Origin of the sequence: Paraburkholderia podalyriae, assembly GCF_014397785.1 — a bacterium.
Taxonomy (GTDB): Bacteria; Pseudomonadota; Gammaproteobacteria; order Burkholderiales; family Burkholderiaceae; genus Paraburkholderia; species Paraburkholderia podalyriae.
In genome coordinates, this window is sequence record NZ_VZQQ01000003.1 from 288,357 (window position 1) to 345,759 (window position 57,403).

The window sequence follows — 57,403 nt, forward strand, 5'->3', positions numbered from 1 at the left end:
GCGACACCGGCCGCTTCGCCGCTCGCGCTGGCCGTGCTCGCCGAGGTGACCGACACGCGCGTCTTGCGCACGACTTCGCCCGCGTTCGTGTCGCGTGCGAGTTCCTGCACGTCGTCGGCGAGTTCGGCCGGCAATGCGCCATTGGCCTTCGCACGCGACGCCGTTTTCGCGCGCTTCGCAGCCGGCGGATGCGCGGCTTCAGTGAGTGCGCCGCCCTTGCCATTGAGCGAGCGTTTGGCCGCGCTCTTCTTTGCTGCGGCAGAGCCTGCTTTCGACGACGTTTTGTCTACTGCGCCGCCGCCCGCGCGGGTCGACGCACGCGTCGACTTAGTCGCGCCAGCCGATGCCGCGGCTGCCGCACTGGTTTGAGACGCCGCGCGTTTAGTCGGCGTCTTCGTGGCCGTTGCCATCCTGCCTCCTGCCTGGCGAGTCGTTCAAAGGGAAGTACGAGGTGCGCTCACACGCGCCGCCACTCGGTCAACCCGCCGGGTTTGTCTTCAAGGGCAACGCCGGCATCGAGCAATTCGGCCCGGATCCGGTCTGCTGCCGCATAGTCCTTTGCCTGCTTGGCGGCGATGCGCGCGGCGATCTTCGCTTCGATCGCGGCGGGCTCGAGCGCGCCTTCGGCTGCAGCACCCGCTGCCTGCTGCAGGTATGCACGCGGTTCGCGTCCGAGCAGCCCGAGCACCGCGCCAAGCGCGCGCAATTGACGGGCCAGCGCGGGGTCGCGCGTGCGGTTCACTTCGGTGGCCAGTTCGAATAGCACCGACACGGCCACCGGCGTGTTGAAGTCGTCGTTCATCGCCGCCCGGAAACGCTGCGCGTACGCTTCGTTCCAGTCGAGCGCGGCGCTATCAGGCGTAATGTCTTTCAACGCCGTGTACAAACGCGCGAGTGCATTGCGCGCGTCGTCGATATGCACGTCGCTGTAGTTCAGCGGCGAGCGGTAATGCGCGCGCACGATGAAGAAACGCACCACTTCCGCATCGTACTGCGCGAGCACTTCGCGAATCGTAAAAAAATTGTTCAACGACTTCGACATCTTCTCATTGTCGATCTGTACGTAGCCGTTGTGCATCCAATAATTGACGAATGTTTGTCCGGTCGCGGCCTCGCTTTGCGCGATCTCGTTTTCGTGGTGCGGAAACTGCAGGTCCTGGCCGCCACCATGAATGTCGAACTGTTCACCGAGCAGCGTGCAGCCCATCGCCGAGCACTCGATGTGCCAGCCGGGACGACCGCGGCCGTACTTCGAATCCCAGCCGGTGTCGGCCGGTTCCTCGGGCTTCGCCTGCTTCCACAGCACGAAGTCGAGCGGGTCCTGTTTCGCGTCGTTGGCCGCGACGCGTTCGCCCGCGCGCAGGTCTTCGAGCGACTTGCCCGACAGCTTCCCGTAGCCTTCGAATTTGCGTACCGCGTAGTTGACGTCGCCGTCGCTTGCCTGGTAGGCGTAGCCGTTTTTCTCGAGCGTCTCGATCATGCCGAGCATCTGCGGAATGAAGTCGGTCGCGCGCGGCTCGATGTCCGGACGCTCGATGCCGAGCGCGTCCGCGTCTTCGTGCAGCGCGGCGATGAAGCGATCAGTCAGCGCCTTGATGGTTTCGCCGTTCTCGACCGCGCGCTTGATGATCTTGTCGTCGATATCGGTAATGTTGCGCACGTAGGTCACGTTGTAGCCGAGCGTGCGCAACCAGCGCTGCACGATGTCGAACACGACCATCACCCGCGCGTGACCGACGTGACAATAGTCGTACACGGTCATCCCGCAGACGTACATCCGCACGACACCTTCGCGCAGCGGCACGAAAGTCTGTTTGTCACGCGCGAGCGTGTTGTAGATGCGCAGAGATTCCATAGAGAACGGTGCGTGGGCCGAAAGAAGTCCGCATTGTGCTTCATGCGCGTCGCGACCCGCGAAAAGAACAGAACAACGGGTGCATCGCATGCAGCCGAAACCGGCGCACCTCATGCGGCGATCAGGCTGCAGACGAGGCTGCGAACCGGGCGGAGACGGCCACGAGTGGCGAAAAGACAGTCGGCGGTTCGACGGAACGCGCTGACCTTTTGTTAGAATGGCTCGGAGTATAACATCCAGACCTGAGCCTATGAAACACTCCAGTGGCCGCGCGCGCAGCGCTGCGACCCTCGCCACGACTGCGTTTGGCGACGTTGTCGGTAGCGTTGTTGGCCGCGCTACTTTCGAAGCGGCGCGCGCCCTCGCGTGGCGCGTCACCGTCGTTGCCGCGCTTGCCGCCATGCCGCTCGCGAGCGCGTATGCGCAGAAGGCCGCGGTGATGCCGCAAGGCCCCGCTGTGCGTGACAACACGCCGGAAATCGACGCGTCGATCGCGCAGAAAAACTGGCAAGCCGCACTGACCCAACTCGATTCCCGCGTCGCCGCGAATCCGCGCGACGCGCAGGCGAAGTTCAAACGCGCGAACGTGCTCGTGCATCTGAATCGCGACGACGAAGCGATTGCCGCGTTCACCGAACTCACTCAGCTGTATCCCGAGTTGCCCGAGCCGTACAACAACCTCGCCACGCTTTTCGCCAGACAAGGCCGCCTGACCGAAGCGCGCGCCGCACTCGAGATGGCCACCAAGGTCAATCCGAACTACGCCCTCGCGTTCGAGAACCTGGGCGACCTCTATCTGCGTCTCGCCGATGCCGCATACCGTCGCGCGGAGAGCCTCGGCAAGCCGAGCGCGAGGACCTCGCAGCGTCTCGCGGATATCCAGAAGGTGGTGTCGCCGGCGCCCGCTGCCGCAGCCTCGCAGCCCGCCGCCGCGCCGACGAACGAGCCCGCCGCGCACCCCACGTCGAACGTCACGGACAACCCGAGCTTCCAGTTCGGCGGCCCGAATGGCTCGCTCGCGATGCCGCCGTACATGGCGCCGTCGCGCTGAGCGCCGGGCTCCTTGCCTGCCGCATTTTTTTTCCAATCCCGAGGATTTTCATGAAATGGTTGATGTTGGCGCTCGGCAGCGCCGCCCTGATCGCAAACGCGCCCGCCGTTGCGCAGTCCGGTTCGCAGTCCGGCTCACAGCCCGTTCATCCTTCGGTGCTGCTGAAGACGTCGGAGGGTGACATTCGCGTCGAGTTGTATCCTGAGAAAGCGCCAAAGACGGTCGCCAATTTCCTCGACTACGTGAAGGCCGGCCAATATAGCGGCACGATTTTTCATCGCGTGATTCCGGGCTTCATGATCCAGGGCGGCGGCTATACGCAGAGCTTCGTCGAGAAGCCGACGCGCGCGCCGATTTCGCTCGAGAGCCACAACGGTCTGAAGAACACCGCGGGCACGATCGCGATGGCGCGCACCAGCGACCCGAATTCGGCCACCGCGCAGTTCTTCATCAACACGGTGGACAATGCCAATCTCGACTACCCGAATCCCGACGGCAACGGCTATGCGGTGTTCGGCAAGGTCACGAGCGGCATGGACGTCGTGAAGCGCATCGAAGCCACGCCCACCACCACGCGCGGCCCGATGAGCGATGTGCCGCAGAAACCGATCGTGATCCAGTCGGCGACGGTGGTAAGCAAGTAACAACGAACCAGCGAACCCGCGCGGCCGAAGCCCCGAGCGCAACCCACGCCCCGGCGCGGCCTGTCCTCAGCACATGACGACGCGCCGCGCCTTTTATCCACCTGTTCATCAAAGGATTCCATCATGGTTGAACTGCATACGAACCACGGCGTCATCAAACTCGAACTGAACGCCGACAAGGCGCCGAAGTCGGTCGAGAACTTCCTGAACTACGTGAAGGCCGGCCACTACGACAACACGGTGTTTCACCGCGTGATCGACGGCTTCATGATCCAGGGCGGCGGCTTCGAACCCGGCATGAAGCAGAAGCCGACGGCCGAGCCGATCAACAACGAGGCGAACAACGGTCTGAAGAACGAGAACGGCTCGATCGCCATGGCGCGTACCAACGACCCGCATTCGGCGACCGCGCAATTCTTCATCAACGTGAACGACAACGACTTCCTGAACCACTCGTCGCCGACGCCGCAAGGCTGGGGCTACGCGGTGTTCGGCAAGGTGGTCGAAGGCATGGACGTGGTCGAGAAGATCAAGAAGGTCAAGACCGGCTCGAAGGGCTTCCATCAGGACGTGCCCGTCGATGACGTCGTGATCGAAAAGGCTGTCGTCGTCGGCTAAACCGTGAGTGAGTCGCGCCTCATGCGGGCGCCAACTCGTTCGAACTGAAATCAGGCACCTTCAATGCTGCAAGAGACGCCGCTGCGAAGCATCGCCGCGGGCGTGCCTGGCGAGCGCCAACGCCCGCACGCCGCGCGCCCTTTTTTCTTCATCTCCGATCTGCATCTGAGCGAGGCGATTCCGCGCACGGTCGCCGCGTTCGAGCATTTCATCCGCGTGAACGCGGAAGCGTCCGATTCGGTGTTCATCCTCGGCGACCTGTTCGAGTACTGGGTCGGCGACGACATGCTGAGCGAGCCGTTCGTCGCCCATATTGCGGCGCTGCTGCACACGCTGTCCGAGCGTGGCATCGCGCTCTATATCATGCACGGCAATCGCGACTTTCTGCTGGGCAAGCGCTTCATGAAAGCGGCCGGCGCGATCTGGCTGCCCGATCCGTTCGTGATCACCGCGTTCGGCACCCGCATTGCGCTCGCCCATGGCGATGGTCTGTGCACCGCGGATCGCGGCTATCAGCTCTTCAGGCGTTTCGCGCGCAATCGAGTTGCGCAAACCCTGTTTCTCGCTTGGCCGTTTCGCTGGCGTCGCAAGCTCGCCGAGAACATGCGCTCGAACAGCGAGCATGGTCGCACACGGCCGACGTCAATCAAGTATGACGTGACGCCGAAAGCTGTCGCCGCGCTGTTCAGGAAATCGAAGACGGCGACGCTCATTCACGGGCATACGCATCTGCCCGCGCGGCATCACGAGCCGGGCGGCACACGCTGGGTTCTGCCGGACTGGGATCTCGATCACGGCAAGCACCGTGGCGGATATCTGAAGATCGATGCCGACGGGATTCGAGCGATGCCGCTGGATTGACCAACTGGGTCCAGCGTGCGCTTTGCGCGACCGATGCGCCGATACCGATACCTAGCGCTCCGCCGCAACCCCATCGACCTTTCCCTCGATCGCCGCCGACAGCCGCCGCAAATCGAGCAACGCGGCATCCGCGCCTTGCAGCCCTTCGAGGCTCGTGCCGAGCCGCTCGAGCGCATCGACGATTTCATCGATTCGCCGCGCCTGCGTCGCCGCGTGGTCGATCAGGCCGTGAATCGCGAGCGACACCGGATCGTCCGCATTGGGCGTAATGCCGTATGCGCAGAACGCGCTGATTTCGCTGCCGCGCTTGGCGTCACGCGTGACATGGTTCGCCCCCGCGTTCGCACCGCTCGCGGCCGCGGCGACCGACGCCGCCGGCACGATGATCCGCGCCGGATTGCCGACCGCCGTGCCACGCGCGGGCACCGGCTTGGTCACGACCGCGTTCGATCCGATCTTCGCGTCCGCGCCGACCGTGAAGCCACCGAGCACCTTCGCTCCCGCACCGACGATCACACCACGCTCGAGCGTCGGATGCCGCTTCGCGCCGCGCGTCAGCGACGTGCCACCGAGCGTCACACCCTGATAGATCGTGCAGTCGTCGCCGATCTGCGCGGTCTCGCCGATCACGACGCCCATGCCGTGATCGATGAACACGCGCCGCCCTACCGTCGCGCCCGGATGGATCTCGATGCCGGTCATGAAGCGCGCCATCTGCGACACGAAACGCGCGAGCCAGCGGCGCTTCGCGAGCCAGCACGCGTGCGCGATCCGATGCAGCACGAGCGCGTGCAGCCCCGGATAACACGTGAGCACTTCCCATGCGCTGCGGGCGGCGGGATCGCGCTCGCGGATCGTGGCGATGTCTTCGCGAAGTCTCGTGAACATGGCAGGGACTGTGTTGTTGGGGAAAAAAGCCATCCGCGTGAGCGGGGCCGTGCTCTGCGCTTGCGGGGCCTCCGCATTTCGCGCCAAGCCCGACCGCATCGCTGCCACTTATCATGGCGGCAGCTTTGCTTCTAACGTTTCGTGGATTGTAGGTCGATTGCGCGAAACCTGCCGGAAGCCCCCGACATCTGCAAGGTTGTCGTCGGATGAAGGCGGCGCATCGGGTGCGCCGTGCCCGACTGACGGATGGACCGTCAGCCGCTCCGCTTCGTCTTGAGCAGGATGTGCTTGGCGATGCCGCGCACGATATTGACTTCCTCGCGCTCGAGGCCGGAGCGCGCGAAGAGCCGCCGCAGCCGTGACATCAGCTTCTTCGGATTTGTCGGATCGAGAAACTCGAGCGCGACCAGTGCGCTCTCCAGATGCGCGAACATGCTCTCGATCTCGTCGCTGGCCGCCATCTGCGCGCGCGTACCGGCGGATTCGGCCTGCGCTGCGACGGCTCCCGCGGCGGGCGTGCCGTCGGTCGATCCATCCAAGTCGAGATACGCGGTGCGCAGTTCGTAGGCGAGCACCTGTACCGCCTGCGCGAGATTGAGCGAGCTGTAGGCCGGATTGGCCGGAATATGCGTGATCGCGCTGCATCGCTCGACGTCCTCGTTCGACAAGCCCGTGCGCTCGTTGCCGAACACCAGCGCGATCTCGCCGTGCATCGCCTGTGTGCGGGCGGCGGCGGCCGCCGCACGCGGCGTCCATTGCGGCGGACCGTATTCGCGCAGCCGCGCGGTCAGGGCGATCGACCAGTGCACGCCAGTCATTGCATCGGCGAGCGACGGTACCACGTGCACGGAGGCGAGCACGTCGTCGGCGCCACTCGCCATCGCGATTGCTTCGGGATCGTTCTGCACGTTCTGCACACGCGGCGACACGAGCACGAGCCGCGAAAAGCCCATGGTTTTCAGCGCGCGCGCCGCAGCGCCGACATTGCCGGGATGGCTGGGCTCGACGAGCACGAAACGCGTCGACGTGAAGCCGCCGCGCAAATTGGCCACGGCGGGGTCGGAGGAATGGTGGGTGTGATCCACGATGAAACTCGACTGGCTAGGGACTCAAGACGCGTATGGTAGCGCCAACGGGCGCCTGTGCCGAATCAGGCGTACGCGCGAGCACCTGCGCGAGGGCGCTCGGACTCGGGTAAAATACCGCTTTTCGCGTCCGGCGCCGACGGTTGCTGAAGCTTCCGTCGAACTGGCCGCACCGTTCTTATTCAATTCGTCTCCGTCGGCGGAATGCGCTCCGGTTTGATAGCCGGGCTGGCGTTCCGTGCTGTTTTTGCGTCGTTGCGGCGCCCGTCAGCGCAGGTTTCGCGCTTATTTTCCGGCCGGCAGCCGTGCTGCCCCGGCACAAGGATCAGTTTATGCATCCCATGCTCAATATCGCTGTGAAGGCCGCGCGCCGCGCAGCTCAGATCATCACCCGCGCATCGCTCGATCTCGACCTGCTCCAGGTCAGCAAGAAGCAGCACAACGATTTCGTCACGGAGGTCGACAAAGCGTCCGAAGCGGCGATCATCGAAACGCTGAAGACCGCCTATCCCGATCACGCCATCCTCGCCGAAGAGTCGGGCAAGTCGAACGACAATTCCGAATACCAGTGGATCATCGATCCGCTCGACGGCACCACCAACTTCATCCACGGCTTCCCATACTACTGCGTGTCGATCGCGCTCGCGCATAAGGGCATCGTCACGCAGGCCGTCGTCTACGACCCGAACCGCAACGATCTGTTCACCGCATCGCGGGGCCGTGGCGCGTTCGTCAACGATCGCCGCCTCCGCGTCGCCAAGCGTGACCGCCTCGCCGACTGCCTGATCGGCACCGGCTTCCCGTTCCGCGCGCAGGACAGCCTCGAATCGTACGGCCGTCAGTTCGCCACAATGACCGAAGCCTGCGCGGGCCTGCGCCGTCCGGGCGCCGCCGCGCTCGATCTGGCCAATGTCGCGGCCGGTCGCATGGACGGCTTCTTCGAACAGGGCCTGAGCGCATGGGACGTCGCGGCGGGCAGCCTGCTGATCACCGAAGCCGGCGGTCTGGTCGGCAACTACACCGGTGATTCGGAGTTCCTGCATGTCGGCGAAGTCGTCGCGGGCAATCCGAAGATCTACGCGCAGATGATTCCGATCCTGTCGCGCTACAGCCGCACGCATCAGCAATCAGCGTAAGCCGCGCCGCCGCGCACGGTCCGCGGCAACGTCGACGGTTGGACAGAAAAGCGGCTTCGGCCGCTTTTTTGTTGGCGGCGCTGCAGTGGGTGGGCCTTCGTGCTACAAAGCGGGAGTGATTGGGGCGGACCCGGCCGGGATCGTTCCCTGCTCCATGCCGCTTTGACCCTGCCCGACTTCCGCCCCGGGCGCAGCCTCCCGCCTGCCCCATGAAAAAAGGCTTCCATACGATCATCGCGGCACAGTTCGTTTCGTCGCTGGCCGACAACGCGCTGTTGATCGCAGCCATCGCCCTGCTTTCCGTGATTCGCTCGGCCGCGTGGGTCACGCCGCTGCTGCAGATCTTCTTCACGATCTCGTACGTGCTGCTCGCGCCGTTCGTCGGCGCGTTCGCCGATTCGATGCAGAAGCGCCACGTGATGTTCATCTCCAACGCACTGAAGGCGAGCGGCTGCCTGATGATGATCGTCGGCGTTCATCCGATGATCGCCTACGGCGTGGTCGGTTTCGGCGCGGCCGCGTATTCGCCCGCCAAGTACGGCATTCTCACCGAGTTGCTGCCCGCCGAGAAGCTCGTGAAGGCGAACGCGTGGCTCGAATCGGCAACGGTGCTGTCGACGATCGTCGGCACGATGCTCGGCGGTGCGCTGATCAGCACCGTCGTCGAGCATTTCGTCACGCGCGTGCACGTGCCGCTGATCCGCTCGGCCGCCGATCTCGCGATGGGCGCGGTCATGCTCACCTACGCGATCGCCGCTGCGATCAACATCTTCATTCCGGATACCGGCGCGCGCTATCCGAACCGGCTGACCGAGCCGAATAAGCTGATCGGCGATTTCCATCACTGCTTCCGCGTGCTGTGGGCCGACAAGCTCGCGCAGATCGCGCTGTGGGTGACCACGCTGATGTGGGGCGCCGCGGTGACGATGCAGCTGCTGGTGCTCAAATGGGCGAACGTGAACCTCGGGCTGTCGTTGTCGAAGGCCGCCGTGATGCAAGGCGTGACCGGCTTTGGCATCGCGATCGGCGCGGCGGTCGCTGCCGCGCTGATTCCGCTGCGCAGTTCGCTGAAGGTTTTGCCGGTCGGCGTGCTGACGGGCGCGGTGGCGATCGCGATGGCTTTCTACAACAAGGACCTGTTCCCGCCGGGCGCTGGCCTGCGCTTCGGCACGCACGTCGCGCACTACTACATCCTGCTCGCCTATCCGCTGATGATCGTGCTCGGCGCGTTGTCGGGCTTTTTCATCGTGCCGATGAACGCGATCCTGCAGCATCGCGGCGCGACGCTGCTGTCGGCCGGTCACTCGATCGCCGTGCAGAATTTCAACCAGAATCTCGCGGTGCTGCTGATGCTCGGCATGTACGCGCTGCTGCTCACGGCGAAGATGCCCGCGCAGTGGATCATCGTCGTGTTCGGCAGCTTCGTCACGCTGCTGATGTGGCTCGCGAAGCGCCGCAGCGCCTCGAACGAACGCAGGGTGAACATGCGGGCGATGATCGAGGAATGATGCACCACGGTACTCCAGCCACGACAGTGCGAGGCGCGGCTCGACGGACGGAACGCGCCGCGACGGCGTGAAACGCCCGCTTTGATCGAATCGGTCATGCTGCCATTCGACTCTTGTGTCGGGCATCGTCCGTTCGGCCAGGGTCCGCTCGCCGCGCCGGCGGGTTAAACTCACGCCCTGAGCATCTACCGCAAGAAGACACGAAGGATGGGCATCCAAACCGCAGCGGCCAACGACGTCGCACAACACACGCCGATGATGCAGCAGTACCTGCGCATCAAGGCGGAGCATCCGGGCACGCTGGTGTTCTACCGGATGGGCGACTTCTACGAACTCTTTTTCGACGACGCGGAAAAAGCCGCACGCCTGCTCGACCTGACGCTCACGCAGCGCGGCGCGTCGGCGGGCAATCCGATCAAGATGGCCGGCGTGCCGCATCACGCTGTCGAACAGTATCTGGCCAGGCTCGTGAAGCTCGGCGAATCGGTTGCGATTTGCGAACAGATCGGCGACCCGGCTACGTCGAAAGGCCCGGTCGAGCGCAAGGTCATGCGCGTGGTCACACCTGGCACGCTGACCGATGCGTCGCTACTGTCCGACAAGAGCGACGTCTATTTGCTCGCGCTGTGCGTCGCGCACAATCGCCGCGGCGTCGCGACGAGCGTCGGTCTCGCCTGGCTCAATCTCGCGAGCGGTGCGCTGCGCCTCGCCGAAGTGGCGCCCGATCAGGTCGCCGCCGCCCTGGAGCGCATCCGTCCCGCGGAAATACTGATCGCCGACGCCACCGCCGATTCGGCCAGTTGGACACCACCTGTCAACGCTAGCGCGCTCAAGCGCGTGCCGGCCTGGCACTTCGATATCACGTCGGGCACGAAGCGCCTGTGCGATCAGCTCGACGTCGCGAGCCTCGACGGCTTCGGTGCGCATTCGCTCGGTTGCGCGTGCGGGGCGGCCGGCGCGTTGCTGCTGTATGCGGCGTCCACGCAGGGCCAACAACTGCGTCACGTGCGCAGCCTGAAGGTCGAATACGAATCCGAATACATCGGCCTCGATCCGGCCACGCGCCGCAACCTCGAACTCACGGAGACACTGCGCGGCACCGAATCGCCGACGCTGTGCTCACTGCTCGACACCTGCTGCACGACGATGGGTAGCCGTCTGCTGCGGCACTGGCTGCATCATCCGCCGCGCGATTCGGCGGTGGCTCGGGCGCGTCAGCAGGCGATCGGCGCGTTGCTCGACGCGCCGCCGGGCGCCGATCTCGATACGCTGCGCCAGGCGTTGCGGCAGATCGCGGACATTGAACGGATCACCGGACGTCTCGCGCTGCTGTCGGCGCGGCCGCGCGATCTGTCGAGCCTGCGCGATACCTTCATCGCGCTGCCTGCTGTGCGCGCGCAGCTCGCAGCGGTGGTATCGAACGCGGATTCGCTCGCGCGCATCGACGCGGCGCTCGAACCGCCGCAAGCGTGCGTCGACTTGCTCAAGCTCGCGGTCGCGCAGGAACCGGCCGCGATGGTGCGCGACGGCGGCGTCATCGCGCGTGGATATGACGCGGAGCTCGACGAACTGCGCGATATTTCGGAGAACTGCGGACAGTTCCTGATCGATCTCGAAACACGCGAACGCGCGCGAACCGGCATCAACAATCTGCGTGTCGAGTACAACAAGGTGCATGGCTTCTATATCGAAGTCACGCGCGGCCAGACCGACAAAGTCCCCGACGACTATCGCCGCCGGCAAACGCTGAAGAACGCCGAGCGCTACATCACGCCCGAGTTGAAGACCTTCGAGGACAAAGCGTTGTCCGCTCAGGAACGCGCGCTCGCACGCGAACGCTCACTGTACGACGCGTTGCTGCAATCGTTGCTGCCGTTCATTCCCGACTGTCAGCGCGTCGCCCTCGCGCTCGCCGAACTCGATCTGCTGGCCGCGTTCGGCGAACGCGCTCGCGCGCTCGACTGGGTTGCGCCGACGTTCCCGGCCAACGCGGGCATCGACATCGAGCAGGGTCGTCATCCGGTGGTCGAGGCGCAGGTCGAGCAGTTCATCGCCAACGATTGCTCACTCGCGACCGAGCGCAAGCTGCTGTTGATCACCGGTCCGAACATGGGCGGCAAGTCGACCTTCATGCGCCAGACCGCGCTGATCGCGCTGCTCGCTTACGTGGGCAGTTACGTGCCGGCGCGGCGCGCGGCCTTTGGGCCGATCGACCGCATCTTCACGCGCATCGGCGCGGCCGACGACCTCGCTGGCGGTCGCTCGACCTTCATGGTGGAGATGACCGAAGCCGCCGCGATCCTCAACGACGCGACACCGCAAAGCCTCGTGCTGATGGACGAGATCGGCCGCGGCACGTCGACGTTCGACGGCCTCGCGCTCGCGTGGGCGATCGCGCGCCACCTGCTCGCCCACAACGGCTGCTATACGCTGTTCGCGACGCACTATTTCGAGCTGACGCAGCTACCCGTGGAGTTTCCGCATGCGGCCAACGTGCACCTGTCGGCGGTCGAGCATGGGCACGGCATCGTGTTCCTGCACGCGGTCAACGAAGGGCCGGCCAATCAGAGCTACGGTCTGCAGGTCGCGCAACTCGCCGGCGTGCCGAACGCGGTGATCCGCGCGGCGCGCAAGCATCTCGCGCATCTTGAGCAGCAATCGGCCGCGCAGCCCGCGCCGCAACTCGATCTGTTCGCGACGCAGCCTGCGATGCTCGCCGAAGACGCGGACCACGACAACGAGGCCGCGGGCGACGCGACGCCTGCGTCGCCCGCGATGCAGACGCTCGTCGAGCGTCTGCGCGGCATCGATCCGAACGATCTGCGGCCGCGCGAAGCGCTGGATCTGCTGTACGAACTGCATGAACTGGCCGTCGCGCCGGATGCGGACCACTGACACGCCGAGACACCCGCGGCGCCCGCGCGGGCTTCGCGCGGCGCTGCGCCACGTGCATGCATCGATAGGCGGCATCGTTGTATTCGCGGCGGTGTGCGTAGGGACCGCGCCGGCGCACGCCGAGACCTCGCGCTTCGCGTTCGCGGTGCTCTCCGACACGATGCACAGCGCCGCCGACGAAGCCGCCACGCAACGGCTGCTCGAGGCGATTGCCCGCGAGCGCGACGTGCGCTTCATCGTCTACGACGGCAATCTGAAGGGGCCGAAGGAAGTTTGCCGCGACGCGCTGTTCGAGCGCCGCCACGCGCTGCTCGACAGTTCGCGGACCGCGCTCATCTTTATCCCCGGCCAGCACGACTGGGGCGATTGCGGCACGGCGGAAGCCGGCGGCTTCGATCCGGTCGAGCGGCTCGACCAGTTGCGGCAAACGCTGTTCGCCGATCCGACGTCGATGGGACAGAACCCGATCGCGTTGACGCGCGAGAGCGAGGTGTCGCGCTTTCGCCCGTTTCGCGAAAACGTGCGCTGGGTGGTCAACGACAAAGCGAACAACAAAACCGGCGAGATCGTCTTCATCGGCCTGAACGCGCCCGGTCCGAACAATCACTACCTGAGCGCGGGCGGCCGCAACGGCGAGTTCGAAGATCGCGTGATCGCCAATGCATTCTGGCTCGAGCACGCGGCAGAATACGCGAAGCGCCGCGACGCTCGCGCGATCGTCGTGTTCATTCAGGGCGACTTCGACCCGGAGCGCTACGAGCGACCCGAACGGTTCGCATGGCTGCACTTCGCGCACAGCTCGCGCCGCGACGGCTTTCTCGAATTCAAGCGCAGTCTGGTTAAGCTCGCGCAAATTTTCCCCGGACCTGTGGTCGTCATTCACGCGGACGACGAACGGCCGGCCGGCGGCTTCGTCATCGATCAGCCGCTACGCAACGACAAGGGGATGGTCGTGATGAATCTCACGCGCATTGCGCTCGCGCCGCGTGATCGGCTCAACCAATGGATTCAGATAGAAGCGGATTTCGGCAGGAAGCCGCCGTTCAGGGTCAGCGTGCGCGACGTGCCGAAGCAGATGCCGCTGCCCACCACGCCGCCGGTCTTGCCGCCCGCCACACCGCGCGACGAATCCGGTGCGTCGATGCCAGGTGCACCGGAAATGCCGAATGTGGAAGGGTTCGGGCCGGGGTCGGAATTGCCGCCGGTATTGCAGACGCCCGGAGAATCGCAGGACCAGCAGCCGCGCATCCCGTCCGACCAGGGCGGCGGTGAATACGGGCCAGCGATCTCGATGCCGCCGGGGTCGATACTGCCAGCCTCGCCTGCCTTGCCCGCATCGATGCCGTCTGCCCCCGCGACGACACCGCGCATGCCCGCCAGCTCAGTGCAGGGTCGGTTTTGAGCTGTCTTCTTCGTCCTCGTCTTCATCGTCGTCGAGAACTTCGAGGCCGTCCGCGCCGTGCGCGTGCTCGTGCTGGATTTCGTCTTCTGTCGCCGGACGCACGTCTTTGACGGTCAATGCAAAACGCAGCGCCATGCCGGCGAGCGGATGATTGCCGTCGAGCACGACCTTGTCTTCCGCGACGTCGGTCACCACGTACACCAGCGCGTCGATTTCCTCGTCGCCATCTTCCGGGGTGCCTTCGAACTGCATGCCGACTTCAAGCGGTTCCGGGAAGCGATCGCGCGGCTCGATCTTCACGAGCTCGGGATCGTATTCACCGAACGCGTCTTGCGGCTCAAGCTGGATCTGCGTCTCGAAGCCGGCTTCGTGGCCGTCGAGCTCTTCCTCGATCTTGGGGAACGTGCCATCATAGCCGCCGTGAAGATAGACCATCGGCTCTTCGCTTTCCTCGATCAGATTGCCCTGCGCATCCGACAGCTTGTAGGCGACCGACACGACGGTGTTCTTTGCGATTTTCATTCGACTCTCCAGAATACAACTCACATTATACGATGCCCAGGCGGCCCACTCACCTTCCGGCCGATGCGGGTTTGGCACGCAGTTCGCCGTCTGCTGCAAAGCCGGCCATGCAGCCCATTCTTCCGCCCTCGCCCGACATTCCGACCGCACTGCTCGGCCAACTGAGCCCGTCGCAATTCATGCGCCGCTACTGGCAGAAAAAGCCGCTGCTGATCCGTCAGGCGATTCCCGACATCGAAGCACCGCTGTCGCGGGACGAGCTGTTCGAGCTGGCCGATCAGGACGACGTCGAAGCGCGCCTGATCACCCACTTCCGCAACAAATGGCAGCTGGAGCACGGCCCGTTTGCGCCCGACGAACTGCCATCCGTCAGGCAGCGCGCGTGGACATTGCTCGTGCAGGGCGTCGACCTCTACGATGACCGTGCGCGCGCACTGCTCGACCGTTTCCGTTTCGTGCCTGATGCGCGGCTCGACGACCTGATGATTTCGTATGCGACCGACGGCGGCGGCGTCGGCCCGCATTTCGATTCCTACGATGTGTTTCTCTTGCAAGTAAAAGGCAAGCGCCGCTGGCGCATTAGCGCGCAAAAAGATCTGGCACTGCAGCCCGGCTTGCCTTTGAAAGTTTTACAGCGCTTCGATCACGAACAGGAGTGGGTGCTCGAACCCGGCGACATGCTGTACCTGCCGCCGCACATCGCCCACGACGGCATCGCCGAGGGCGAATGCATGACCTGCTCGATCGGTTTTCGCGCACCGTCCGAGAGCGAGCTGACCGCGCAGTTCCTCTACCATCTGGCCGAGCGAGGCGAGGCCACGGGCAAGGCTGGGGCGCTTTATCGCGATCCGCGGCAGGCCGCCGTCGAGCGGCCAGCCGAACTGCCCGCCGCGCTCGTCGAACGGGTGGGAGCGATGCTTGCTAAGGTGCGATGGAATGAGCGGGACATTGCGTCGTTCCTTGGCACGTACCTCAGCGAACCGAAGCCGAGTGTCGTCTTTGATCCGCCGCAACGGCCGCTCAACGAGGTCCGTTTCATCGGCGCTGCGTCGAAATCCGGTCTGCGGCTCGATCGCAAGACTAGCGTGTTGTATGAACGCCGTTTTTTCTTCGTAAATGGAGAAGAAATAACGTGGGGCGGCGCGAAAAAATGGCTGTTCGATCTCGCAAATCTGCGGTGTATGAGTGCGAAACGCTTTGTAACACTCTCACACGATTCGTCGGTGACAGCACTGCTACACGAGTGGTATTGTGCGGGCTGGATACAGGTGGGCGAGCTTGCGTAACTCTGCCCACGTGCTATACCGTACAGTAAAATTTTGTATGAGAAAGACAACGTATTGACCCCGGATTTATCGACTGTCAGTACGAAAGTGCATATAATTTCCGCCCAAGCCGTAGGGAAGATTCCAGCTCATCAAAAGAGCATTTCCACCAGCGGCCCAGGTCGGTGTTGGAGCACATTACCGGTTTTATTTTGCGCTGTTGCTTACCTTTAAACCATAAAAGGACGTGATCATGAAGAAATCCCTCCTCGTAGCATCCCTGTTGGCAGTTGTGGCACTCGCTGCATGCAACAAGAGCAACGATCAGGCCGCTGCACCGGCTAGCGATGCAGCTGCTGCTTCGGCACCGGCTGCTGCTGCGAGCGAAGTTGCTTCGGCACCGGCTGCTGCTGCTCCGGAAGCTTCGGCACCGGCCGCTGCTGCTCCGGAAGCTTCGGCACCGGAAGCTGCTGCTTCGGCTGCAGCTCCGGCTTCGGGCGCAAGCCAGTAAGCTGTCGCGTAGGGTTCGCCTCTGGGCGAAAACTGCTTCGGGAAATCGTCGCGATTTCCCGGGCAGTCAGGCAAAACGCCACGGGTTCATCTCCGTGGCGTTTTGCTTTTTGGAGCGCAATTAATGAAAATTGCCGGCCCGGTAATTGTCTCGTCACCTGAAAAACAAAACGCCGCTTTTTATTGCGGCGTTTTTTCAGCGAAGAACCGGAGGCTCTATCGGGCCGTTGCCCCGGGCACTACATTTTCTTCGAAGAATTCGCGTACCACGTCGATCTCACGGGTGCGCTTGAACGGCGGCAGACTCTGCCAGATGCGGCGGCCATAAGGTTTATCGACGAGACGGGTATCGCAGATCATCAGCACGCCCCGATCGGTCTCCGCGCGAATCAGCCGCCCTGCGCCTTGCTTCAGCGTGATCACGGCCTGCGGTAGCTGATGCACGGCGAACGGGCTCAAGCCCTTCTTCGTCAGTGCATCGAGCCGCGCGGCCAGCACGGGATCGTCCGGCGGCGCGAACGGCAGCTTGTCGATCACGACCAGCGACAACGCGTCGCCACGCACGTCCACCCCTTCCCAGAAGCTCTGACTGCCGACCAGAATCGCATTGCCGTACGTGCGAAAGCGGTCGAGCAATTCGGTGCGGCTCGCATCACCCTGCACGAGCAGCGGATAACCCCAGCCGCGCGCCTCGATCGCGTCGCGCAGCTTCGCCGAGATACGGTCCACCGCGCGCAGCGTCGTGCACAGCATGAAGACGCCGCCGCCCGATGCTTCGATCGCGGGCAACGCCGCATCGAACACGGCATCGGTGAACGTCGGCGACGATGGTTGCGGCAGATTGCGCGGCACGTACAGAAGGCCTTGTGACGGATAGTCGAACGGGCTCGGCAATGTCATCGAACGCTTCGAGTTCAGGCCCATCTGCGCTGCATAGTGCGTGAAGTCGCCGCGCACCGACAGCGTCGCCGATGTGAAGATCCACGCGCGCGGCACGCCGGCGCGCTGCTTCGCGAAAATCGGCGCGACCGACAACGGCGTTTCATGCAGTTGTACCGTCTGCGAAAACACCTCGATCCAGCGCACCTTTTCGTTCGGATCGGCGCGCTCCGCGTCGGCGCCGCCCTCGCGTGTAGCGACCGCGTTGCGTTCGGCGTTCGTCGGCTGTGTGGTCCAGCCGCTCAGCACGTCCTGCAGTTCGCGCGCGCGACGCAGACACGCGCCCAGCGATTCAGCGCGCTCCGCCTGCCCCGCCAACGCCGAGGCCAGCGCATCGAGCTCGGTTTCGAGCGTCTCGAGCGCGGGGAACAACGGATGGTCGTTGGGCAGCTGGCCGATCGACAGACGCACCGAGTCTTCCTTGAACGCGAGCCGCAGGTCGCGCGCCGCGCGCTCGAGCGTCGCGCCGAGTTGGACCCAGTCAAGCGCATCGCGTGCGTGACCGAGTCCCTCCGCCACCGAATCGCGAGCGAGTTCGAGAAACTGCGCGGTCGATAGCGTCTCGCCGAAAAACAGCGTCGCCGTTTCGGGCAACTGGTGCGCTTCGTCGAAGATGACCGTGTTCGCGGTCGGCAGCAGTTCCGCCATGCCGGTATCACGCAGCATGATGTCGGCGAAAAACAGATGGTGGTTGACCACCACGATATCGGCCTGCTGCGCTTCGCGGCGCGCCTGCATCACGAAGCAGTCCTTGTAGTGCGGACACTCCTGGCCGAGACAGTTGTCGCGCGTCGACGTGACCATCGACCACACCTGCGCCGTTTCCGGCACGCTCGCCAGTTCAGCCTTGTCGCCGGTGCGCGTGATCTTCGCGAAGCGCACGATGTCCTGCAGATACGAGGTTTCCTGGCGCGACGGCAGTCGGCCGTTGTCCGCGGTGCGTTGCAGATAGTAGTGACACACGTAGTTCGCGCGGCCCTTCAGCATCGCAACCGACACCGGCACCGCGAGCGCGTCGCGCACGGTAGGGATGTCGCGCTGGAACAGCTGATCCTGCAGATGCTTGGTGCCGGTCGAGACGATCACCTTGCCGCCCCACAGCATGGCCGGCACGAGATACGCATAGGTCTTGCCGGTGCCGGTACCCGCTTCGACGATCAGCGTGTTTTCACCGCCATCGCCGCCTTCGACATGGTCGGATCGGGCGCTGTTGCCGGTCGACTCAGAGGCGGCATCGGCGCCCGTCTGCTGCAGGGGCCGCGCCGGCCGCTTGGGCGTTTCGAACATCGCGGGCTCGGGCATTGCGCGGCCCGACGCCTCCATCGCCGCCGCGACCGCGCGCGCCATCTCGATCTGCGACGCACGCGGCCGATAGCCGTCGATCTGCCGCGCGAGCAAACCGTTGTCGGCGAAGATCTCGTCGAGTTCGCTCGCGCGGCTCCGGCTCAGCGCCGCGGCGCGGGATGAAGTGTCATGCGGTGAATTCAAGGCAAGCGTTCCTGCTAGGTCCGGCTCGCGCGCGGCGCGCCCGGCGCCTGCCAGGCCGCGAACTCAGGCGCGCGCGTCCGGTTCGAGCTGCAATTGCAGCAAGATGATAGTGTCCTTGACTTTGAGTTTGCGCTTTTTCAGGCGCTGCAACTCGAAGTCGTCGATGTCGGGCTCATCCGACATCCGGTCGATCAACCGGTCGAGTCCACTATGCTCCGATTCCAGTTGCAGAATGCGGTCGCGAAGTGTGTTTGCGTCGATGACGTGATGACGATCGCGCATGCTCGGCTCCTCTGGTCGGCGGCACGAACCGCGTGCTGCGGTCCGAAGCCTGAGGTTGCAGTCCGGCTAAAAACGCATTACGGCGGCCGTGGCCACGACCGCCACGGCTCACTCTACGGCACAGCCCCTACAGCATACTTACTGCTGCTGTTGTTGCTGTTGTTGCTGTTTTTGCTGCTCTTCTAGCTGTTGCTGCTTTAACTCGTCCTGGCGCTTCTGCTCGGCTTTCTCGGCGGCCTGCTTCTGACGCGCGTCGACATCGAGCTTGTGCTGCGCTGCGTTGGCCTGCTTCCGCTCGAAATTCTCCTGCTTCTGCTGGCGCTCCGCCGCCTTTTGCGCGCCCTGCTGACGCGCTTGCTCGAGCTTGCGCTGGTAGTCGCTCTGCTTCTGGTCGTAGGCCTTCTGATTGGCCGCTGCCTGCGCTGGCGTGACTCCACGCTGCGCCTGGTCGAGCGCGTGCTGGCGCTGCTTTTCCTCGTAGGCCTGCGCGTTGGTTTCGCGCTGCGGTGCCTCGGCATTGCGCTGCGCCTGATCGAGCGCGTGCTGACGCTGCCTTTCCTGATACGCCTGCTCGTTGCGCGCGTCTTCGGCGGCACGCTGCGGCGCCTGCGCCTCGTTTTGCGCGCGCCGCAATGCCGTGCGTTCGTCGCGCTCGCGGGCGCGCTGCTCACGCTGCTCGGCGTCGAGCGCGAGCTGTTCCTTGCGGATGTCCGCCTGCACGCCGCGCATCGCGTCGCGCGCGCGGTTCAGACAGTGATTGACGAAGAAACGGCTGTAGCAATTGTGTTGCGCGACCGCGAATTGATAGTTGTTGTCGTCAGTGCGCTGATTGAGCACCTGTTGCCGCTCGTCGAACGACTTGTCCAGCGCCGCTGCGTCGCTCGCGCTTTGGGGGCTGTCGGCGGCTGCGGCGACTTGCGGGCCCGATGCCGCGACCGGCGCCGCACCTTGCCCCGGCGTCGCGCTCTGCGCCACAGCCGACACCGGCACCGCGAGCGCGGCGGTGATCGCGCACGACGCCGCGGCCGTCACAAGCGACGAACGGAACTGGCGCAGCGAAACCAGCGGCAATTGAGACGAACCCCGAGACGAACCCGGCAGCGAACCTGACGCCAGCGACGAGATCAGGCGGTTGAGGGACAAGGAGATTGGCAACGTCGTAGAGGGTCAACGGAAGATGCCCGAAATTCTAACACCGCGCGGTTGAGCCCTTTGGCATTTATGGCAAAATGCCCCGCTCTAGCAACCGGGTCGCGGCGCACGCCCGGCCTGTCCCGATTTGCCGCCCGCGCGCGGCCCATCACTGAGTCCGCAGGAACACCAAGACCTTATGACGGAAACCGTAGCACTCAAGATCGTCCAGCGCATCGCCACCGAACTGTCCGTCCAGCCGCGCCAGGTCGCGGCCGCGGTGGGACTTCTCGACGAAGGCGCGACCGTTCCGTTCATCGCCCGTTACCGCAAGGAAGTGACAGGCAATCTCGACGACACGCAACTGCGCAATCTCGAGGAACGCCTGCTGTATCTGCGCGAGCTGGAAGACCGCCGCGCGGCGATCATCGCGAGCATCGACGAACAGGGCAAGCTCACCGACGAGCTGCGCGGCGCGATCGAAGGCGCCGACAGCAAACAGGTGCTGGAAGACCTCTATCTGCCGTACAAACCGAAGCGCCGCACACGCGCGCAGATCGCGCGCGAAGCAGGTCTGCAGCCGCTCGCCGACGCGCTGCTCGGCAATCCGCTGCTCGATCCGCAAACCGAAGCCGCGACCTATGTCCATGCGGAGAAAGGCATTGCCGATGTGAAAGCCGCGCTCGACGGCGCGCGCGACATCCTCTCCGAACAATTCGGCGAGACCGCCGAACTGCTCGGCAAGCTGCGCGACTATCTGTTCAACCAGGGCGTGGTGTCGTCGAAGGTCGTGGAGGGCAAGGAAACCGCGGAAGAGGAAAAATTCCGCGACTACTACGACTACGCCGAAACGATCCGCACGGTGCCGTCGCATCGCGCGCTCGCCCTCTTCCGCGGCCGCAATGCCGGCGTGCTGATGATCAAGCTGGGCCTCGGCGAAGAGCTCGACGCGCAGGTGCCGCATCCGGGCGAAGCGCTGATCGCGCGGCACTTCGGCATCGCCAATCAGAACCGCCCCGGAGACAAGTGGCTCTCCGACGTATGCCGCTGGTGCTGGCGCGTGAAGGTGCAGCCGCACCTCGAAAACGAGCTGCTGACCAATCTGCGCGACCAAGCCGAGCACGAGGCGATCCGCGTGTTCGCGCGCAATCTGAAGGACCTGCTGCTCGCGGCGCCGGCTGGTCCGAAGGCCGTGATCGGCCTCGATCCGGGTCTGCGCACCGGCGTGAAGGTGGCGGTGGTCGACCGCACCGGCAAGGTGCTCGCGACCGACACGATCTACCCGCACGAGCCGCGCCGCGACTGGGACGGCTCGCTCGCGAAGCTCGCGCGAATCGCCGCGCAAACGCAGGCCGAGCTGATCAGCATCGGCAACGGCACCGCGTCGCGTGAGACGGACAAACTCGCGAGCGAACTGATCGCGCGTCATCCGGAACTGAAGCTGCAGAAGATCGTCGTGTCCGAAGCCGGCGCGTCGGTGTACTCGGCGTCCGAACTCGCCGCGAAGGAATTCCCCGACATGGACGTGTCGCTGCGCGGCGCCGTGTCGATCGCGCGACGTCTGCAGGACCCGCTCGCCGAGCTCGTGAAGATCGAGCCGAAGGCGATCGGCGTCGGCCAGTACCAGCACGACGTGAACCAGCGCGAACTCGCGCGCTCGCTCGACGCCGTCGTCGAAGACTGTGTGAACGCGGTCGGCGTCGATGCGAACACCGCGTCGGTCGCGCTGCTCGCGCGGGTGTCGGGTCTCAATGCCACGCTCGCGCGCAACATCGTCGACTATCGCGATGCGAACGGGCCGTTCCCGTCGCGCGAGCATCTGCGCAAGGTACCGCGTCTCGGCGATAAAACCTTCGAGCAGGCCGCCGGCTTCCTGCGCATCAACAACGGCGAGAATCCGCTCGATCGTTCGTCGGTCCACCCGGAAGCGTATCCGGTCGTCCAGCGCATCCTCGCGAAGATCAGCAAGCAGGCCGGCGAAGTGCTCGGCAATCGCGACGCGTTGCGCGGACTGTCACCCACTGAATTCGTCGACGAACGTTTCGGTCTGCCGACCGTGCGCGACATCCTGGTCGAGCTCGAGAAGCCGGGCCGCGATCCGCGTCCCGAGCTCAAGACGGCGACGTTCCGCGAAGGCGTCGAGAAGGTCAGCGACCTGATCCCGGGCATGGTGCTCGAAGGCGTCGTGACGAACGTCGCGGCGTTCGGCGCGTTCATCGACATCGGCGTGCATCAGGACGGTCTCGTGCACGTGTCGGCGATGTCGACGAAGTTCGTGAAAGACCCGCATGAAGTCGTGAAGGCCGGTCAGATCGTCAAGGTCAAGGTGCTCGAAGTCGACGTGAAACGCCAGCGTATTGCGCTGACGATGCGTCTCGATGACGAGCCCGGCGCGGCGGCCGCTCGCAGCGGCGGCGGTGCGCAGCAGGATCGCGGCGGCTCGGGCGGCAACTTCAATCGCGGCGGAGCGGGACGCGGCGCGCCGCAGCGCTCGCGCGAACCGGAGCCGGGCGGTGCGATGGCGGCCGCGTTTGCCAAGCTCAAGCAGAAGTAAACGTAGCGGACCGATGCACTTGGTCGCATGTGCACCGGTCCGCGCATGACTGCGCTGCGCGGTCGATCGCGCACGCACGCGCATAAACGAAAAGCCCACGCATTGCGTGGGCTTTTCGTTTGCACTCCCGTCGGTCACGCGCGGCCCGTCAAATCTCGATCTTCGTCCCCAGTTCCACGACCCGGTTAGCCGGGATGCTGAAGAAGTCGGTCGGCTTCGCGGCATTCTGATGCATCCACGCGAACACACGCTCACGCCACACCGACATGCCCGGCAATTGCGTCGGCACCACCGTTTCGCGCGCTAGGAAGAACGACGTGTCCATTAATTCGAAGGTCATGTCGTGCGTGCGTCCGACGTCGAGCAGCACCGCCTTTACGTCGGGCGTTTCGTTAAAGCCGTAGACCGCCTTGACCAGGAACAGGCCACCCTCCATGTCCTTCACGGTCACGCGGTCGGCGTCGTTCACGTACGGAATGTCGCGCGTGACGAAGGTCAGGAAGATCGTGCGCTCGTGCAGCACCTTGTTGTGCTTCAGGTTGTGCAGCAGGCTCACCGGCACCAGAGAATCGCTGCCGGTCAGATAGATCGCGGTGCCCGACACGCGATGCGGCGGATGCGCGAGCAGGCCTTGCAGGAACGGCATCAGCGGAATACCGTCGGCGGCCGTGCGTTCCTTCACGATCATCCTGCCCTTGAACCACGTCATCAGCAGGAAGAACAGCAGCCCGCCGATGCACAGCGGCAACCAGCCGCCCTCTTCGACCTTCAGCAGGTTCGCGCCGAAAAAGCCCAGATCGACCACCATGAACACGCCGATGATGAGCCCGACGAGCAGCTTGTTCCAGTTCCACACCTTCACCATCACGACGCAGGCAAGAATCGTCGTGATCACCATCGTTGCCGTCACCGCGATACCGTACGCGGCCGCCAGATTGTCGGAGCTCTTGAACGCGATCACGATGCACAGAATGATGAACAGCAGCATCCAGTTCACGACCGGCACATAGATCTGCCCGATCGCGAGCTCGGACGTGTGCAGGACCTTCATGCGCGGCACGTAGCCGAGCTGGATCGCCTGGCTCGTCAGCGAGTACGCGCCTGAAATCACCGCCTGTGACGCGATCACCGTCGCCACCGTCGACAGCACGACGAGCGGAAACAGCGCCCAATCCGGCGCGAGCAGGAAGAATGGATTTTCGATCGCCTTCGGGTCGCGCATCAGCAGCGCGCCCTGGCCGAAGTAGTTGAGCACCAGCGACGGCATCACGAGCACATACCACGCCATGCGGATCGGCTGCGCGCCGAAGTGGCCCATGTCCGCGTACAGCGCTTCCGCGCCGGTCAGCACCAGCACGACCGAGCCGAGCACCACGTAGGCCTGCAGCACGTGCGCGGCCATGAACGTGTACGCGTAGTACGGATTGAGCGCGCGGATCACGTTCGGTGACTGCATGATGTGCCACAGGCCGAGCACGGCCAGCACGAGGAACCACAGCAGCATGATCGGCCCAAACAGACGGCCGACGGTGGCCGTGCCGTGCCGCTGGATCCAGAACAGCACGATCAGGATCACGACGGTCAGAGGAATCACCAGATGCGACAGATGCGGCGCGGCGATTTCCAGACCTTCGACCGCCGAGATCACCGAGATCGCCGGCGTGATCACCGCGTCGCCGTAAAACATGCAGGCGCCGAAGATGCCGAGCATCATCAGAAGGCCGGCCATTTTCGATTTCTGATCGACCGAGCGCATCGCCAGCGCCATCAGTGCGAGGACGCCGCCCTCGCCGTTGTTGTCGGCGCGCATCACGAACAGCACGTACTTGACGCCGACCACGATCACGATCGCCCAGAACAGCAGCGAAATAACGCCAAGGATCGACTGATCGGTCAACGGGATACCGTGCGCCGGGCTGAAGGCTTCCTTCAGCGCGTACAACGGGCTCGTGCCGATGTCGCCGAACACCACTCCGATTGCGGCAATCGCAAGGGAAGGCAGCGGCTGTTTGTGTACGTGATTGTTATCTGTCATGGACGCGAGGAAATCCGTTCCCGGGCGGAAAAAACGACCGCCATTTTAAACTGCCCATCCGGTACCACCCGGCTTGTTGTGGATACGCCACGTGGATGTCCGCGCAGTGTAGCACTGCGATATGGGCGCGTCTGTGACGGCACAGGCGTCCGGGCGCCGCGCGGCGCGCGCATAAAAAAGGAGCCCGGCCGGGCTCCGTTTTGAGACACCACAATGATGCGCGACGTCCGATGCGGCAAAGCCGATGTGGCAAGGCATCACGCGCGCCTGCGCGTCAATTGCCCGACGACTCGTCGGCCTGGGCGATGCCGCGCTTGATCCACGCGCCGAGGTTATGCGGACGCACCGTGTCCCACTCCTCGAACGGCTGATGAATCCACGGGTTGGTCGGCAGATACTGCACGTGATAATCGGGCTTTACTTTTGAGCAGCCCTTGTACCACAGCACGGCCGAGCGCACCGCGGTGATGGCCGGGTAGCGTTCCTTCAAATGCTGCTGCACACGAGCGAGCGTGACGCCTGAATCGACGAGGTCGTCGACGAGCAGCACGTTGCCGTGCAGTTCGCCGCGCGTCATCGTGATGTATTGCGCGATGTCGAGTTCGCCCTGCTGCGTGCCGGCCGCCTCGCGGTAAGAGCTCGTTGCCAGAATCGCCAGCGGCAGATCGTAGATGCGCGACAGCTGGTCGCCGACGCGTAGACCGCCGCGCGCGAGGCACAGGATCTTGTCGAACTTCCAGCCCGATTCGTGCACGGCAAGTGCGAGCACCTCGATCAGCCTGTGATATTCGTCCCAGCCGACCCACAGGTTCTTGTCGTCGTTACGCGGATCTTTCATCGCGATCATGGGTACACCTTGCATCGCTTAGACCTTGAACGGATGACGCAGCAGAATCGTTTCGTCGCGATCCGGACCGGTGGACACCATGTCGATCGGAATGCCCGAGACTTCCTGCACGCGCGTGAGATACGCACGCGCGTTGGCGGGCAGCTTGTCCCACTCCTTGATGCCGACCGTGCTTTCCTTCCAGCCCGCGAAAGTTTCGTAGACCGGCACACAGCGTGCGACTTCGGTCGCGCCGCGCGGCAGCAGATCGACGTTCTGAGCGTCGACCGTGTAGCCGACGCACAGCTTCACTTCGTCGAGACCGTCGAGCACGTCGAGCTTGGTCATGCACAGACCCGTCACGCCGTTGATCTGGATCGAGCGGCGCAGCGCGGCGACGTCGAGCCAGCCGGTGCGGCGCGGACGACCGGTGACCGAGCCGAATTCCTTGCCGACGGTGGCGAGTTCGAGGCCGATCGGCTCCTGGCGCGACGCGTTGTCCGCATCGTACAGTTCGCTCGGAAATGGGCCCGAACCAACCCGCGTGCAGTACGCCTTCGTGATACCGAGGATGTAGTTGAGCTTCTGCGGACCGACTCCCGCGCCCGCCGTCGCGGCACCCGCGACGCAGTTGCTCGACGTGACGAACGGATAGGTGCCGTGGTCGATGTCGAGCAGCGTGCCCTGCGCGCCTTCGAACAGCAGATTGCCACCGTTTGCGTTGACATCGTACAGACGGCGCGACACGTCGGTGACCATCGGCTTCAGGCGGTCGGCGTAGCTCAGCATCGTGTCGAGCGTTTGCTGGAAGTCGACCGCGGCTGCGCCGAGATACTGCGTGAGCACGAAGTTGTGATAGTCGAGGTTTTCGCGCAGACGCTCGGCGAAGGCCGGTGCGTCGAACAGGTCTTGCACGCGCAGGCCGCGGCGCGCGACCTTGTCTTCATAGGCCGGCCCGATGCCGCGGCCGGTCGTGCCGATCTTGTCCGCGCCGCGGCGCGCTTCGCGGCCCTGGTCGATCGCGATGTGGTACGGCAGGATCAGCGTGGTGGCTTCGGAAATGAACAGGCGCTTCTGGACGTCGATGCCGGCGGCTTCGAGTTCACCGATTTCCTTGAACAGCGCTTCCGGCGACAACACGACGCCATTGCCGATGTAGCACGCGACGCCGGGATGCATGATGCCCGACGGAATCAGACGCAAGATGGTTTTCTTGCCGCCGATGATAAGCGTGTGACCGGCATTGTGACCGCCCTGGAAGCGAACGACGCCTTGAGCGTGGTCCGTCAGCCAGTCGACGATCTTGCCCTTGCCTTCATCACCCCATTGGGTACCCACGACGACGACGTTGCGCCCGGGGTTCACATTCACTGCGCTGGCAGACATGTTGTTTCGTAAGCTGGTTAAAAACGTATTTTACCTAGGTTCGCGGAAGCTTCCGGAATTTTTCCGTTTCCGCTCAACGGTATGCACGTCATGTTGAATATTGCGAGGGATGCGCGGCCGCGCAGAGTCGCTCGACCGCGCCCGATTCGGGCGGTGGTTTCGCCGCCCTGTGGCGAGCGACCGGAGAGGCGTCCCCGGCAGCGTGGATCGGAACGCGCGGCTCAAGCGCGCGGCTCGACCACCCATGCGCCATTGCGCTCGACCAGCACCCGGTCGAACGCGAATTCATCGACGTCGTGCTTATGCCCAGGCAGCGCCTGGATCACCACTTCACCGCTATCGCGCAATGCCGCGACCGCCACGCGCAACGCTTCGTCGTGCCGCCACGGCGCGAGGATCGCACTGCTGCGCGCTTCGACCGGCGAGATCCGCGCGACCTCGCGCAGATCCAGCGAAAAGCCGGTTGCCGCGCGAGCGCGGCCATAGGCCTGGCCGACGTGGTCGTACCGGCCGCCGCGCGCGACCGCGTTCGGCACGCCGTCCACGTACGCGGAGAACATCACGCCGCTGTGGTACGCGTAGCCGCGCAGATCGGCGAGATCGATCATCACTTCGGCGCCGTCGACCTGACTCGCGAGGAACGCGAGGTCGTCGAGTGCGCGGGCGATCGCCGGCGAATTCGGCAGACGCGCGCGGGCCTCTTCGAGCACCGACGCGTCGCCGTACAGCGTCGGCAGCGCGCGCAGCGCATCGCGAATCACCGGCGAGAATTGCGCGGTCATCTCGACGAGACGCGGCACGTCCTTGCCCGCAAGGGCGTCGTAGAGCGCCTGGCCGAGTTCCTCGGCGGCCGGCTCGGCTTCGATCAGCGCCGCCAGCACGCCCGCGTGACACAGGTCCAGACGCACCTTCGCGAGCCCGCCGAGACGCAGCGCGTCGAGCATCAGTTGCTGGATTTCGAGGTCCGCTTCGAGGCCGGCGTGACCGTAGATTTCCGCACCGATCTGGATCTGCTCACGCGTTGCGTGCAGGCCGCGCGGCCTCGTATGGGCGACGTTGCCCGCATAGCAAAGACGCGTGACGCCTTGGCGGTTCAACAGATGCGCGTCGATGCGCGCGACCTGCGGGGTGATGTCGGCGCGCAGACCGAGTGTGCGGCCCGACAGCTGATCGACGAGCTTGAAGGTGCGCAGATTCAGATCGTGCCCGCCGCCCGTCAGCAGCGATTCGAGATATTCGAGCAGCGGCGGCATCACCATCTCGTAGCCGTAAGAACGGAAACGGTCCAGCAAATGACGCCGCAATTCTTCGATCTTGCGGGCCTCCGACGGCAGCACGTCGGCGATATTCTCAGGAAGCAACCAGGTCGACATCGATACAGTCCTACGGCGTTGAACACGGCGTCTTGAAGCGCCGATGAATGAGTGTGAATGGCGTGCGGCGGCTTGATTCTGGCGGCCGACACAGACGCTCGGGCGACGCTTTGCAGCTCACGCGAGACGCGCGGCGGTATATGGCAACTAGCTGCAACAAGCCGCGCTCGCCCCTCAGGCAAGCCCGCTTCAAAGCGCGCCTCAATGCCCGCTTCAAAGCCCGCTTCAGGTCGCGATGAACAGCAGAATCAGCCCGAGCACCATCACGATGAGCCCGCCGACGCGAATCTGATGCGACGGCCGTTCCGCTATTTTACGGAACGTGTCGCGCCAGGCGCTCGGAAAAACGAACGGAAACATCCCCTCGATAATCAGCATCAGCGCGATCGCGAGCAATAACGAACCAGCTATGTCCATGCGAGTGAAGCGGCCGCGATGCGGATGCCGCGGCCTTCGGTAATCAGCGTTTGCGCGCAGCAGGCGCGGAAGCGTCCGGGGCGGCGCCGCCGGTCGGGCTACGCATGAAGCGGAAGAACTCGCTGCTGGAGTCGACCACGATCAGATCGCCCGGCTTGAAGGTCTTCCGGTACGCCTGCATGCTTTGATAAAACTGGTAGAACTGCGGGTCCTTGCCGAACGCTTCGGCGGCGATCTCCGCGGCCTTCGCATCGCCTTCGCCGCGAATGCCCTGCGCCTGCGCGAGGCCGTCGGCGAGCACCGCCTGCTGCTTCGCGAGCGCGTCCGCGCGGATCTGGTTCGCTTCGGCGGCGCCCTTCGCGCGCTCGTCGGTCGCGGCCTGCTCGCGCGCGGCGATCATGCGCTTGAATACCGAGTCGGCCACCGCCGCCGGGAAATCGACGCGCGTGAGCTGCACATCCACGACGGACACGCCGAGCGACGCCGCGCCCTTGTCCATCGCACCGCGCGCCTCTTCGGCGACCGCTTGCTGTTTGGCGAGCGCGTCGGACAGCGTGAACTTGCCGAACGCGTCGCCGAGCGCGCCGCGCGACAGCAGCGCGAGCCGGTCCGGCAGGCTCTGCGGATCACCTTTCGTTTCAGCGACCAACTTCAGCGGATCGGTCACGCGGAACTTGATGACCGGGTTGACCAGCAGATCGGTTTTGTCGGACGTGACGTAATGATCTTCGTCGGGTGCGTCGAGCGACTGGATGCGATTGTCGACGAACGCGACCGTTTGCAGCGGCGGCGGCAGCTTCACGTGCAGCCCCGGGCCGAGCAGCGTGGGCGTCGCGTCGCCGCGCGCGGACAGCACGGCCATATGCCGTTGATCGACGACGAACACCATCGACGATGCGGCGAACAGCGCGATGACTACCGCGACGACGAGCGCAATGATTCGGTTCATATTCTTGTGCGCTCCTTATTGAACGTCGTCTTCGCGCATGCGATTGCGGAACGCGTCGCGCGAACGCAGCGACGCAGCGCCCGGCCGGCTCGCTGGCGCAGGCGCGGAAGCGGCAGGGCCGGACGCGCCATCGGCGGCGGAGCCAGCCGTGGCACCGGTCTCAGCGGCCGACGTGGCCGACGGCGCGGTCGCACTCGCCGCTTGCGGCGCGCCCGCGACAGCAGGCCCCGAAGCCGGGGCACCCGCGGCCTGGCGCTCGCGGTTCTGCTCGACGAGCCTGTCGAGAGGCAGATACAGCACGTTGTTGCCGTTCTTCGCGTCGACGAACACCTTGGTCGCGTTCGCGTAGATCTGCTGCATGGTTTCCATGTATAGCCGGAAGCGCACGGCGGCCGGCGCCTTCGCGTATTGCGCGTAGACCTGCGTGAAGCGCTCGGCCTCGGCCTGCGCCTGCGCGACCGTGGTCTCGCTGTAGGTTTTGGCTTCCTCGACCTGACGCGCGACGTCGGCCTGCGCACGCGGCAGCAGATTGGCCGCATAAGCCTGCGCGTCGCGTTTCGCGCGTTCGTTTTCGTCGTGCACTTTCGCGGCGGCGTCGAATGCGGGCTGCACCCGCTCCGGCACTTGCACGCTCTGGATCGTCACGCCCGTGACCGCCAGACCGGACTGGTACTGATCGAGCGATTGCTGGATCGCCGCGATCAGCTGCTGGCGCAAAGTTTCGTGATCCTGATCGAGAATATCGCTGGTGCTGTGCGCGCCGACGATGCCACGCACCGCCGCCTGCGCCGCATGCATAACGCTCTGGTCGGGATCGACGCTGCGAAACAGAAACTCGTTGGGATTGCGCACCTGGTACTGCACGGCAAAGCGAACGTCGACGATGTCGCCGTCGTGCGTGAGCATCGAGGCATCCTTCACGTTCGCGAGACGCACCACATTGCTACGGCCGATTTCAACCTGACGGATCTGCCCGACGTTGACGAACTCGTGGGATTCGAACGGATACGGCAGACGCCAGTGCACGCCCTGCGCCGCGCTATAGCGATACTTGCCGAACTGCAGCACGACGGCCTCCTGACCGTCCTGCACGACGAACACGCCGCTGCCGAGATAGATCGCGATCAGCACGCCGATCACGATACCGACGCCGATGCGCGCACCGCGGCCGTTGTCCGGACGGCCGCCGCCGACACCGCCGCCCCTGCGTCCGAAAATCCGCGACAGACGGCGATTGAAATCGCGCCACATTTCGTCGAGATCGGGCGGACCTTCACCATCGCGCGCCGGACGCTTCGGATCGTTCGGCCGTTGCCGGTCGCCGTTGCCGTCGCCCCGGCCCCAACGCGGATCGTTCAGTGAAAGCGAGGCGCGCATACGCAGCCAGATACTCCGCTCGTTGTAATCGTTCACCTGTGTTCGTTCACCAGAGTAGACAGCGGGTCAGTGCAATTGGGACGGGTCAGTGCCCGAGTTCTGGAATCTTGTGGTCGTTGCGCATTTGCGCCGCGCGGTCATCTTCCGACGCATCGAGCGGCATATCGGCAAGCGGTTCGGCAGTAGCGATTTCAGCGATGGCAGCGCGCAACGCATCCAGCCCCTGCCCGGTGCGTGCGCTCAAAAAGACGCGCGAAATATTACCATACTCGTCCCGCTCGACCGCGTCGCCGCGCGCCCCCAGCTCCGGCACCGCGTCGATCTTGTTAAACACCAGCACCTGACGGATCGTGTCCGCGCCGATCGCCCGCAACACCTCGTTGACCTGATCGATCTGGTCGAGCCGCACCGCGCTCGATGCATCGACCACATGCAGCAGCAGGTCCGCGTGAATAGTTTCCTCGAGCGTCGCGCGAAACGCGGCGACAAGCTGGTGTGGCAACTCACGGATGAAACCGACGGTGTCGGACACCACCACCTGCCCCGCTTCGTCGCCCAGATACACGCGCCGCGAGGTGGTGTCCAGCGTCGCGAACAGTTGGTCGGCGGCATACGCCTGCGCCTTGGTCAGCGCGTTGAAGAGCGTCGATTTGCCCGCGTTCGTATAGCCGACGAGCGACACCGACATTGTTTGGTTGCGATTACGCGCGCGACGCTGCGTGCCATGCTGGCGGCGCAGCTTGTCGAGGCGAATCTTGAGCGCCTTGATGCGCTCGCCGATCAGCCGGCGGTCGGTTTCGAGCTGCGTTTCGCCTGGACCGCGCAAACCGATACCGCCCTTCTGACGTTCGAGGTGGGTCCACGCGCGAATCAGCCGTGTCGACAAGTATTGCAGCTGCGCGAGCTCGACCTGCAGCTTGCCTTCGTGGCTGCGCGCGCGCTGCGCGAAAATGTCGAGGATGAGACTGGTGCGATCAACCACGCGCCGATTAAGCGCCCGCTCCAGATTGCGCTGCTGGGCAGGCGCGAGAGCATGGTTGAAGATCACGAGTTCGATGTCGTTCGCTTCGCACGCAAGGCGCAGTTCTTCGGCCTTGCCGCTGCCGACGAACATCTTCGCGTCGGGGCTGGAACGGCGTCCGGTGAGGGTGGCTACAGGGTTTGCGCCCGCGCTTTGCGCGAGCAGGCTGAGTTCTTCGAGACTGGCTGCGAAATCGATCTTGCCGAAGTCGATGCCAACGAGCGCTGCATTGATCAAATTGGAGGGTATCAAAATGACGCGGCCGGGAGGGAATCGCCAACGGGCGACGCTGTGCCGGCCGCGGCGAGGGTTTAGGACTGTTCGGAATCCGGGTGGAAATTCACCGGACGGGCGGGCACGACCGTCGAAATGGCGTGCTTGTAGACCATCTGGGTGACCGTATTCCGGAGCAACACGACGTACTGGTCGAACGATTCGATGTTCCCTTGAAGCTTGATGCCGTTGACAAGGTAGATCGACACCGGCACATGCTCTTTACGCAGTGCGTTCAAAAACGGGTCTTGTAACAATTGCCCTTTGTTGCTCATAGCAAACTCCGTATTTTTTTGCAGGTTGACTGAATTGACAGCGAAGAAAAAGAGATCCGCCGCCAACCGCTACACTATAGCTGATTTTCATTTGGACGCGCGGGCCCCGGACCCCCGGCCAAACCTAGCGTACACGCGGGTTTCAGCCCAGGTTTAAGACCAGCTTCAGCCTTTGTCCGCATAAGGGTTCGTCGACGATCTGAACTCTATTCGCAATGGAGTCCCCGTCAGCTTGAAAGTTTCCCGGAAGCGATTTTCGAGGTACCGCTTATACGTGTCGGTGATCGCGTCGAGGGCATTGCCGTGAATCACGATAATCGGCGGATTCTGCCCGCCCTGGTGTGCGTAACGCAGCTTCGGACGCACCGGACCACGGCGCCGCGGCTGCTGGAACTCGACCGCCTCGATCAACGCGCGCGTCAGCTTCGGCGTCGGCAGCTTCGACATCGCGGCCGCGTATGCGTCGTCGACCGAGCGCATCAGCGGCCCGATTCCGGTTTTTTCCGCGGCGGAAATGAAATGGAATTTGGCGAAGTCCAGAAATTTTAGTTTGCGTTCGAGGTCGGCTTTGGTGCGCTCGCGCACATGCGGATCGAGACCGTCCCATTTGTTCACGCCGACCACCAGCGCGCGGCCCTGCTCGACGACGAAGCCGGCGATGTGCGCATCCTGCTCCGAAATGTCCTGGCGCGCGTCGAGCAGCAGGATCACGACATTCGCGTCGGAGATCGACTGCAGCGTCTTCACGACCGAGAACTTTTCGATCGCCTCGAACACCTTGCCGCGGCGGCGCAGGCCGGCCGTGTCGATCAGCGTGTACGGCTTGCCATTGCGCTCGAAATCGACGTAGATCGAGTCGCGCGTGGTGCCCGGCATGTCGAACGCGATCACGCGCTCTTCGCCGACCAGCGCATTGATCAGCGTCGACTTACCAACGTTCGGCCGGCCAACGATGGCGATCTTCACGCCGCGGGCTTCCTTCTCTTGCTCGCTCTCTTCCGGGTGACCGGCATACGCAACTTCGAGCGCCTCGTTGATCATGTCGGTGACGCCGTCGCCGTGCGCGGCCGAAATCGCGCGCGGATCGCCGAGACCGAGCTCGTAGAAGTCGGCCGCGACGTTCGCGTACTTCATGCCCTCGGCCTTGTTCACGACGAGGAAGATCGGCCGGCCGACCTTGCGCAGATAGTCGGCGATCGACTTGTCCTGCGGCGCGAGACCGTTGCGCCCATCGACGATGAACACGACGACGTCCGACTCCTCGACCGCCTGACGGGTCTGGCGCGCCATCTCGTGCAGGATGCCGTCTTTCGCGACCGGCTCGAAGCCGCCGGTATCGACGACCAGATACGGCCGCTCGCCGGCGCGTCCTTCGCCGTAATGGCGATCGCGCGTGAGACCGGGCAGGTCGGCAACCAGCGCGTCACGCGAACGCGTGAGCCGGTTGAACAGCGTGGATTTCCCCACATTGGGGCGCCCAACGAGGGCAATAACGGGTTTCATCTGATGTTGTTCACGGGTGAGACGCGGGATCGCAACCGATCGCGCGCGTAGCGACGCCAGGCGGCCGCCAGGGGGCGGCGTTCTGACGAAATTATCACGAATTCAGCCTGCTCTGGATGCGCGATCGATTTGCGCATCCCGGCGGACGGGAGCGGGCTGTACAGACGCCACCGGGGGCCGCTGCTTCAGACCGGGCTGCCCGACGGCTGGCACGCTCGTGTTCGAGCGCGTCTTTCATTCTCAAAGCGATCGACGAAGCGCACGCGCCGCCTTGCATGGCGGGCGGCACGGGCCTCGATCCGACTCGCCGGACCAGCCCGTCCGGCGATTATTTCTGTTGAGACTGCCCGATCGCGCGACGGGCAACGCAGCAACCCGACACAGCAGCCGCACGCCAGAGCCGACGCAGACCTCAATCAAAAAGCGCGCGGCCGGCAAAGCCGGCCTGCGCGCCTGACACCATGTGTAGCGATCAGCGCGGACGATAGCCGAACAGGCCGCCGTCGCGCGTCTGCACGACCAGCGTGTCGCCCGCAAGCACCGGCGCAGCGGCAATCGCGCTGCCGTCGGTCTTCACCCGTGCGACGAGCGTGCCGTCGACGGTCGACAGGAAATGCACGAAGCCCTTGTAGTCGCCGAACACGGCAGCGCGGCCGAGCAGCGTCGGCACGCTCAGGTCGCGGTTCTTCAGCGTCTCGTTCTTCCACAGCACTGAGCCGTTGTTGACGTCGAACGCGGACACGACCGACCAGTCGTCGGCGGCGACCACGCCGCGGTCATCCTGCGCGAGGCCGCTCGTGCTCGAGAACGCCTTGCCCCACAGCGCGCGGCCCGAGTTCGCGTCGAAACAGCCAATCTGGCCCTGGAACGTTACCGCGCAGGTCTCCGAACCCACCAGCGTGGGCGGACCGGTCACGTCGTTGATACGCTCGACCTCGGTCACGCCCTTCGGATACGACACCGGCGTCTGCCAGTAGGCGTCGCCCGTCTGCAGATTGATCGCGGCGAACGAGCCGCCAGGGAAGCCGGCCAGCACGGCCGCGTCACCCGCGAACGTCATGCCCGACGACACGCGCAGGTTCAGCGGCACCGCGCGGTTGCGAAAGTTCCACTTCTGCTCGCCGGTCTGCGCGTTGAATGCGACGATCTGGCCGTCGATCGTGCGCACGACCACGAGGCCGTTGCCGACGAGCGGCGGCGAAATGATCTCGCCCGGCGCTTTCGCGGTCCACAGCTCCTTGCCGTCCGCGCCGAGCACGTACACGTCGCCCTTCAGGCCACCGACCGCGGTCAGTGTGCCATCGCTCCCGACACCCGCGGACAGATCATCATGCAGCTTGATGCGCCACACGTCCTTGCCGGTTTGCGCGTCGATCTTTGCGACCGTGCCGTTCGTGCCGGCAGCGTATACCGCATTGCCGACCGCAACCGGCGAGAACAGATAGCGACCCGCCTTGCCGACGCTCGCCGACCAGGACTGCTGCACGTCGAGCACGGGTTTGAACTCGGTGAGCGGCGTCGGCACCCGGCGCTCGTCTTTCGAGGATGAGCAAGCCGCCAGCGTAAGAACGGTCATCGCACAGATAACGGGCACGGCGTAACGTTTCAGCAGATTCATCGGTGGACGAAGCATTCAGGAAATGGATTAAAGGAGACCGTCTTGCGGTCGTGGCTTGCGGCGCGCCGCGCGGGACGCTCAGCCGCCAAGCGCGTCCAGCTTGAACTGGATCAGCTGGCGCGCCGAGCTGTCACTCTTCGACAGCGAGTCAAGCGCGAGCTTATAGGCGGCGCGCGCGTCGTCGCGCTTGCCCTGGGCGGCCAGCAGGTCGCCGCGGCGGTCAGCCACGACGCCCTTGAAGGCGTCGGATTGCGGCTCGGCCAGCAGCGCGAGGCCCTGGTCGTAAGCCTTGTCGTCGAGCAGCAGCGACGCCATGCGCAGCTTCGCGATCTGCTTGAACTCGTCGTCCTTCGCGTGATCGATCGCCCATTGCAGCTGCGCTTTCGCGCCGGCTTCGTCGCCAGCGGCGTAGAGTGCCTTGGCGGCACCGAGCGCGGTCATCTGCGCGTAGGCGGTGCGGCCGAACTTGTCTTCCATGTCGGCGGCGACGCGCGCGATCTGCGCCTTATCGCCCGTTGCCGCGGCCTGCTGCACCTGGTCATACAGCACCGCGGCTTCCGCGGCCTGGCGACGCTGCCAGAAATTCCAGCCGTTCCAGCTCGCGCCTGCCAACAACACCGCCAGCACGATCCACGTGGTCGCATTGCCCCACTGCGTCCACCATGCCTTCAGACTTTCAATCGATTCTTGTTCGTCGTGGTAACTCATTGCCCGGCGATATCCTCATTCTTGCTACGTGTGCGTGTCGAGCCAGCCGGCCCAACGACATCGCGATCAGTCGTCGCCGTCTTCGGCGGATGCAACCATCGCATTGATTAGATATTCGGTCAAGTCTTCGGCGGGCACGGTCTGTTGCTCGTTCTTACAACCGTTGGCTCGCGTATCGCGCAGCGGTTTCACGCCGGCTGTACCATTGGCGATCTCGTCTTCGCCGAGCACGACCGCAAACGCGGCGCCGCTCGCGTCGGCGCGCTTCATCTGCGACTTGAAGCTCGCCGACCGACCGTCCGCGCTGCAATGCAGAATCACGTCGAGGCCGGTATCGCGCAGACGTTCGGCGATGATGAACGCCTGCTCGCGCGCGGCGTCGCCCTGATGGACCACGTACACATCGCAGCCTTCGTCTTCAGGCACGAGCTGGTCTTCCTTCAGTAACTCGAGAATCCGCTCGATCCCCATCGCCCAGCCGCATGCAGCCGTCGGCTTGCCGCCGAGTTGCTCGATCAGCGGATCGTAGCGGCCGCCCGCCGCGACCGTGCCTTGCGCCCCGAGCTTGTCGGTCACCCATTCGAACACGGTCAGATTGTAGTAATCGAGACCGCGCACGAGACGCGGATTGATCGAGAACGGAAGATTGTTCGCCTTCAGCAGACGCTGCAGGCCGTCGAAGTGCGCGCGCGATTCTTCGCCGAGAAAATCGATCAGCTTCGGCGCGTTCTGTGCGACTTGCTGCAGCGCCGGATTCTTCGTATCGAGCACGCGCAACGGGTTGGTGTAAAGGCGGCGCTTCGCGTCATCGTCGAGCACGTCCATGTGCTTCTCGAGGTAAGCGATCAGTTCGACGCGATGAGCGGCGCGCTCTTCGGCAAGGCCCAGCGAGTTGATTTCGAGCTTGATGCCGCTCAGGCCGAGATCGTCCCACAGGCGCTGGCACATCATGATGATTTCCGCATCCGCATCCGGACCCGCGAAGCCGAGCGCTTCGACGCCGACCTGATGGAACTGGCGATAACGGCCGCGTTGTGGACGCTCATGACGAAACATCGGACCGATGTACCACAGGCGCTTCGGGCCGTCGTACAGCATGTTGTGCTCGATCGACGCGCGCACCACCGCCGCCGTGTTTTCCGGGCGCATCGTCAGGTTCTCGCCGTTCAATGCGTCGGTGAAGCTGTACATCTCCTTTTCGACGATGTCGGTCACTTCGCCGATACCACGGGTGAATAGCTGCGTATGCTCGACGATCGGCGTGCGGATGTTCTGGTAGCCGTATGAACGCAGCATCGACTTGACGGTGGTTTCGAAAAATTCCCAGAGCCCGGCTTCCTGCGGAAGGATGTCGTTCATGCCCTTCACGCCGGACAGCCTCTCGAGCTTTTTCTTCTGTTCAGTCATCTGTGTTTCGATAGCCGGTATTCAGTTGAGCGCGTCGGCGCGGCCATAGCGGCGCTCGACATAGTCGCTCACGATTTGCTGGAATTCTTGCGCGATGCTCTCGCCGCGCAGCGTCTTCACCTTTTCGCCGTCGATGAACACCGGCGCGGCCGGGTTCTCGCCCGAGCCAGGCAGGCTGATGCCGATATTCGCCTGCTTCGACTCTCCCGGACCGTTGACGATGCAGCCCATCACCGCGACGTGCATCTGCTCGACGCCGGGATACTGGTCGCGCCACACCGGCATCTGCTGACGCAGATAGGTCTGGATCTGCGACGCGAGTTCCTGGAAAAGCGTGCTCGTGGTGCGGCCGCAGCCGGGGCACGCGATGACCATCGGCGTGAATGAGCGCAGGCCCATGGTCTGCAGGATTTCCTGACCGACGATCACTTCGCCGGTGCGCGACGCGCCCGGTTCGGGCGTCAGCGAAATACGGATCGTGTCGCCGATGCCCTGCTGCAGCAGAACCGACAGCGCCGCGGTCGACGCGACGATGCCCTTCGAGCCCATGCCCGCTTCAGTCAGGCCAAGATGCAGCGCGAAATCGCAACGGCGCGCGAGTTCGCGGTACACGGCGATCAGATCCTGCACGCCGCTGACCTTGCACGACAGGATGATCTGGTCGCGCCCGAGGCCGAGTTCGACCGCACGTTCCGCCGAGCCGATCGCCGACTGGATCAGCGCTTCGTACATCACGCTTTGCGCTTCCCACGGCGCGGCGCGAGACCCGTTTTCGTCCATCATCTTCGCGAGCAGGTCCTGGTCGAGGCTGCCCCAGTTCACGCCGATGCGCACCGGCTTGCCGTATTTGACCGCGGCCTCGATCATCTGCGCGAACTGCGTGTCGCGCTTCGCGCCGTGCCCGACGTTGCCCGGGTTGATCCGGTACTTCGACAGCGATTCCGCGCAGCCCGGATAGTCGCGCAGCAGCAGGTGACCGTTGTAGTGGAAGTCGCCGACGAGCGGCACCATCACGCCCATGCGGTCGAGCTGCTCGCGGATCGCCGGCACGGCCGCCGCCGCTTCGGGCGTATTCACGGTGATCCGCACCAGTTCGGAACCGGCTTGCGCCAGTTCCTTGATCTGGATGGCGGTGCCGATCGCGTCTGCGGTGTCGGTGTTGGTCATCGACTGCACGCGTACCGGCGCATCGCCGCCGATGGTCACGAGCTGGCCGCCCCAGCGGACGTTGACCGCCTGCGACTTGCGACGGATCGCGGGGCCGCCGAACACCGGCTCGTCTGAGACGATCCTGCTACAGGATTGGGATTGAGCTTCGGTTTGCATCGAAAAACCCATTTACGCCGCACGCGCTATGCAAAAACGCCGCGCCTGAATTGAAAAAGCGCCGCCGACCGGTTGGCCGCGGCGCGCACCGTATCTGTCAAGGCAGCGCGAAGCGCGCAACGTTGCCCTTGGCTGCCGAATATTTCGACGGGTCGACCGGCTGGCCGTCGAGCGTCACCGACTCGAGACCGGCCTTGTTGCCGACCGTGACCTTGAATGGACCGGCCCCCGTCACTTCCTTCGGATCGCCCGCATGCACGAGGCCGGAGAACAGTTCCTTGCCGCTCTTGTCGCGCACGCTGAACCAGCTGTCCTGCGTCACGCGCAGCGCGACGACCGCCTCGCCGGGCGCTGGCGTGACCGCCCGCTCCGACGCGCTCGCCACGCCCACCGGCGCGCTTGCGGCCGGCATGGCGGCCTGAGCGTGAACCTGCGAGCCGGCCTTCGGTGGCGCTGCCGTTGCTGCCGGCGTTGCCGCGGTATTCGCCGCCGGCGCCGAGCCCGGCGTGGTGCCGGTGGCAAGCGGCGCGGGCATCGGCGTTGCCGACGCAGTCGCCTCATTGTCCGCGTTCGCCGCGTTGTCAGCCGTCGTCGCCCCTGCGTCCGGCGCCGATGCGCTTTCCGCCGCTGACGTCGCCGGACCTTGCGCGACCGCACCCGATGCCGCCGTGTCGCTGCTCGTCGAACTATTCGCGCTCGACCTCAGGCGCGCGAGCCACGCGGACGAGTCGCCGCCGTTGGTGCGCCACATGCCGAGCGCGATGACTGCAACGACGATCGCCGCAATGCCCCACAGCCACGAACGGCTCTTGTGCCCGCTGTCGCCGAGCGATAGCGAAACCTTGCCGCGCGGCAGATCCGTGCCGGATGACGCCGGCATCGACAGATTCGGCGCCGGCACACCCTTCTCGCGACGCAGCGCCGCCGTGAACGGCGACGGATCGGCGCCGAGCATTTTCGCGTAGCTGCGCACGACACCTAGCGCGAACGTGGTGTCCGGCAGATGGCTGATGTCGCCCGCCTCGAGCGCGCTCAGCTTGACGACCGACACCTTCAGCCGCGCCGACACGTCCTCGATGGTCCAGCCTTTCGACTCGCGCAACTGAGTCAAGCGCGCGCCAACCGCCGCCAACGAATCGAGGGCCGGCTGCACGACCGGCTGGGCCACTGCCCGGGCAATGGGTGCCGGATGGCCATCGTTCGTGTCTGTCTCATGCGGCTGCGGGTGCTGCGGCTCACTCATCCCAAATCCTTTCGCGTCGATTCTTTTAATCGTGCGACCGGACGGGCTTGAGCCTCACGTCCAAATCGCAGACCGTTTATAACAAAATGTGCGGCTTTGTGTGCCGCTCCCGATCGATTCTGCAAACTTTCTTTTCAAACGGCGGTGGCATGGGAACATTTTTGTGCTCGCGGTGCTTTCCGCCGAACGCCGATGCCCTGCTGCGTCACGCGATTACACGGCGCGAACCTCGATCACCTTCGCCGCCTTCCCGGTGCGCTCAGCAAGACGCGTGCGGTCTTTCACCGCGCCGGCCAGCTGACCGCAGGCAGCATCGATATCGTCGCCACGGGTCTTGCGCACGGTGGTCACGACGCCCGCGTCCATCAACACCTGCGAAAACCGCTTGATCTGTTCCAACTTCGAGCGGATGAGGCCCGATTCGGGGAACGGATTGAACGGAATCAGATTGAACTTGCACGGCACGTTGTGCGTGACGGCGAGCAGCTCGCGCGCGTGAGCCTCGCTGTCGTTCACGCCATCGAGCATGCAGTATTCGAACGTGATGAAATCGCGCGGCGCGACTTTCAGATAGCGCTCGCACGCCGCCATCAGCTCGCGCAGCGGATACTTTTTGTTGAGCGGCACCAGCATATCGCGCAGCGCGTCGTTCGACGCATGCAGCGATACTGCGAGCGCCACGGGCAAATCCGCGCCGAGTCGGTCCATCATCGGCACGACGCCCGACGTGGACAGCGTGACGCGCCGGCGCGACAGACCGTACGCATTGTCGTCCAGCATCAGGCGCATGGCGGGCACGACCGCGTCGTAGTTGAGCAGCGGCTCGCCCATGCCCATCATCACGACGTTCGTGACGACCCGCTCGCCTTTGCCGTCGCCGCCCATCGCGCGACCGAGCGCATCGCCGCGCGACGCGCGCAGCGCAAACTCGGCCATGCGCAACTGGCCGATGATTTCGCCGGTGGTGAGATTGCGGGAGAACCCCTGCTTGCCGGTCGAGCAGAACCGGCAATTGACCGCGCACCCGGCCTGCGACGACACACACAGCGTGCCGCGCGTTTCTTCGGGGATGTACACGGTTTCAACGGCGTTGCCGTTGCCGACGTCGATCAGCCACTTGCGTGTGCCGTCCGACGAAACATGGTCACTGACGACGCCCGGCATCGTGATCGTGGCACGTCCTTTGAGCTTTTCGCGCAAGGACTTCGCGAGATCGGTCATGCCGTCGAAGTCGGCAGCGTTGTATTGGTGAATCCAGCGCTGCAATTGCCTGGCGCGAAACGGTTTCTCTCCCAGGCTATCGCAATAAGCGACGAGCCCTTGGGCGTCGAGATCGAGAAGGTTGACGGAGGGACTGCTCGTCATATCGAATCCTGCCATTTCAATGCGAGACTACGTTCATGCAACAAGCTGCATGAACGCCATGCCGTTCGCGCCCATTCCTGCTGCTTTTACCTTACTACTTTGCCGTGCCCCGTGCGCGATTCATGCGATAAAACAGGTCGGTCGCATGAAACGCGCCAGGCAGAGACGGCTGGGGATGCACGGCCGAGGTCAATACCTGACCTCAGCGCGAGGCGCTCAACGCGAGTAGACGTTGACTTGGGGGAAGAAGAACGCGATTTCGACCGCGGCCGTTTCCGGTGCATCCGAACCGTGCACCGCGTTGGCGTCGATGCTGTCGGCAAAATCGGCGCGGATCGTGCCCTTCTCCGCCTTCTTCGGGTCCGTCGCACCCATCAGGTCACGGTGCTTCAGGATCGCGTTTTCGCCTTCCAGCGCCTGCACAACAACCGGACCCGAAATCATGAATTCGACGAGGTCGTTGAAGAACGGACGCGCTGCGTGCACAGCGTAGAACTTCTCGGCGTCGGCACGCGACAGATGAACCATACGCGATGCCACGATCTTCAGACCAGCGTTTTCGAAGCGGGTGTAAATCTGGCCGATCACGTTCTTGGCCACTGCGTCCGGCTTGATAATCGACAGGGTGCGCTCGATCGCCATTAAAAACTCCAAAAAATTAAGAGGTTACAGATTCAAATGAATCCGCTATTGTAGCATGTTCTCAGGTATCATTGCGATTGAACCCTTACACCATTGAAAGGATCAAGGCACAAGATCTAAAATACTGGTAGCGTAGGAGGTCATATGGGCGACTGGAGGGTATTGAAACTCCGTGCCGCCACGCTAATCTTACGGATGACCGCTGCGCCCACAGGCGCTTCGCCAATTGCCGTATTACCATCTTGAAACACGCTTCCGAGGTAAGGAGAGACCATGAACGAACATCCGTATATGTTTGGCCGCAACGGCGCGGTCAGCACGGCCGAAACGCGCAACCGCGTGCTACGGAACACCTACTGGCTGCTCGCGCTGTCCATGATTCCGACCGTGCTCGGGGCGTGGGTCGGTCTTGCGACCGGGTTCTCGCTGTTCGCCGCCACCAGCCCCGCCATGAGCATGCTGGCGTTCTTCGCGATCGCCTTCGGCTTCATGTTCGCGATCCAGCGCACCAAGGACAGCGCCGTCGGCGTGTTCGTACTGCTCGGCTTCACGTTCTTCATGGGGCTGATGTTGTCGCGCATTCTCGCGTTCGTGCTCGGCTTCTCCAACGGCCCGTCGCTGATCATGCTCGCGTTTGGTGGCACTGGCGTGATCTTTGCGGCCATGGCGACCATCGCTACCGTCAGCAAGCGCGACTTCTCGGGCCTCGGCAAGTGGCTCTTCATGGGTGTGATCGTGATCCTGCTCGCCTCGGTCGCGAACGTATTCCTGCAACTGCCGGCACTGATGCTGACGGTTTCGGTCATGGCAATCGTGATCTTTTCCGCCTACATCATGTTTGACGTACAGCGCGTCGTGAACGGCGGCGAGACGAACTACATCACCGCAACGCTCGCAATCTACCTCGATCTGTACAACGTGTTCGTCAACCTACTTGCGCTGCTCGGCATTTTCGGCGGCAACCGCAACTAAGTCCGGCCGGTCGCGCGGCGTGCCTTCATGCCGCGCTCGACGCGCAAAGTAAAAGCCCAAAACGATTACTCGTTGTGGGCTTTTACTTTGCGTGACGACCTGAAATGTGCCGCGCGGCCGGAAGTCAATCCCGCGCCAGCGTCAACCACGCGGAACCGTCGCTTTGCGACGCAACCACCACCTCCGTGGGCGTCGCGCCAAGGACGCTCGCCAACGCCGCCTGCGCGAGTTCCGGCAGATTGTTCTGCTGGCTCAGATGCGCGGCGACCAGATGCCGCAAACGCGAGCGGTCGAGCGACGCCAGAATTTCAGCCGCCGCATCATTGTTCAGGTGCCCATGATTACCCCCGATACGCGCCTTCAGCGATGGGGGATAACGACTGCCCGCGAGCATCTGCACGTCGTGATTGCATTCGAGCACGAGCGCGTCGCAGCCGCTCAGCACCGCGCTGATATGCGGCGTGGACGTGCCAACGTCGGTGAGCACGCCGAGCCGGCTCGCGCCGTTCGAGAACACGTATTGCAGCGGTTCGCGAGCGTCGTGCGGAACGGTATAAGGGAGAACGCTGAGTTCGCCGATCGCTACCGTCTCGTCGCCCCACAGCACCCGCAGGTCGACATCGGCTTCGTCGGCGCCCACCGCGCGGGCGGTGCCCCAGCTCATGTACAGCGGAATCGACCACTTGCGCGCGAGCGTCAATGCGCTGCCGATGTGGTCGCTATGTTCATGCGTAATCAGGATCGCATCGAGGTTCTCGGCGCTCGAGCCGAGCCGCATCAGACGCCGCTCCATTTCGCGCGCGGAGAAACCGCAATCGAGCAGCACGCGCGTGGTGATCGCACCGCTGTGCGCTTCCACCAGCAGCGCATTACCTTCACTGCCGCTGCCGAGACTTGCGAAGCGCACGAGCTGCCTAGTTCAGTTGCGCGTGCAGCAGCGACACGATGCGCTGTGCATCCGACGACATGTCGACCTGCCCGTTGGCGTCGACGACCGCGACCTGCGTCACCGCGTCGCCCTTCGCGCGCACGTTCACGCGGAATTCCTGGCCGGGCTTGCGCGTCGAATTGCCGCTGTAGAACAGCTTACCGAACAAGCCTTCCTTCTTCAGCTCCTGCATCGAATCCGCATAGCGCACGTAGTAGATGCCCTTCTCGCGATCGCGGTTGTCGACCGTGAAGTTGGTGCGATCGAGCGCGAGGCCCACACGCAGCCAGGCGCGGTCGAACGACTCCTGCAGATCGAGCGTCGACGCGCCCGCATTCTGCTCGATCGTGGTCGGTGCGGTGGCCGGGTGCGCGTCGGTCAGCAGTTGCTTCGACTGCGCCTCGGTCAGGCCGAATTTCTGCATCAGCTTGGCGAGGAACAGCGCCTCGAGCGCCGGGTCGCGCGGACGCTCTTCCCAGCGCGAGGACGTCTTGTCCTGCCCGGTCATCACTTCTTCCATCGCACTATGCGTGATCGAGATATCGGTCGCGCTGTCCGGACCGCGCGACACCAGCGTGCGGAAACTGTCGCGGGTACCCGACGAATAGGCGAAGTCGATGACCTTGCCGATCGTGCGGCGGAACCAGTCGTCCGGAATGTTCGCGCGGTTTTCCGCCCAGTCGGTCGTCATGATGCCGGTGGCTGGCGCGTCCGTCTTCAGCGCGAAGCCGTTCTCCTGCCAGAATTCTTGCAGCTGCGGCCACAGCTGCTCCGGCGACCGGCCGTCTACCACGAGCCAGCGACGGTCGCCGTCGCGCTCGATGTGCATGCCGAGCGGATCCTGCGCAGTCGGCTGACCTTCGGTCGCGTTGCCGGCCGCCGTGACAGCGCGCGTCGGCGTGCCACCCAGCGCGAGATTGGCGGGCGGCGCCACATAGCGCTGGTCGTTCGGCGACGTGCTCAGATCGCTCGGCACGGCGAGCGGCGGCGCGCTCGAGGTCGCCTTATAGTTGACGCGGTCGGAGGCGAACCAGTCGTTCAGCGTGTCACAGCCGGCGAGCGTCGACAGGGCAAGCGCCAGCGCCGCCATGCGGGTTGCGTGGAGGGAAAGTGCGGAACGTTTCATGAGGTCCTTCGTGATGCTGGAACGCGATGCCTCGTTCGATCTGCCGGGAACGTGGGCTGAAGCGACGTCGGTTAATGAAATGCCGGTGGCGGTCTTGCGCGGGCGGCGGCATGGTCGGCCCGTTCAGCCGAGCAGGCCCGCTTCGCGCAGCGCGCCGCGCACCACTTCGTGGTATTGCGCATCGAGCGGCGTGAGCGGCAGGCGGATGCCGCCCTGCACACGCCCCAGCTGCTGCAGCGCCCATTTCGCCGGAATCGGATTCGCTTCGGCAAACAGGTACTTGTGCAGCGACAGGAGTTTCAGATGAATGTCGCGCGCGGTCTTCACGTCCGCGGCAAGCGCGGCCTTGCACAGCTTGCTCATTGCGCGCGGCGCGACGTTCGCGGTGACCGAGATATTGCCGTGGCCGCCGAGCAGCATCAGCGCGATGGCGGTGGGATCGTCGCCGCTATAGATGCCGAAGTGCGCCGGCGCCGACTTGATCAGATGCGCGGCGCGGTCGATGTTGCCAGTGGCTTCCTTGACGCCAACGATGCCCGGCACCTGCGCGCAGCGCAGGATGGTCTCGTTGCTCATGTCGGCGACGGTGCGGCCCGGCACGTTGTACAGGATCACAGGCAGATCGACGGTTTCGGCGATCTTCGCGAAATGGCGGTAGATGCCTTCCTGGGTCGGCTTGTTGTAGTACGGCACGACCTGCAGCGTGGCATCCGCGCCGACGTCCTTCGCGTGCTGCGTGAGTTCGATCGCTTCAGCGGTGGAGTTGGCGCCCGCGCCCGCGATGACCGGAATCCGGCCCGCAGTGTGCTCGACCGCGGTCTTGACCATCAGCACGTGTTCTTCGACCGACAGCGTGGCCGACTCGCCGCTCGTGCCGACCACGACGAGCGCATTCGTGCCTTCCTCGACGTGCCAGTCGATCAGTTTGCGAAACGCCGGCAGATCGAGGCTGCCGTCTTCTAGCATCGGGGTGATGATGGCAGGAATGCTGCCGCGGATCTGAACGCCGTCCTGGTGACCGCTGTGGTTGCCGTTAGTCATGAAACGCCATGAATTTGATCAGGTAAACCGCGATTGTAGCGGATTAGCCAGCCAACTCGTAACAAGGTGGCGGAGTTGGCCGTGAGGCATCATCAGCAGTGGCTGCTTGCCGAACCGCGCAGATGCGCTGAACGTAGGCCGGACGCGGCTCGGCGAGAAATCCGTCCTGAAACGCGATCACCCGCAGCTGGCCCCGCACGGTGTCGAGCAGTTCGCCTGGCGTGAGCAAAAACGCCGGATTGGAGGGCTTGCCGATGCTTTCGTTTCCTTGCGCGAAGGTCTCGTAAACCAGTACGCCGCCGGGCGCGAGCGCGCGCAGCAATTGCGGAAAGAGCGGCCGATGCAGGTAGTTGGTGACGACGACGGCAGCGAACTCTTCATCGCCAGCCAATGGCCACGGCGAACCTTCGAGATCGGCTACGACCGGCGTGACGAGCGGCGCGTCGCGCAGAAGATCGAGCGCAGCCGCGTCGCGATCGATCGCGGTGACGGGATGGCCGAGCGACGCAAAAAAAACGCGCGTGCCGCCCGGCGCCCGATGCGACGTCGAGCACCGCGCCGCCCGGTGCGATCAGGTGCGCCCAGTGACGCACCCAGCGCGACGGTTCACCGAGGCCGTGCAAGCCACTGGTAACGGGCGAACTCATCGCTGCGGTGCGGCGCCTCGAATGTGCATCAGTTGTACGACAGTCCCATTGCCTCGCGGATGTCGCGCATCGTTTCGGTCGCGAAGCGGCGCGCCTTGTCGCAGCCGTCGGCGACGATCGCGCGCAACAGCGATGGGTCATCCATGTACTTCTGCGCGCGCTCGAGCATCGGCTGCTGCTCGCGCAGAATCCCTTCGACGACCGGCTGCTTGCAATCGAGGCAGCCGATGCCCGCCGAGCGGCAGCCCTTCTGCACCCACTCGTGGGTCGCTTCGTCGGTATACACCTGATGCAGCTGCCACACCGGGCACTTGTCGGGATCGCCCGGATCGGTGCGGCGCACTCGCGCGGGGTCGGTCGGCATCGTGCGGACCTTCTTCGTGATCGTTTCCGCGTCTTCGCGCAGGCCGATCGTGTTGCCGTACGACTTCGACATCTTCTGGCCGTCGAGACCCGGCATGCGCGAAGCCTCGGTCAGCATCGCCTGCGGCTCGACGAGGATGATCTTGCGCGAACCTTCCAGATAGCCGAACAGGCGCTCGCGATCGTTCATCGACAGGCTTTGCGATTCTTGCAGCAGCGCCCGCGCGCGCTCGAGTGCTTCGTCGTCGCCTTCCTGCTGATACGCGTTGCGTAGCTCGTGATAGAGCTTCGCACGCTTGCCGCCGAGCTTCTTCGCGGCTTCGTTCGCCTTCTCCTCGAAACCCGGCTCGCGGCCGTACAGGTAGTTGAAACGGCGCGCGATTTCACGCGTCATCTCGACGTGCGGCACCTGGTCTTCACCGACCGGCACGAGCGAGCCGCGATACAGCAGAATGTCCGCCGCCATCAGCACCGGATAGCCGAGGAAGCCGTAGGTCGACAAATCCCTGTCCTTCAGCTTTTCCATCTGCTCCTTGTAGGTCGGCACGCGTTCGAGCCAGCCGAGCGGCGTGCTCATGCCGAGCAGCAGCGCGAGCTCGGCATGCTCGGGCACCTTGCTCTGGATGAACAGCGTCGCCTGCGCCGGATCGATGCCGGAAGCGAGCCAGTCAATCAGCACGTCCCACACGTTCTTTTCGATCACTTCGGGCGTTTCATAGTGCGTCGTCAGCGCGTGCCAGTCGACCACGCAGAAGAAGCACGGGTACTCGGACTGCAGCCGCACCCAGTTTTTCAGCACGCCGTGATAGTGGCCGAGGTGCAGCGACCCGGTGGGCCGCATGCCGGAGAAGATACGGTCTGGGAACATGGTTATCTAGAAAAGCGAAACAAGTGGAGTCAGAATTGCGGTGATCGCGCTATAGCCAAGCGTAACGAGTGGCTTTAACCAGAAACGCGTGAGCGTACCCGTCATCACGAGCGCCATCACGATGAAAAAGCCGTACGGCTCGAGCCGCGACAACGCGATCGATTGCTTCGGCGGCAACAGCGCCATCACCACGCGGCCGCCGTCGAGCGGCGGCAGCGGAAACAGGTTCAGCACGCCGAGTACGAGATTGACGCCGATGCCCGCGCCCGCCATGCGCGTGAAAAACGGTTCGTTGACGTTAAGCACCGCGAGCGCAACGCCCAACACGCCCCAGATCAGCGCCTGGATGAAATTGCACATGGGCCCGGCCGCCGCGACCCATAAGCTGCCCCAGCGCGGATTGCGCAGATTGCCGAACGCGACCGGCACCGGCTTCGCATAGCCGAACATGAACGCGCCGCTCGTCGCGAAGTACAGCAGCAACGGAATGGCGATCGTGCCGAGCGGATCGATATGCCGCATCGGGTTCAGCGACACACGGCCGAGCACGTACGCGGTGTTGTCGCCGAGCCAGCGCGCGACGTAGCCGTGCGCGGCCTCGTGCAGCGTGATCGCGAAGATCACCGGCAGCGCGTACACCGCAATGGTTTGTATCAGGGAAGAATCCATAACTCGCTATTGTAACAACGCGCTCGCGCGCGTCTGTCCGCTTTCGCTCACGCTGTTTCCTCGAGGCCGAACGGCTCGAGCGGGCCGCGCCCCGCCCGCACCAGCACCGGCTCCGAGCCGGTCAGATCGATCACGGTGGACGGCTCGCACACGCAAGCGCCGCCGTCGATCACCAGATCGAGCTGCTTTTCGAGCCGCGCGCGGATTTCCTCCGGGTCGTTCAGCGGCTCGGTTTCGCCGGGCATGATCAGCGTCGAGCCGAGCAGCGGCTGGCCGAGTTCCTCGAGAATCGCCAGCGTGATCGCGTGATCCGGCACACGCAGGCCAATCGTCTTGCGCGACGGATGCGACACGCGCCGCGGCACTTCCTTGGTGGCTTGCAGCACGAACACATACGGGCCCGGGGTCACCGATTTAAGCAGCCGATACTGCCAGTTGTCCACCATCGCAAAATTGGCGAGTTCGGACAGGTCACGTACGAGCAGCGACAGCAGCTGCTTTTCGTCGAGCCCGCGGATGCGCCGCAGACGCTCGACCGCATCCTTGTCGTCGAGACGGCAGGCAAGTGCGTAGGTCGAATCGGTCGGCAACGCGACCACGCCGCCGTCGTTGATGATCTGCACGGCCTGCTTGACGAGGCGCGGCTGGGGATTGTCGGGATGAAGCCGAAAGTATTGGGACATGGAGACTCACGGTGGCGGCAGACGAACTGCGGCGGATGGGCTGCGGCGAGCAGAGAGCTTGCCGCATCCAGCCGGCCCGCGCGCGCGACGTGCCGTATCGGCACGGCGCGCGGTCACAGCCAGCGTTCCCAGACGGGCTTCAGATCGGTGGGTAACGGCGGCAGCGCGCCGAGTTCGGTGCGGCCTTCGCCAGGCGCATGAAAGTCGGAGCCACGTGAGGCCTCGAAGCCGAAGCGACGCGCGACGTCCGCGTATTCGCGGTACTGGTCGGGCGTGTGGCTGCCCGTCACGACCTCGATCGCCTTGCCGCCGAGGTCGATGAATTCGCCGAAGAACGTGTCGAATTCTAGTTGCGAATAGGCGTAGCGACCCGGATGCGCAACGATCGCGACGCCGTTCGCGGCCTGTATCCAGCCGAGCGCGTCCGCGAGCTTGGCCCAGCGGTGCGCGACGTAGGCCGGCTTGCCGTCGCCGAGATAACGGTCGAACACTTCCTGCATGGTCGCGCAGTGGCCATGCTCGACCATGAAGCGCGCGAAATGCGTGCGCGACATCATGTCGGGATTCGACACGTATTGCAGCGCGCCCTCGTACGCGTCCGGAACGCCGAGCGTCGCCAATTGCTCGCCGATCGCTTCGGCGCGCGCGGCGCGGCCGTCGCGAGTCCGCGCGAGACCGTCGACCAGGATCTGGCTGGTCGGATCGATGCCGAGCCCGACGATATGCACGGTGCGTCCCGCCCACGTGACCGAAATCTCGACGCCGCTCAGGTAGTCCATGCCGAGTGCCTCGGCCGTGGCGCGCGCTTCCTGCTGCCCGCCCACTTCGTCATGATCGGTGAGCGCCCACAGCGTCACGCCGTTCGCGTGCGCACGGCGCGCGACGTCGGCCGGCGCGAACTGGCCGTCGGAAACGGTGGAATGGCAGTGAAGATCGGCGTTCATCGTGGTCCTGGTAAGGTTCTCCGATCATTTTACTGCAACGCAGTAAGGGTCCGCAGGGGTATCTCGCGACGCCGACTTCGGCTGCCCGCGTGCCGCGAGGTCAGGACCGGGTCGGCGCCAATGCCGCGACGTCCGGGTGACGCACGAGCGCCGTTTCGAACGAAGTTTCAGGCGCAGAAACCCTCGATCAGCGCTGCGATCTGCTCCGGCCGGTCGTGATGCACCATGTGCCCCGCGCCGTCGACGATCTTCTCACGCCAATCCGGAAACGCCCAGAAGCGCGCCTTGAATTCGCCGAGCGGGATTTCGCCGGCGATCTGCGCGAGCGTCGGCGAGCCGGCGGCCTCGACGTGCAGCACCTTTGCGCTGACCTTGCGCCACACCGCCATCACCTCGTCGAGGCGATACAACGTCGGGCCGCGAACCTTGTGCGCCGGATCGGCGAGCAGCATGAAGCGCCCTTCGCCGTCCGGCCTCGACCAGTGCTGCGCGAGAAACTGCGCGCGCCGCGGATCGAGGCGCGGATTGGTTTTGATCAGGCGCGCGGCGACGTCGTCGAGCGACGCGTAGCGCTTCAACCGCGGTGGATCGCGCAATTCGTCGAGCCAGTTGACGAGACGCTTCGGCGCCTGCGCCGGATGCGTTGGCGCGAGCCCGAAGCCTTCCAGATCGACCACGCGCCGCACCCGTTGCGGCCGCACACCCGCGTACAGGCACACGACGTTCGCGCCCAGGCTGTGACCGACGAGATTCACTTCGCCGCTGGGCGCGTAGTGTTCGATCAGCGCATCGAGGTCGCCGAGATAGTCCTGCACCCAGTAGCTGCCGCCGCCGCGCTCGGCGACCGGCCAGTCGGACAGCCCGAAGCCGCGCAGGTCAGGCGCGACCACCTGCCAGTCGCCGCCGAGCGCATCGACGACGAACTGGAACGACGCGGCGACGTCCATCCAGCCGTGCAGCATAAACAGCATCGGCGCGTCGGGATGACCCCAGCGCCGCACGTGCAGCCGGACGCCGCGCGCGGCAACGAACTCAGAGCGGGAAGTATTCATCAACGGCGCACCCACAAAAAGAATGGTCGTTCGATTATAGGGACAGCGGCGCAAGAAGAGATAACGGATTATTGAGGCGATGCTCGGTCGTCGGTTGCCTGCGTGGCTTGCGGGGTATCCTGGCGGGCGAGCGCGGCGAGTTCCGCGTCGTCGAAACCCGCGTCGCGGCGCGCTTCGAAATTGAACGGGCCGCGCAGTTTCGGCGCGTGATATTGGTCGGCGAGACGCAGATAGGTGGGGTGCGGATCGAGGCCGTCCGCGTCGCACAGGTGACGAAACCAGCGGTTGCCGATCAGCACGTGGCCGATCTCATCGCGCAGGATCACATCGAGAATCCCCGCCGACGCGTGATCGCCAGCCTGCAGCAGACGCGCGCGGATCGGCGGCGACGCGTCGAGGCCGCGCGCTTCGAGCGTGCGCGGCACGAGCGCCATGCGCGCGAGCACGTCGCCGCGGGTGCGCTCGCACATGTCCCACAGGCCGCCGTGCGCCGGAAAATCGCCGTAGTCGTGGCCGTATTCGGCGAGACGCGCGGCAAGCAGCGAGTAGTGATACGCCTCTTCGGCGGCGACCTTGAGCCAGTCGGTATAGAACGTGGCGGGCATGCGGGCGAAGCGCCAGACGGCGTCGAGCGCCAGATTGATCGCGTTGAACTCGATGTGCGCCAGCGCGTGGAGCAGCACCGCGCGCCCCTGCGGCGACTGCATGCTGCGTCGGCCGAGCTGGCGCGGTTCGACCAGTTCGGGTCGCTCGGGGCGGCCCGGCAGGCCGGCAGGCTCGGCGAGGTCGAGGCCGGCGTCACACAGAGCGCGGCCGTCGAGCACCGCCACGTACAGTTCGCGGGCCGCCGCGGCCTTCACGGCCGGATCGCGCTCGCCCAACGCAGCGAGCGCGGCGCGTCGCGCGCACGACGGCTCATCCTGAGAATTCGAGGCGGCAAAAGCGACAGAAACGGGCGAAGCGGCGGACATCATGGCAAACGGATAGGCGACGGGAACGAGAAAGGCAACGGGCTGGCGACGGACAAACGCCGGTTGTGTGCTTGAGCCGCCAGGCGGCTCAAGCACACAACCGTCTACAATACTCGATTCGACTATCCGGCGCACTTTCGGGCACGCCCATCAATTGGCGACGCAGGACTGCCAAACATGCACCGTGCAGGGCGCACGCCGCCCCGTCGTGTGCGGCAAGCGATCAGCCGACCCTCGCGGACGGGATCGGAGTCACCTGGAGCGTAGCACCGACCGATAAGGAGACATTGTGACGATTTACAAGCTGGGCGAAGCCGCCCCGATCATCCATGAAAGCGTGTTCGTCGCGGATTCGGCGAACATCATCGGCAACGTAACGCTCGAGGAAAACGCGAGCGTGTGGTTCGGCGCGACGCTGCGCGGCGACAACGAGCCGATCGCGATCGGCGCCGGCAGCAATGTGCAGGAGAACGCGGTGCTGCACACCGACCCCGGCTATCCGCTGACGGTCGGGTCGAACGTGACGATCGGCCATCAGGCGATGCTGCACGGCTGCACGATCAAGGAAGGTGCGTTGATCGGAATTCAGGCGGTGATCTTGAATGGCGCGGTGATCGGCCGCAACTGTCTGGTCGGAGCGGGCGCCATCGTCACCGAGGGCAAGGTGTTTCCCGACAATACGCTGATCCTCGGCGCACCCGCGAAGGCGGTGCGCGAGCTGACGGAAGCGGATATCGCCAACATGCAGCGCGGCGCGGCAAGCTATGCCGGGCGCCGCGAGTATTTCAAGGCGCAGCTCGTACGCATCGGCTAGACGGCCGGCGCGCGCAGCGCGCAAAGGCGCGGCATCACGCCGCGTCATTCCACCGAGGAAAAGTTGTGAGCGACCAGTTGCAAAAATTCATGTTCAGCGCGGCGCCGGTGCGCGGCGAGATCGTTTCCCTGCGAAATACCTGGCAGGACGTGCTGACGCGCCGCGACTATCCGGCGCCCGTGCGAACGATCCTGGGCGAAATGATGGCCGCGTGCGCGCTGCTGTCGGCGAACCTGAAGTTCGACGGCACGCTCGTCATGCAGATTTTCGGCGACGGCCCGGTCAAGATGCTGGTCGTGCAGTGCAGCTCGAACCTGACGATGCGCGCAACCGCGAAGCTGTCCGGCGAAGCCGGCCATACGATCGACGACACGACGGCGCTCGTCGATCTGCTGAACGCGAGCGGCCACGGTCGCTGCGTGATCACGCTCGACCCGACCGACAAGCAGCCCGGCCAGCAGCCGTACCAGAGTATCGTGCCGCTCTCGGGCGTAAATGGACCACTGAAGTCGATCGCCGAAGTGCTCGAGCACTACATGCATCACTCCGAGCAGCTCGACACGCGCATGTGGCTCGCGGCGAACACCGAGCGCGCGGTCGGCATGTTGCTGCAGAAGTTGCCGGGCGACGGCGGCATCGTCCCGCATCCGGGCGAGCTCGACGCGGATACGTGGGAGCGCGTGTGCACACTCGGCGGCACGCTGTCGCGGGATGAACTGCTGAAGGAAGAACCGGAGACGGTGTTCCGGCGGCTCTTCTGGCAGGAGAACGTCCAGCATTTCGAGCCAGTCACCGCGCGCTTCGAATGCACGTGCTCGCGCGAAAAGGTCGGCGCGATGCTGAAGATGCTCGGCCGCGGCGAAGTCGACGGCGTGATCGAGGAACGCGGCCATGTCGAGATTCACTGCGAGTTTTGCAATCAGCGCTACGAGTTCGACCCGGTCGACGTCGCGCAACTTTTCGTGGCCGGCGGACTCTCACAAGGCGTGACACCGGCGGCCGCGCAGCGGCACTGAACCGCGCTTTCGCTGCAGCGGACTACGTGCCTGCGAACTGATCGCGTCTAGCAACGGAAGTCCTGAGCGCGCCGCCCATGCCATGTCACGGCTCGGGCGGCGCGTTGCTTTTGATCGCAGCGTTGATACATTGGAAGCATATGGCGCCGCGCGTCGGGAGATGCTTCCTCGAGCCTCGGACCATGGAGATTCGATCATGAAACACTCGCTTTCGTTGATTCTGGCCGTGATCGCGGGCAGCGCGGCGCTAGCCGGGTGCTCGATCGATCCACCGGGCCCGTCGCCGATCTTGAGCCGGCTACCGCCTGATCAGGCTGAGGCCGTCAGTCATGCGCAGACGCTGACGCCTAAGGAAAGCGCGCAGTATGAAGCGATCGACCGTCAGGTCATGTTCGAACAGGATCAGACCATGGCCGCGGACGCCGCCGCGCAAGCCTGGTCGCGCTATTACTCGCGTTCGCCGCCCGTGAGGTTTTCTGCGGGCTTCTCGAGTGGCCGCTGGGGACGTGGCTGGGGAACCGGGATCGGCGTCGGGTTCGGGCCGTACTGGGGCTGGTAGCAGCGAATACGGCAGCACAAAAACAGGAAGCGCGGTTCACAACGAACCGCGCTTTTTTTGCGCCCTTCACACAGCAAGCCGATGCGAGCGCTCTAACCTCAGTGCGCCGGCTTCTTCTCCTTCGCAGCCGCCGCCTTCCCGCCGCGCTTGCGATCCGGCTTCGCGCGCGACTCCGGATTCGGCACCACGTGCAGCGGCGCGGCCGACACCTCACCGCGCGTCGAGGTATCCGCCGACGGCGGGTTCGGCACCGGCAACGGCTGGTTCGGCGACACGAACTGCACGAACACCTCGCCGTCCTTGACCATGCCCATTTCGTAGCGCGCCCGCTCTTCGACCGCGGCCGTGCCATTCTGCAGATCCTGCACTTCGCCCTGGATGCGCTCGTTGCGCAGCTTCGCGTCGGCATTCTTCTGCAGTTGCTGCGCGAGTTGGCCCTGCAACTCATGCACGCGCAGCCAGCCGCCGTGCCCCCACCAGAGCGGGTACTGGATCAACGCCAGCAGAACGATCAGGACAGCAGTGACAAGCCGCATGAAGTAAGCACAATAAATACGCGCCGCCCTGCGCTATACGCAGGGCGGCGAGGTCAATCAGAAACGAAGGATAACCGGCTCATCGAACGGCGTGAACAATCTGGCGAAAACGCTTAGCGCAAATTGTAGAACGCCGACTTGCCCGGGTAGCTCGCGATATCGCCGAGATCTTCCTCGATACGCAGCAGCTGGTTGTACTTCGAGATGCGGTCGGAACGCGACAGCGAACCGGTCTTGATTTGACCAGCGTTCAGGCCGACTGCGATGTCCGCGATCGTCGAGTCTTCGGTTTCGCCCGAGCGATGCGAAATCACGGCCGTGTAGCCGGCGCGCTTGGCCATTTCGATCGCCGCGAAGGTTTCCGTCAGCGTGCCGATCTGGTTGATCTTGATCAGGATCGAGTTCGCGATGCCCTTCTCGATGCCTTCCTTCAGGATGCGCGTGTTCGTCACGAACAGGTCGTCGCCGACCAGCTGGATCTTCTTGCCGAGCTTGTCGGTCAGCGTCTTCCAGCCTTCCCAGTCGCCTTCGTGCATGCCGTCTTCGATCGACACGATCGGGAACTTGTCGGCGAGGTTCGCCAGGTAGTCCGCGAATTCCGTCGACGACAGCTGCAGGCCTTCGCCCGCGAGCTGGTACTTGCCGTCGTGGTAGAACTCGCTCGCCGCGCAGTCGAGCGCGAGCAGCACGTCTTCACCGGCGCGGTAGCCTGCTTTCTCGATGGCTTGCAGGATGGTCGACAGGCATTCCTCGTTGCTGCCGAAGTTCGGCGCGAAGCCGCCTTCGTCGCCCACCGCCGTGCTCATACCGCGATCCGACAGGATCTTCTTCAGCGCGTGGAACACTTCGGCGCCGCAGCGCAGTGCTTCGCGGAAGCTCGGCTGGCTGACCGGCACGATCATGAATTCCTGGATGTCCAGGCTGTTGTTCGCATGCGCGCCGCCGTTGACGATGTTCATCATCGGCACCGGCAGTTGCATTGCGCCCGAGCCGCCGAAGTAACGGTACAGCGGCAGACCGGCTTCCTCAGCCGCGGCCTTCGCGACAGCCATCGACACGGCCAGCATCGCGTTCGCGCCGAGGCGCGACTTGTTGTCGGTGCCGTCGAGTTCGAGCAGCGTCTTGTCGAGGAAAGCCTGCTCGGAAGCGTCGAGACCCATGATCGCTTCGGAGATTTCAGTGTTGATATGCTCGACGGCCTTCAGCACGCCCTTGCCGCCGTAACGGCCGGCTTCGCCGTCGCGCAGTTCGATCGCTTCGCGCGAGCCGGTCGACGCGCCCGACGGCACCGCTGCGCGGCCCATCGTGCCCGATTCGAGCAGCACGTCGCATTCGACGGTGGGGTTGCCTCGCGAATCGAGAATCTCTCGACCGATGATGTCTACGATAGCACTCATGGTTTCCTCAAAGGATGACGTTGAATTCTTTACTGTGACCTTGCATCGCGCTGTCGAACCGGAGTTGGCGCTTTAGCGTCTACTCCGGTCCCATGCAAAGCACCTGCCGGTCTCCCCGACAGACAACTCGCGCGCCGATACGTTCGACGACCATTATGCGAAAGCGCCGCGGGTCGATTATCGAAGGTAACCGTGACACGCGGCGCACACCTGAATCAGTTGAAATCGCTTTCGAGGAACGGCCCGCGCTTGACGGCCCGGTCGAGCGTGACGAGCGTCTCGAGCAGGTCGGCCATGCGATTGAGCGGCACCGCGTTCGGTCCGTCCGACTTCGCTTGCGCCGGATTCGGGTGGGTTTCCATGAAGAGACCGGCGACGCCGACCGCGACCGCGGCGCGCGCGAGCACCGGCACGAATTCGCACTGGCCGCCCGAGCTCG

The 57,403-nt window shown here is 64.4% G+C and carries 53 protein-coding genes and 1 pseudogene (2 of these 54 only partly in view); 15 read left to right on the top strand and 39 right to left on the bottom strand.

The annotated features are described in order from the left end of the window. Window positions 1–410 carry the beginning of a DNA-3-methyladenine glycosylase family protein gene (locus F6X42_RS05170; protein WP_187633158.1) on the bottom strand. The gene continues 676 nt to the left of window position 1, outside the view, so only the first 410 of its 1,086 coding nucleotides appear in the window; the start codon lies at window positions 408–410; its stop codon lies off the left edge, out of view. A 47-nt stretch (window positions 411–457) separates the two neighbouring features. Further along, complete coding sequence (gene cysS / locus F6X42_RS05175) at window positions 458–1,855, bottom strand: cysteine--tRNA ligase (protein WP_187633159.1); 1,398 nt, start codon at window positions 1,853–1,855, stop codon at window positions 458–460. A 250-nt stretch (window positions 1,856–2,105) separates the two neighbouring features. On the opposite strand from cysS, the gene F6X42_RS05180 reads away from it, so the two are divergent. The 4 genes from F6X42_RS05180 to F6X42_RS05195 all read left to right on the top strand — a co-directional run bounded on the left by F6X42_RS05180 (window position 2,106) and on the right by F6X42_RS05195 (window position 5,029). Beyond that, window positions 2,106–2,906: a tetratricopeptide repeat protein gene (locus tag F6X42_RS05180; protein ID WP_187633160.1), complete on the top strand. Its 801-nt coding sequence runs from the start codon at window positions 2,106–2,108 to the stop codon at window positions 2,904–2,906. Between the two features lie 50 nt (window positions 2,907–2,956). Further along, on the top strand, window positions 2,957–3,550 hold the full coding sequence (locus F6X42_RS05185; RefSeq protein WP_187633161.1) for a peptidylprolyl isomerase: 594 nt from the start codon (window positions 2,957–2,959) through the stop codon (window positions 3,548–3,550). 123 nt (window positions 3,551–3,673) lie between these two features. After that, window positions 3,674–4,168: a peptidylprolyl isomerase gene (locus tag F6X42_RS05190; RefSeq protein WP_187633162.1), complete on the top strand. Its 495-nt coding sequence runs from the start codon at window positions 3,674–3,676 to the stop codon at window positions 4,166–4,168. 63 nt (window positions 4,169–4,231) lie between these two features. Continuing rightward, on the top strand, window positions 4,232–5,029 hold the full coding sequence (locus F6X42_RS05195; RefSeq protein ID WP_187633163.1) for a UDP-2,3-diacylglucosamine diphosphatase: 798 nt from the start codon (window positions 4,232–4,234) through the stop codon (window positions 5,027–5,029). Between the two features lie 51 nt (window positions 5,030–5,080). On the opposite strand, the gene cysE is transcribed toward F6X42_RS05195, so the two are convergent. The 3 genes from cysE to F6X42_RS05210 all read right to left on the bottom strand — a co-directional run bounded on the left by cysE (window position 5,081) and on the right by F6X42_RS05210 (window position 7,340). Then, window positions 5,081–5,917: a serine O-acetyltransferase gene (gene cysE / locus F6X42_RS05200; RefSeq protein WP_187633164.1), complete on the bottom strand. Its 837-nt coding sequence runs from the start codon at window positions 5,915–5,917 to the stop codon at window positions 5,081–5,083. A gap of 254 nt (window positions 5,918–6,171) precedes the next feature. Continuing rightward, on the bottom strand, window positions 6,172–7,002 hold the full coding sequence (locus F6X42_RS05205; protein ID WP_187633165.1) for an RNA methyltransferase: 831 nt from the start codon (window positions 7,000–7,002) through the stop codon (window positions 6,172–6,174). A gap of 182 nt (window positions 7,003–7,184) precedes the next feature. Then, on the bottom strand, window positions 7,185–7,340 hold the full coding sequence (locus tag F6X42_RS05210; protein ID WP_187633166.1) for a hypothetical protein: 156 nt from the start codon (window positions 7,338–7,340) through the stop codon (window positions 7,185–7,187). Between F6X42_RS05210 and F6X42_RS05215 the strand changes: the two genes are divergently transcribed. The 4 genes from F6X42_RS05215 to F6X42_RS05230 all read left to right on the top strand — a co-directional run bounded on the left by F6X42_RS05215 (window position 7,335) and on the right by F6X42_RS05230 (window position 13,943). Continuing rightward, window positions 7,335–8,138, top strand: a complete 804-nt coding sequence (locus F6X42_RS05215) for an inositol monophosphatase family protein (RefSeq protein ID WP_187633167.1) — start codon at window positions 7,335–7,337, stop codon at window positions 8,136–8,138. The genes F6X42_RS05210 and F6X42_RS05215 overlap by 6 nt on opposite strands. Window positions 8,139–8,347: 209 nt before the next feature. Next, window positions 8,348–9,646 (top strand): lysophospholipid transporter LplT, encoded by a 1,299-nt coding sequence (gene lplT, locus F6X42_RS05220; protein WP_187633168.1) that lies wholly within the window; start codon window positions 8,348–8,350, stop codon window positions 9,644–9,646. Window positions 9,647–9,853: 207 nt separating this feature from the next. Continuing rightward, window positions 9,854–12,541, top strand: coding sequence for a DNA mismatch repair protein MutS (mutS, locus tag F6X42_RS05225; protein WP_187633169.1), 2,688 nt, complete (start codon window positions 9,854–9,856; stop codon window positions 12,539–12,541). Beyond that, on the top strand, window positions 12,528–13,943 hold the full coding sequence (locus F6X42_RS05230) for a hypothetical protein (protein WP_187633223.1): 1,416 nt from the start codon (window positions 12,528–12,530) through the stop codon (window positions 13,941–13,943). The genes mutS and F6X42_RS05230 overlap by 14 nt, the downstream gene beginning before the upstream one ends. Here F6X42_RS05230 and F6X42_RS05235 read toward each other — a convergent pair. Then, complete coding sequence (locus F6X42_RS05235; protein ID WP_090800708.1) at window positions 13,923–14,465, bottom strand: FKBP-type peptidyl-prolyl cis-trans isomerase; 543 nt, start codon at window positions 14,463–14,465, stop codon at window positions 13,923–13,925. The genes F6X42_RS05230 and F6X42_RS05235 overlap by 21 nt on opposite strands. Before the next feature lie 32 nt (window positions 14,466–14,497). Between F6X42_RS05235 and F6X42_RS05240 the strand changes: the two genes are divergently transcribed. Together F6X42_RS05240 and F6X42_RS43830 are read left to right on the top strand one after the other, a co-directional pair. Then, window positions 14,498–15,751 carry a cupin domain-containing protein gene (locus tag F6X42_RS05240; protein ID WP_187633170.1) on the top strand — a complete coding sequence of 418 codons (1,254 nt, stop codon included), beginning with the start codon at window positions 14,498–14,500 and terminating at the stop codon, window positions 15,749–15,751. 232 nt (window positions 15,752–15,983) lie between these two features. Next, a complete protein-coding gene (locus F6X42_RS43830; protein ID WP_246529964.1) occupies window positions 15,984–16,241 on the top strand; it encodes a hypothetical protein in 258 nt (85 codons plus the stop codon). 215 nt (window positions 16,242–16,456) lie between these two features. Here the strand turns inward: F6X42_RS43830 and yoaA are convergent, their stop codons facing one another. The 3 genes from yoaA to F6X42_RS05255 form a co-directional block, all read right to left on the bottom strand. Further along, window positions 16,457–18,667 (bottom strand): DNA repair helicase YoaA, encoded by a 2,211-nt coding sequence (gene yoaA / locus F6X42_RS05245; RefSeq protein WP_246529965.1) that lies wholly within the window; start codon window positions 18,665–18,667, stop codon window positions 16,457–16,459. 63 nt (window positions 18,668–18,730) lie between these two features. Then, window positions 18,731–18,949, bottom strand: coding sequence for a DUF465 domain-containing protein (locus F6X42_RS05250; RefSeq protein ID WP_187633171.1), 219 nt, complete (start codon window positions 18,947–18,949; stop codon window positions 18,731–18,733). Between the two features lie 138 nt (window positions 18,950–19,087). Further along, window positions 19,088–20,092 carry a hypothetical protein gene (locus F6X42_RS05255; protein WP_376776320.1) on the bottom strand — a complete coding sequence of 335 codons (1,005 nt, stop codon included), beginning with the start codon at window positions 20,090–20,092 and terminating at the stop codon, window positions 19,088–19,090. Between the two features lie 187 nt (window positions 20,093–20,279). Between F6X42_RS05255 and F6X42_RS05260 the strand changes: the two genes are divergently transcribed. Beyond that, on the top strand, window positions 20,280–22,634 hold the full coding sequence (locus F6X42_RS05260) for a Tex family protein (protein ID WP_187633172.1): 2,355 nt from the start codon (window positions 20,280–20,282) through the stop codon (window positions 22,632–22,634). A gap of 148 nt (window positions 22,635–22,782) precedes the next feature. On the opposite strand, the gene F6X42_RS05265 is transcribed toward F6X42_RS05260, so the two are convergent. From F6X42_RS05265 to ndk, 17 genes are all read right to left on the bottom strand, one after another. Beyond that, a complete protein-coding gene (locus F6X42_RS05265) occupies window positions 22,783–24,669 on the bottom strand; it encodes a potassium transporter Kup (RefSeq protein ID WP_187633173.1) in 1,887 nt (628 codons plus the stop codon). Between the two features lie 274 nt (window positions 24,670–24,943). Next, complete coding sequence (locus F6X42_RS05270; protein WP_027198068.1) at window positions 24,944–25,516, bottom strand: phosphoribosyltransferase; 573 nt, start codon at window positions 25,514–25,516, stop codon at window positions 24,944–24,946. An 18-nt stretch (window positions 25,517–25,534) separates the two neighbouring features. Continuing rightward, entirely contained in the window at window positions 25,535–26,881 is a 1,347-nt protein-coding gene (locus F6X42_RS05275; RefSeq protein ID WP_187633174.1) for an adenylosuccinate synthase, read from the bottom strand. A 221-nt stretch (window positions 26,882–27,102) separates the two neighbouring features. After that, window positions 27,103–28,254, bottom strand: coding sequence for an ATP phosphoribosyltransferase regulatory subunit (locus F6X42_RS05280; RefSeq protein ID WP_187633175.1), 1,152 nt, complete (start codon window positions 28,252–28,254; stop codon window positions 27,103–27,105). Between the two features lie 225 nt (window positions 28,255–28,479). Beyond that, entirely contained in the window at window positions 28,480–28,671 is a 192-nt protein-coding gene (locus F6X42_RS05285; RefSeq protein ID WP_187633176.1) for a DUF2065 domain-containing protein, read from the bottom strand. Window positions 28,672–28,714: 43 nt separating this feature from the next. Continuing rightward, window positions 28,715–29,620: a protease modulator HflC gene (hflC, locus tag F6X42_RS05290; RefSeq protein ID WP_187633177.1), complete on the bottom strand. Its 906-nt coding sequence runs from the start codon at window positions 29,618–29,620 to the stop codon at window positions 28,715–28,717. 15 nt (window positions 29,621–29,635) lie between these two features. After that, window positions 29,636–31,033: an FtsH protease activity modulator HflK gene (hflK, locus tag F6X42_RS05295; RefSeq protein ID WP_187633178.1), complete on the bottom strand. Its 1,398-nt coding sequence runs from the start codon at window positions 31,031–31,033 to the stop codon at window positions 29,636–29,638. Between the two features lie 49 nt (window positions 31,034–31,082). After that, window positions 31,083–32,270 carry a GTPase HflX gene (hflX, locus tag F6X42_RS05300; RefSeq protein WP_187633179.1) on the bottom strand — a complete coding sequence of 396 codons (1,188 nt, stop codon included), beginning with the start codon at window positions 32,268–32,270 and terminating at the stop codon, window positions 31,083–31,085. Window positions 32,271–32,329: 59 nt separating this feature from the next. Then, window positions 32,330–32,566: an RNA chaperone Hfq gene (gene hfq / locus F6X42_RS05305; protein ID WP_006051315.1), complete on the bottom strand. Its 237-nt coding sequence runs from the start codon at window positions 32,564–32,566 to the stop codon at window positions 32,330–32,332. A 165-nt stretch (window positions 32,567–32,731) separates the two neighbouring features. Further along, the gene (gene der / locus F6X42_RS05310; protein ID WP_187633180.1) at window positions 32,732–34,069 is read right to left on the bottom strand and encodes a ribosome biogenesis GTPase Der; all 1,338 of its coding nucleotides are present in this window, start codon (window positions 34,067–34,069) and stop codon (window positions 32,732–32,734) included. Between the two features lie 472 nt (window positions 34,070–34,541). Beyond that, complete coding sequence (gene bamB / locus F6X42_RS05315; protein WP_187633181.1) at window positions 34,542–35,687, bottom strand: outer membrane protein assembly factor BamB; 1,146 nt, start codon at window positions 35,685–35,687, stop codon at window positions 34,542–34,544. 78 nt (window positions 35,688–35,765) lie between these two features. Further along, window positions 35,766–36,395, bottom strand: a complete 630-nt coding sequence (locus F6X42_RS05320; RefSeq protein ID WP_187633182.1) for a YfgM family protein — start codon at window positions 36,393–36,395, stop codon at window positions 35,766–35,768. Window positions 36,396–36,461: 66 nt separating this feature from the next. Next, a complete protein-coding gene (gene hisS, locus F6X42_RS05325; RefSeq protein WP_187633183.1) occupies window positions 36,462–37,802 on the bottom strand; it encodes a histidine--tRNA ligase in 1,341 nt (446 codons plus the stop codon). 21 nt (window positions 37,803–37,823) lie between these two features. Next, window positions 37,824–39,140, bottom strand: a complete 1,317-nt coding sequence (gene ispG / locus F6X42_RS05330; protein ID WP_187633184.1) for a flavodoxin-dependent (E)-4-hydroxy-3-methylbut-2-enyl-diphosphate synthase — start codon at window positions 39,138–39,140, stop codon at window positions 37,824–37,826. A gap of 85 nt (window positions 39,141–39,225) precedes the next feature. Continuing rightward, entirely contained in the window at window positions 39,226–40,371 is a 1,146-nt protein-coding gene (locus tag F6X42_RS05335; RefSeq protein ID WP_187633185.1) for a helix-turn-helix domain-containing protein, read from the bottom strand. 213 nt (window positions 40,372–40,584) lie between these two features. Continuing rightward, complete coding sequence (rlmN, locus tag F6X42_RS05340) at window positions 40,585–41,736, bottom strand: dual-specificity RNA methyltransferase RlmN (RefSeq protein WP_187633186.1); 1,152 nt, start codon at window positions 41,734–41,736, stop codon at window positions 40,585–40,587. A gap of 216 nt (window positions 41,737–41,952) precedes the next feature. Further along, a complete protein-coding gene (gene ndk, locus F6X42_RS05345; RefSeq protein ID WP_187633187.1) occupies window positions 41,953–42,378 on the bottom strand; it encodes a nucleoside-diphosphate kinase in 426 nt (141 codons plus the stop codon). 273 nt (window positions 42,379–42,651) lie between these two features. Between ndk and F6X42_RS05350 the strand changes: the two genes are divergently transcribed. Continuing rightward, on the top strand, window positions 42,652–43,350 hold the full coding sequence (locus F6X42_RS05350) for a Bax inhibitor-1/YccA family protein (RefSeq protein ID WP_027198083.1): 699 nt from the start codon (window positions 42,652–42,654) through the stop codon (window positions 43,348–43,350). A gap of 124 nt (window positions 43,351–43,474) precedes the next feature. Here F6X42_RS05350 and F6X42_RS05355 read toward each other — a convergent pair whose 3' ends face one another. From F6X42_RS05355 to F6X42_RS05400, 10 genes and pseudogenes are all read right to left on the bottom strand, one after another. Then, the gene (locus F6X42_RS05355; RefSeq protein WP_187633188.1) at window positions 43,475–44,257 is read right to left on the bottom strand and encodes an MBL fold metallo-hydrolase; all 783 of its coding nucleotides are present in this window, start codon (window positions 44,255–44,257) and stop codon (window positions 43,475–43,477) included. A gap of 7 nt (window positions 44,258–44,264) precedes the next feature. Beyond that, entirely contained in the window at window positions 44,265–45,404 is a 1,140-nt protein-coding gene (gene bamC, locus F6X42_RS05360; RefSeq protein WP_187633189.1) for an NlpB/DapX family lipoprotein, read from the bottom strand. A 123-nt stretch (window positions 45,405–45,527) separates the two neighbouring features. Further along, window positions 45,528–46,445: a 4-hydroxy-tetrahydrodipicolinate synthase gene (gene dapA, locus F6X42_RS05365; RefSeq protein ID WP_187633190.1), complete on the bottom strand. Its 918-nt coding sequence runs from the start codon at window positions 46,443–46,445 to the stop codon at window positions 45,528–45,530. 43 nt (window positions 46,446–46,488) lie between these two features. Beyond that, a pseudogene (locus F6X42_RS43835) lies at window positions 46,489–47,092 on the bottom strand (class I SAM-dependent methyltransferase). 28 nt (window positions 47,093–47,120) lie between these two features. Beyond that, entirely contained in the window at window positions 47,121–48,323 is a 1,203-nt protein-coding gene (locus tag F6X42_RS05375; protein ID WP_187633192.1) for a tryptophan--tRNA ligase, read from the bottom strand. Window positions 48,324–48,329: 6 nt separating this feature from the next. Next, window positions 48,330–48,992 (bottom strand): site-2 protease family protein, encoded by a 663-nt coding sequence (locus F6X42_RS05380; RefSeq protein WP_187633193.1) that lies wholly within the window; start codon window positions 48,990–48,992, stop codon window positions 48,330–48,332. A 47-nt stretch (window positions 48,993–49,039) separates the two neighbouring features. Then, the gene (locus tag F6X42_RS05385; RefSeq protein WP_184004137.1) at window positions 49,040–49,675 is read right to left on the bottom strand and encodes an L-threonylcarbamoyladenylate synthase; all 636 of its coding nucleotides are present in this window, start codon (window positions 49,673–49,675) and stop codon (window positions 49,040–49,042) included. A gap of 113 nt (window positions 49,676–49,788) precedes the next feature. Continuing rightward, window positions 49,789–50,619 carry a 3',5'-nucleoside bisphosphate phosphatase gene (locus F6X42_RS05390; RefSeq protein WP_187633194.1) on the bottom strand — a complete coding sequence of 277 codons (831 nt, stop codon included), beginning with the start codon at window positions 50,617–50,619 and terminating at the stop codon, window positions 49,789–49,791. Window positions 50,620–50,786: 167 nt separating this feature from the next. After that, entirely contained in the window at window positions 50,787–51,671 is an 885-nt protein-coding gene (locus F6X42_RS05395; RefSeq protein ID WP_187633195.1) for an alpha/beta fold hydrolase, read from the bottom strand. Window positions 51,672–51,739: 68 nt separating this feature from the next. Next, a complete protein-coding gene (locus tag F6X42_RS05400; RefSeq protein WP_187633196.1) occupies window positions 51,740–52,645 on the bottom strand; it encodes a ferritin-like domain-containing protein in 906 nt (301 codons plus the stop codon). 286 nt (window positions 52,646–52,931) lie between these two features. Between F6X42_RS05400 and F6X42_RS05405 the strand changes: the two genes are divergently transcribed. From F6X42_RS05405 to F6X42_RS05415, 3 genes are all read left to right on the top strand, one after another. Continuing rightward, a complete protein-coding gene (locus tag F6X42_RS05405; protein WP_187633197.1) occupies window positions 52,932–53,456 on the top strand; it encodes a gamma carbonic anhydrase family protein in 525 nt (174 codons plus the stop codon). Window positions 53,457–53,521: 65 nt separating this feature from the next. Next, window positions 53,522–54,472, top strand: a complete 951-nt coding sequence (gene hslO, locus F6X42_RS05410; RefSeq protein WP_187633198.1) for an Hsp33 family molecular chaperone HslO — start codon at window positions 53,522–53,524, stop codon at window positions 54,470–54,472. Between the two features lie 196 nt (window positions 54,473–54,668). Beyond that, on the top strand, window positions 54,669–55,031 hold the full coding sequence (locus tag F6X42_RS05415) for a hypothetical protein (protein WP_187633199.1): 363 nt from the start codon (window positions 54,669–54,671) through the stop codon (window positions 55,029–55,031). Window positions 55,032–55,129: 98 nt separating this feature from the next. Here F6X42_RS05415 and ftsB read toward each other — a convergent pair whose 3' ends face one another. From ftsB to kdsA, 3 genes are all read right to left on the bottom strand, one after another. After that, window positions 55,130–55,567: a cell division protein FtsB gene (ftsB, locus tag F6X42_RS05420; RefSeq protein WP_187633200.1), complete on the bottom strand. Its 438-nt coding sequence runs from the start codon at window positions 55,565–55,567 to the stop codon at window positions 55,130–55,132. Between the two features lie 113 nt (window positions 55,568–55,680). Next, entirely contained in the window at window positions 55,681–56,964 is a 1,284-nt protein-coding gene (eno, locus tag F6X42_RS05425) for a phosphopyruvate hydratase (protein ID WP_187633201.1), read from the bottom strand. Between the two features lie 215 nt (window positions 56,965–57,179). Continuing rightward, on the bottom strand, window positions 57,180–57,403 hold the final stretch of the coding sequence (kdsA, locus tag F6X42_RS05430) for a 3-deoxy-8-phosphooctulonate synthase (RefSeq protein ID WP_187633202.1). It continues 631 nt past the right edge of the window; only the last 224 of its 855 coding nucleotides appear in the window; its start codon lies off the right edge, out of view; it ends in the stop codon at window positions 57,180–57,182.

Bases quoted from the DNA above. Each gene is read 5' to 3' on its own strand.
- cysS (WP_187633159.1), bottom strand. From the start codon at position 1,855: ATGGAATCTCTGCGCATCTACAACACGCTCGCGCGTGACAAACAGACT.
- dapA (WP_187633190.1), bottom strand. From the start codon at position 46,445: ATGACTAACGGCAACCACAGCGGTCACCAGGACGGCGTTCAGATCCGC.
- F6X42_RS05250 (WP_187633171.1), bottom strand. From the start codon at position 18,949: ATGCGCGATCGTCATCACGTCATCGACGCAAACACACTTCGCGACCGC.
- der (WP_187633180.1), bottom strand. From the start codon at position 34,069: ATGAAACCCGTTATTGCCCTCGTTGGGCGCCCCAATGTGGGGAAATCC.
- rlmN (WP_187633186.1), bottom strand. From the start codon at position 41,736: ATGACGAGCAGTCCCTCCGTCAACCTTCTCGATCTCGACGCCCAAGGG.
- F6X42_RS05185 (WP_187633161.1), top strand. From the start codon at position 2,957: ATGAAATGGTTGATGTTGGCGCTCGGCAGCGCCGCCCTGATCGCAAAC.
- F6X42_RS05285 (WP_187633176.1), bottom strand. From the start codon at position 28,671: ATGGACATAGCTGGTTCGTTATTGCTCGCGATCGCGCTGATGCTGATT.
- F6X42_RS05190 (WP_187633162.1), top strand. From the start codon at position 3,674: ATGGTTGAACTGCATACGAACCACGGCGTCATCAAACTCGAACTGAAC.
- F6X42_RS05260 (WP_187633172.1), top strand. From the start codon at position 20,280: ATGACGGAAACCGTAGCACTCAAGATCGTCCAGCGCATCGCCACCGAA.
- F6X42_RS05195 (WP_187633163.1), top strand. From the start codon at position 4,232: ATGCTGCAAGAGACGCCGCTGCGAAGCATCGCCGCGGGCGTGCCTGGC.
- ispG (WP_187633184.1), bottom strand. From the start codon at position 39,140: ATGGGTTTTTCGATGCAAACCGAAGCTCAATCCCAATCCTGTAGCAGG.
- F6X42_RS05385 (WP_184004137.1), bottom strand. From the start codon at position 49,675: ATGTCCCAATACTTTCGGCTTCATCCCGACAATCCCCAGCCGCGCCTC.
- F6X42_RS05320 (WP_187633182.1), bottom strand. From the start codon at position 36,395: ATGAGTTACCACGACGAACAAGAATCGATTGAAAGTCTGAAGGCATGG.
- F6X42_RS05180 (WP_187633160.1), top strand. From the start codon at position 2,106: ATGAAACACTCCAGTGGCCGCGCGCGCAGCGCTGCGACCCTCGCCACG.
- F6X42_RS05230 (WP_187633223.1), top strand. From the start codon at position 12,528: ATGCGGACCACTGACACGCCGAGACACCCGCGGCGCCCGCGCGGGCTT.
- F6X42_RS05380 (WP_187633193.1), bottom strand. From the start codon at position 48,992: ATGGATTCTTCCCTGATACAAACCATTGCGGTGTACGCGCTGCCGGTG.
- F6X42_RS05415 (WP_187633199.1), top strand. From the start codon at position 54,669: ATGAAACACTCGCTTTCGTTGATTCTGGCCGTGATCGCGGGCAGCGCG.
- hflC (WP_187633177.1), bottom strand. From the start codon at position 29,620: ATGAACCGAATCATTGCGCTCGTCGTCGCGGTAGTCATCGCGCTGTTC.
- F6X42_RS05215 (WP_187633167.1), top strand. From the start codon at position 7,335: ATGCATCCCATGCTCAATATCGCTGTGAAGGCCGCGCGCCGCGCAGCT.
- F6X42_RS05335 (WP_187633185.1), bottom strand. From the start codon at position 40,371: ATGAGTGAGCCGCAGCACCCGCAGCCGCATGAGACAGACACGAACGAT.
- F6X42_RS05235 (WP_090800708.1), bottom strand. From the start codon at position 14,465: ATGAAAATCGCAAAGAACACCGTCGTGTCGGTCGCCTACAAGCTGTCG.
- F6X42_RS05395 (WP_187633195.1), bottom strand. From the start codon at position 51,671: ATGAATACTTCCCGCTCTGAGTTCGTTGCCGCGCGCGGCGTCCGGCTG.
- F6X42_RS05265 (WP_187633173.1), bottom strand. From the start codon at position 24,669: ATGACAGATAACAATCACGTACACAAACAGCCGCTGCCTTCCCTTGCG.
- eno (WP_187633201.1), bottom strand. From the start codon at position 56,964: ATGAGTGCTATCGTAGACATCATCGGTCGAGAGATTCTCGATTCGCGA.
- F6X42_RS05375 (WP_187633192.1), bottom strand. From the start codon at position 48,323: ATGTTCCCAGACCGTATCTTCTCCGGCATGCGGCCCACCGGGTCGCTG.
- F6X42_RS43830 (WP_246529964.1), top strand. From the start codon at position 15,984: ATGAAGAAATCCCTCCTCGTAGCATCCCTGTTGGCAGTTGTGGCACTC.
- cysE (WP_187633164.1), bottom strand. From the start codon at position 5,917: ATGTTCACGAGACTTCGCGAAGACATCGCCACGATCCGCGAGCGCGAT.
- ndk (WP_187633187.1), bottom strand. From the start codon at position 42,378: ATGGCGATCGAGCGCACCCTGTCGATTATCAAGCCGGACGCAGTGGCC.
- lplT (WP_187633168.1), top strand. From the start codon at position 8,348: ATGAAAAAAGGCTTCCATACGATCATCGCGGCACAGTTCGTTTCGTCG.
- F6X42_RS05280 (WP_187633175.1), bottom strand. From the start codon at position 28,254: ATGTCGACCTGGTTGCTTCCTGAGAATATCGCCGACGTGCTGCCGTCG.
- F6X42_RS05350 (WP_027198083.1), top strand. From the start codon at position 42,652: ATGAACGAACATCCGTATATGTTTGGCCGCAACGGCGCGGTCAGCACG.
- hisS (WP_187633183.1), bottom strand. From the start codon at position 37,802: ATGACTGAACAGAAGAAAAAGCTCGAGAGGCTGTCCGGCGTGAAGGGC.
- hfq (WP_006051315.1), bottom strand. From the start codon at position 32,566: ATGAGCAACAAAGGGCAATTGTTACAAGACCCGTTTTTGAACGCACTG.
- mutS (WP_187633169.1), top strand. From the start codon at position 9,854: ATGGGCATCCAAACCGCAGCGGCCAACGACGTCGCACAACACACGCCG.
- F6X42_RS05400 (WP_187633196.1), bottom strand. From the start codon at position 52,645: ATGATGTCCGCCGCTTCGCCCGTTTCTGTCGCTTTTGCCGCCTCGAAT.
- F6X42_RS05275 (WP_187633174.1), bottom strand. From the start codon at position 26,881: ATGTCTGCCAGCGCAGTGAATGTGAACCCCGGGCGCAACGTCGTCGTC.
- F6X42_RS05240 (WP_187633170.1), top strand. From the start codon at position 14,498: ATGCCCAGGCGGCCCACTCACCTTCCGGCCGATGCGGGTTTGGCACGC.
- F6X42_RS05270 (WP_027198068.1), bottom strand. From the start codon at position 25,516: ATGATCGCGATGAAAGATCCGCGTAACGACGACAAGAACCTGTGGGTC.
- bamC (WP_187633189.1), bottom strand. From the start codon at position 45,404: ATGAAACGTTCCGCACTTTCCCTCCACGCAACCCGCATGGCGGCGCTG.
- bamB (WP_187633181.1), bottom strand. From the start codon at position 35,687: ATGAATCTGCTGAAACGTTACGCCGTGCCCGTTATCTGTGCGATGACC.
- F6X42_RS05390 (WP_187633194.1), bottom strand. From the start codon at position 50,619: ATGAACGCCGATCTTCACTGCCATTCCACCGTTTCCGACGGCCAGTTC.
- ftsB (WP_187633200.1), bottom strand. From the start codon at position 55,567: ATGCGGCTTGTCACTGCTGTCCTGATCGTTCTGCTGGCGTTGATCCAG.
- F6X42_RS05210 (WP_187633166.1), bottom strand. From the start codon at position 7,340: ATGCATAAACTGATCCTTGTGCCGGGGCAGCACGGCTGCCGGCCGGAA.